General features: G+C 35.5%; 44 protein-coding genes, 4 tRNA genes, 3 rRNA genes and 1 pseudogene (1 of these 52 cut by a window edge). 37 read left to right on the top strand and 15 right to left on the bottom strand.

Annotated elements, in window-relative coordinates:
* From RAM17_RS12445 to RAM17_RS12435, 3 genes are all read left to right on the top strand, one after another.
* A protein-coding gene (locus tag RAM17_RS12445; RefSeq protein ID WP_110447021.1) for an aspartate aminotransferase family protein crosses the window boundary here: on the top strand, positions 1 to 587 show its final stretch. The gene continues 823 nt to the left of window position 1, outside the view; 587 of the gene's 1,410 nt are visible here — the last part of the coding sequence; its start codon lies beyond the left edge, outside the window; the stop codon is at positions 585 to 587.
* A 73-nt stretch (positions 588 to 660) separates the two neighbouring features.
* On the top strand, positions 661 to 1,710 hold the full coding sequence (locus RAM17_RS12440) for a GNAT family N-acetyltransferase (protein WP_110447022.1): 1,050 nt from the start codon (positions 661 to 663) through the stop codon (positions 1,708 to 1,710).
* The gene (locus tag RAM17_RS12435; RefSeq protein ID WP_110447023.1) at positions 1,707 to 2,579 is read left to right on the top strand and encodes an arginase family protein; all 873 of its coding nucleotides are present in this window, start codon (positions 1,707 to 1,709) and stop codon (positions 2,577 to 2,579) included. The genes RAM17_RS12440 and RAM17_RS12435 overlap by 4 nt, the downstream gene beginning before the upstream one ends.
* A 57-nt stretch (positions 2,580 to 2,636) precedes the next feature.
* Here the strand turns inward: RAM17_RS12435 and RAM17_RS12430 are convergent, their stop codons facing one another.
* The 4 genes from RAM17_RS12430 to RAM17_RS12415 are packed head-to-tail and all read right to left on the bottom strand — an operon-like array spanning position 2,637 to position 4,965.
* Positions 2,637 to 3,035 carry a DMT family transporter gene (locus RAM17_RS12430; protein ID WP_110447024.1) on the bottom strand — a complete coding sequence of 133 codons (399 nt, stop codon included), beginning with the start codon at positions 3,033 to 3,035 and terminating at the stop codon, positions 2,637 to 2,639.
* Between the two features lies 1 nt (position 3,036).
* Positions 3,037 to 3,393, bottom strand: coding sequence for an EamA family transporter (locus tag RAM17_RS12425; RefSeq protein ID WP_034901884.1), 357 nt, complete (start codon positions 3,391 to 3,393; stop codon positions 3,037 to 3,039).
* The gene (locus RAM17_RS12420; RefSeq protein ID WP_034901882.1) at positions 3,393 to 4,226 is read right to left on the bottom strand and encodes an alpha/beta hydrolase; all 834 of its coding nucleotides are present in this window, start codon (positions 4,224 to 4,226) and stop codon (positions 3,393 to 3,395) included. Before RAM17_RS12420 ends, RAM17_RS12425 begins: the two co-directional genes overlap by 1 nt.
* Before the next feature lie 10 nt (positions 4,227 to 4,236).
* Positions 4,237 to 4,965 (bottom strand): MtnX-like HAD-IB family phosphatase, encoded by a 729-nt coding sequence (locus tag RAM17_RS12415; protein ID WP_110447025.1) that lies wholly within the window; start codon positions 4,963 to 4,965, stop codon positions 4,237 to 4,239.
* Positions 4,966 to 5,126: 161 nt separating this feature from the next.
* On the opposite strand from RAM17_RS12415, the gene RAM17_RS12410 reads away from it, so the two are divergent.
* The 4 genes from RAM17_RS12410 (at position 5,127) to purL (ending at position 13,348) form a co-directional block, all read left to right on the top strand.
* Positions 5,127 to 5,855 (top strand): response regulator transcription factor, encoded by a 729-nt coding sequence (locus RAM17_RS12410; protein WP_065614669.1) that lies wholly within the window; start codon positions 5,127 to 5,129, stop codon positions 5,853 to 5,855.
* A complete protein-coding gene (locus RAM17_RS12405) occupies positions 5,852 to 7,195 on the top strand; it encodes an ATP-binding protein (protein ID WP_110447026.1) in 1,344 nt (447 codons plus the stop codon). Before RAM17_RS12410 ends, RAM17_RS12405 begins: the two co-directional genes overlap by 4 nt.
* A gap of 206 nt (positions 7,196 to 7,401) precedes the next feature.
* The gene (gene glnS / locus RAM17_RS12400; RefSeq protein WP_110447027.1) at positions 7,402 to 9,078 is read left to right on the top strand and encodes a glutamine--tRNA ligase; all 1,677 of its coding nucleotides are present in this window, start codon (positions 7,402 to 7,404) and stop codon (positions 9,076 to 9,078) included.
* A 367-nt stretch (positions 9,079 to 9,445) separates the two neighbouring features.
* A complete protein-coding gene (gene purL / locus RAM17_RS12395; protein WP_110447028.1) occupies positions 9,446 to 13,348 on the top strand; it encodes a phosphoribosylformylglycinamidine synthase in 3,903 nt (1,300 codons plus the stop codon).
* 59 nt (positions 13,349 to 13,407) lie between these two features.
* On the opposite strand, the gene RAM17_RS12390 is transcribed toward purL, so the two are convergent.
* Positions 13,408 to 14,487, bottom strand: coding sequence for a 3-deoxy-7-phosphoheptulonate synthase (locus RAM17_RS12390; RefSeq protein WP_110447029.1), 1,080 nt, complete (start codon positions 14,485 to 14,487; stop codon positions 13,408 to 13,410).
* A 258-nt stretch (positions 14,488 to 14,745) separates the two neighbouring features.
* A complete protein-coding gene (gene aroB / locus RAM17_RS12385) occupies positions 14,746 to 15,825 on the bottom strand; it encodes a 3-dehydroquinate synthase (protein WP_110447030.1) in 1,080 nt (359 codons plus the stop codon).
* 113 nt (positions 15,826 to 15,938) lie between these two features.
* On the opposite strand from aroB, the gene RAM17_RS12380 reads away from it, so the two are divergent.
* Both RAM17_RS12380 and glnB read left to right on the top strand, forming a co-directional pair.
* Complete coding sequence (locus RAM17_RS12380) at positions 15,939 to 17,546, top strand: NAD+ synthase (RefSeq protein ID WP_110447031.1); 1,608 nt, start codon at positions 15,939 to 15,941, stop codon at positions 17,544 to 17,546.
* A 23-nt stretch (positions 17,547 to 17,569) separates the two neighbouring features.
* A complete protein-coding gene (glnB, locus tag RAM17_RS12375) occupies positions 17,570 to 17,908 on the top strand; it encodes a nitrogen regulatory protein P-II (RefSeq protein WP_065577823.1) in 339 nt (112 codons plus the stop codon).
* Here glnB and RAM17_RS12370 read toward each other — a convergent pair.
* Positions 17,901 to 18,542: a hypothetical protein gene (locus RAM17_RS12370; RefSeq protein ID WP_110447032.1), complete on the bottom strand. Its 642-nt coding sequence runs from the start codon at positions 18,540 to 18,542 to the stop codon at positions 17,901 to 17,903. The two genes, glnB and RAM17_RS12370, sit on opposite strands and share 8 nt — an antisense overlap.
* A 337-nt stretch (positions 18,543 to 18,879) precedes the next feature.
* Here RAM17_RS12370 and RAM17_RS12365 point away from each other — a divergent pair, with 337 nt between their 5' ends.
* A complete protein-coding gene (locus tag RAM17_RS12365) occupies positions 18,880 to 19,497 on the top strand; it encodes a TfoX/Sxy family DNA transformation protein (protein ID WP_110447033.1) in 618 nt (205 codons plus the stop codon).
* Between the two features lie 98 nt (positions 19,498 to 19,595).
* On the opposite strand, the gene rhlB is transcribed toward RAM17_RS12365, so the two are convergent.
* Positions 19,596 to 20,822 (bottom strand): ATP-dependent RNA helicase RhlB, encoded by a 1,227-nt coding sequence (gene rhlB, locus RAM17_RS12360; protein ID WP_110447034.1) that lies wholly within the window; start codon positions 20,820 to 20,822, stop codon positions 19,596 to 19,598.
* A 153-nt stretch (positions 20,823 to 20,975) separates the two neighbouring features.
* On the opposite strand from rhlB, the gene trxA reads away from it, so the two are divergent.
* The 5 genes from trxA to nrdG all read left to right on the top strand — a co-directional run bounded on the left by trxA (position 20,976) and on the right by nrdG (position 27,472).
* Entirely contained in the window at positions 20,976 to 21,302 is a 327-nt protein-coding gene (gene trxA / locus RAM17_RS12355; protein WP_110447035.1) for a thioredoxin TrxA, read from the top strand.
* Between the two features lie 325 nt (positions 21,303 to 21,627).
* Complete coding sequence (gene rho / locus RAM17_RS12350) at positions 21,628 to 22,890, top strand: transcription termination factor Rho (RefSeq protein WP_065577819.1); 1,263 nt, start codon at positions 21,628 to 21,630, stop codon at positions 22,888 to 22,890.
* A gap of 173 nt (positions 22,891 to 23,063) precedes the next feature.
* Positions 23,064 to 24,479 carry an NADP-dependent phosphogluconate dehydrogenase gene (gene gndA / locus RAM17_RS12345; RefSeq protein WP_110447036.1) on the top strand — a complete coding sequence of 472 codons (1,416 nt, stop codon included), beginning with the start codon at positions 23,064 to 23,066 and terminating at the stop codon, positions 24,477 to 24,479.
* 375 nt (positions 24,480 to 24,854) lie between these two features.
* Positions 24,855 to 26,990 (top strand): anaerobic ribonucleoside-triphosphate reductase, encoded by a 2,136-nt coding sequence (nrdD, locus tag RAM17_RS12340; protein WP_110447037.1) that lies wholly within the window; start codon positions 24,855 to 24,857, stop codon positions 26,988 to 26,990.
* A 17-nt stretch (positions 26,991 to 27,007) separates the two neighbouring features.
* The gene (nrdG, locus tag RAM17_RS12335) at positions 27,008 to 27,472 is read left to right on the top strand and encodes an anaerobic ribonucleoside-triphosphate reductase-activating protein (protein WP_086359305.1); all 465 of its coding nucleotides are present in this window, start codon (positions 27,008 to 27,010) and stop codon (positions 27,470 to 27,472) included.
* 2 nt (positions 27,473 to 27,474) lie between these two features.
* Here the strand turns inward: nrdG and can are convergent, their stop codons facing one another.
* From can to RAM17_RS12315, 4 genes are all read right to left on the bottom strand, one after another.
* A complete protein-coding gene (can, locus tag RAM17_RS12330) occupies positions 27,475 to 28,134 on the bottom strand; it encodes a carbonate dehydratase (RefSeq protein ID WP_086321232.1) in 660 nt (219 codons plus the stop codon).
* Between the two features lie 56 nt (positions 28,135 to 28,190).
* Entirely contained in the window at positions 28,191 to 29,249 is a 1,059-nt protein-coding gene (locus tag RAM17_RS12325) for an FAD-binding protein (RefSeq protein WP_110447038.1), read from the bottom strand.
* A 154-nt stretch (positions 29,250 to 29,403) separates the two neighbouring features.
* On the bottom strand, positions 29,404 to 30,438 hold the full coding sequence (locus RAM17_RS12320; RefSeq protein WP_110447039.1) for a CobW family GTP-binding protein: 1,035 nt from the start codon (positions 30,436 to 30,438) through the stop codon (positions 29,404 to 29,406).
* 17 nt (positions 30,439 to 30,455) lie between these two features.
* Positions 30,456 to 30,653 carry a YbdD/YjiX family protein gene (locus RAM17_RS12315; protein ID WP_034883017.1) on the bottom strand — a complete coding sequence of 66 codons (198 nt, stop codon included), beginning with the start codon at positions 30,651 to 30,653 and terminating at the stop codon, positions 30,456 to 30,458.
* Between the two features lie 305 nt (positions 30,654 to 30,958).
* Between RAM17_RS12315 and murA the strand changes: the two genes are divergently transcribed.
* From murA to RAM17_RS12250, 13 genes are all read left to right on the top strand, one after another.
* The gene (murA, locus tag RAM17_RS12310; protein WP_110447040.1) at positions 30,959 to 32,212 is read left to right on the top strand and encodes a UDP-N-acetylglucosamine 1-carboxyvinyltransferase; all 1,254 of its coding nucleotides are present in this window, start codon (positions 30,959 to 30,961) and stop codon (positions 32,210 to 32,212) included.
* Positions 32,213 to 32,265: 53 nt separating this feature from the next.
* The gene (locus RAM17_RS12305; protein WP_110447041.1) at positions 32,266 to 32,841 is read left to right on the top strand and encodes a DJ-1 family glyoxalase III; all 576 of its coding nucleotides are present in this window, start codon (positions 32,266 to 32,268) and stop codon (positions 32,839 to 32,841) included.
* Positions 32,842 to 32,852: 11 nt separating this feature from the next.
* Positions 32,853 to 33,749 (top strand): cation diffusion facilitator family transporter, encoded by an 897-nt coding sequence (locus RAM17_RS12300; RefSeq protein WP_086364378.1) that lies wholly within the window; start codon positions 32,853 to 32,855, stop codon positions 33,747 to 33,749.
* 93 nt (positions 33,750 to 33,842) lie between these two features.
* Complete coding sequence (gene pfkA / locus RAM17_RS12295) at positions 33,843 to 34,805, top strand: 6-phosphofructokinase (RefSeq protein ID WP_110447042.1); 963 nt, start codon at positions 33,843 to 33,845, stop codon at positions 34,803 to 34,805.
* Between the two features lie 169 nt (positions 34,806 to 34,974).
* Positions 34,975 to 35,226: a GNAT family N-acetyltransferase gene (locus tag RAM17_RS12290; protein WP_110447043.1), complete on the top strand. Its 252-nt coding sequence runs from the start codon at positions 34,975 to 34,977 to the stop codon at positions 35,224 to 35,226.
* A gap of 151 nt (positions 35,227 to 35,377) precedes the next feature.
* Positions 35,378 to 36,448 (top strand): acyltransferase family protein, encoded by a 1,071-nt coding sequence (locus tag RAM17_RS12285; protein WP_110447044.1) that lies wholly within the window; start codon positions 35,378 to 35,380, stop codon positions 36,446 to 36,448.
* 532 nt (positions 36,449 to 36,980) lie between these two features.
* A 16S ribosomal RNA gene (locus RAM17_RS12280) occupies positions 36,981 to 38,518 on the top strand.
* A 53-nt stretch (positions 38,519 to 38,571) separates the two neighbouring features.
* Positions 38,572 to 38,647 (top strand) — tRNA-Glu (locus tag RAM17_RS12275).
* A gap of 210 nt (positions 38,648 to 38,857) precedes the next feature.
* Positions 38,858 to 41,755: ribosomal RNA gene (locus tag RAM17_RS12270) — 23S ribosomal RNA — on the top strand.
* Between the two features lie 128 nt (positions 41,756 to 41,883).
* Positions 41,884 to 41,999 (top strand): 5S ribosomal RNA (rrf, locus tag RAM17_RS12265).
* Together the 16S, 23S and 5S rRNA genes with 3 tRNA genes alongside form the textbook arrangement of a ribosomal RNA operon.
* Before the next feature lie 32 nt (positions 42,000 to 42,031).
* Positions 42,032 to 42,108, top strand: a tRNA-Asp gene (locus tag RAM17_RS12260).
* An 8-nt stretch (positions 42,109 to 42,116) separates the two neighbouring features.
* Positions 42,117 to 42,192 (top strand) — tRNA-Trp (locus tag RAM17_RS12255).
* A gap of 134 nt (positions 42,193 to 42,326) precedes the next feature.
* Positions 42,327 to 42,665: a DUF413 domain-containing protein gene (locus RAM17_RS12250; protein ID WP_110447051.1), complete on the top strand. Its 339-nt coding sequence runs from the start codon at positions 42,327 to 42,329 to the stop codon at positions 42,663 to 42,665.
* Between the two features lie 4 nt (positions 42,666 to 42,669).
* On the opposite strand, the gene RAM17_RS12245 is transcribed toward RAM17_RS12250, so the two are convergent.
* The 3 genes from RAM17_RS12245 to znuC form a co-directional block, all read right to left on the bottom strand.
* A complete protein-coding gene (locus tag RAM17_RS12245; protein ID WP_110447052.1) occupies positions 42,670 to 44,193 on the bottom strand; it encodes a YifB family Mg chelatase-like AAA ATPase in 1,524 nt (507 codons plus the stop codon).
* 120 nt (positions 44,194 to 44,313) lie between these two features.
* A complete protein-coding gene (znuB, locus tag RAM17_RS12240) occupies positions 44,314 to 45,114 on the bottom strand; it encodes a zinc ABC transporter permease subunit ZnuB (protein ID WP_110447053.1) in 801 nt (266 codons plus the stop codon).
* Complete coding sequence (znuC, locus tag RAM17_RS12235) at positions 45,114 to 45,884, bottom strand: zinc ABC transporter ATP-binding protein ZnuC (RefSeq protein WP_110447054.1); 771 nt, start codon at positions 45,882 to 45,884, stop codon at positions 45,114 to 45,116. Before znuC ends, znuB begins: the two co-directional genes overlap by 1 nt.
* A 94-nt stretch (positions 45,885 to 45,978) precedes the next feature.
* On the opposite strand from znuC, the gene znuA reads away from it, so the two are divergent.
* The 9 genes and pseudogenes from znuA to RAM17_RS12185 all read left to right on the top strand — a co-directional run bounded on the left by znuA (position 45,979) and on the right by RAM17_RS12185 (position 57,550).
* Positions 45,979 to 46,926: a zinc ABC transporter substrate-binding protein ZnuA gene (gene znuA, locus RAM17_RS12230; protein ID WP_181414611.1), complete on the top strand. Its 948-nt coding sequence runs from the start codon at positions 45,979 to 45,981 to the stop codon at positions 46,924 to 46,926.
* A 28-nt stretch (positions 46,927 to 46,954) separates the two neighbouring features.
* Complete coding sequence (gene mepM / locus RAM17_RS12225) at positions 46,955 to 48,316, top strand: murein DD-endopeptidase MepM (RefSeq protein ID WP_110447055.1); 1,362 nt, start codon at positions 46,955 to 46,957, stop codon at positions 48,314 to 48,316.
* Positions 48,317 to 48,505: 189 nt separating this feature from the next.
* Positions 48,506 to 50,763: pseudogene (mrcB, locus tag RAM17_RS12655) on the top strand (bifunctional glycosyl transferase/transpeptidase); the annotation flags it as partial.
* A 13-nt stretch (positions 50,764 to 50,776) separates the two neighbouring features.
* Positions 50,777 to 51,586, top strand: a complete 810-nt coding sequence (gene mutM, locus RAM17_RS12210) for a bifunctional DNA-formamidopyrimidine glycosylase/DNA-(apurinic or apyrimidinic site) lyase (protein WP_110447057.1) — start codon at positions 50,777 to 50,779, stop codon at positions 51,584 to 51,586.
* Positions 51,587 to 51,986: 400 nt separating this feature from the next.
* Entirely contained in the window at positions 51,987 to 53,282 is a 1,296-nt protein-coding gene (tolB, locus tag RAM17_RS12205) for a Tol-Pal system beta propeller repeat protein TolB (protein ID WP_181414674.1), read from the top strand.
* Positions 53,283 to 53,445: 163 nt separating this feature from the next.
* The gene (gene pal / locus RAM17_RS12200; protein WP_110447059.1) at positions 53,446 to 53,919 is read left to right on the top strand and encodes a peptidoglycan-associated lipoprotein Pal; all 474 of its coding nucleotides are present in this window, start codon (positions 53,446 to 53,448) and stop codon (positions 53,917 to 53,919) included.
* Between the two features lie 69 nt (positions 53,920 to 53,988).
* Entirely contained in the window at positions 53,989 to 54,720 is a 732-nt protein-coding gene (gene ybgF, locus RAM17_RS12195) for a tol-pal system protein YbgF (protein WP_181414612.1), read from the top strand.
* A 135-nt stretch (positions 54,721 to 54,855) separates the two neighbouring features.
* Positions 54,856 to 54,931: transfer RNA gene (locus RAM17_RS12190), tRNA-Lys, on the top strand.
* A 501-nt stretch (positions 54,932 to 55,432) separates the two neighbouring features.
* Positions 55,433 to 57,550, top strand: coding sequence for a TonB-dependent receptor (locus RAM17_RS12185; RefSeq protein ID WP_110447061.1), 2,118 nt, complete (start codon positions 55,433 to 55,435; stop codon positions 57,548 to 57,550).
* The last annotated feature ends 121 nt before the right edge of the window (positions 57,551 to 57,671 follow it).

Here is a 57,671-nt window from a genome sequence, read left to right as displayed (position 1 = left end):
TTTATCGTACTGGTAAATTATGGTCAATTGAACATTTTGATGTTAAACCTGATGTGGTGGTATTTGCCAAAGCATTAACAAATGGTTTAAATCCATTAGGTGGTTTATGGGCTCGTGAAGAGTTAATCAATCCAGAAGTATTCCCTGTTGGTTCTACCCACTCAACGTTTGCGTCAAATCCTTTAGGTACTGCGGTTGGTCTAGAAGTCTTAAAAATGACTTCAGAAACTGACTACGAAAAAATGGTAATGGATAGTGGTGCATACTTCCTTGAAGGATTAAAAACACTTGAGAAGAAACATAAAGAAATTGGTGAGGTTGATGGCTTAGGTCTTGCACTACGCGCTGAGATTTGTACCGATGACGGTTTTACAGCTAACAAAGCATTAGTTGATAAAATGGTTGATATTGGTATGTCAGGTGATCTTGATTGGAAAGGTAATAAAATGGGCTTGGTGCTTGATATTGGTGGTTATTATAAAAATGTTATCACTTTTGCTCCTTCATTACATATTACTCGTCAAGAAATTGACCAAGGTATTGAACTACTCGATCAATTAATTACCCGAGCTAAAAAAGAACTTTAAGTCTTAAAGCAAAATAATCCCGCTAATATGTGTTAGCGGGATTCTAGTTATACCCGATCCTTTATAGAAAGTTATGCGATATATCAATCAACTAGAACCAAATGAACTAATCAATAATTTTATTTCTCATCCACCACAGGAATTTACGAGCTGGATGAGTGAAGATGGTGTACCTGCTTTTTCTGCTAAGTTTGATTTGCTCACAACTGCCGATGATGATTTTAAAAATAAAGTTCATAAATTACCTTTTTATAGCAAATGGCGACATTGGTTACAACCAAAAACATGTTTTGTCGGAACGACAGTTTCAGAATACAGTTTGTTAACTGATAAAGTGAATGCACAGCAATTAGCTGATAATGTTAAAACAGCGTATGCAAAGAAATATCCTTTTACTATTGTGAAAGATTTACCTTCCGATTCGCCTTTACTAAGTAAGCAGGATAATCAATATTCTAAACAGGTTATTGGGTCATTAAAAGATAACGGTTTTATTGAAGTTGAAGGACAAGCTTTAGCGTGGGTTCCAATCGATTTCGAATCGATAAATGACTTTTTGGCAAAATTATCATATAGCCGTCGTAAGAATTTAAGAAGAAAGCTGAAATCTCGTGAAAAATTAGAGATTAATATCTTACAAACTGGTGATGACTATTTTTTTGATGACGCCAATCTTGATTTATATTATCAGCTTTATCTTAATGTATATGAACAAAGTGAAATACATTTTGATTTATTAACCAAACCATTTTTTATCCAATTACTGCAAAGTAAAGCAGCAAATGGGCGTATTTTCACTTATCACTATAATGGCCAATTAATTGGTTATAACATCTGTTTTGTGGTGAATAATGTTCTAATTGATAAGTATATTGGTATGGTTTATCCACTGGCACGGGAGTTGAATCTCTATTTTGTTAGCTGGTTTGTTAATCTTGAATATGCATTACAACAGAAACTAAGTAGTTATGTCGCAGGTTGGACAGATCCCGAAGTTAAAGCTTCGTTAGGTGCTAGTTTTACTTTAACCAAACATCTAGTTTATATTCGAAATCCTCTGTTAAGACTAATTTTACGTAAATTAATAGGCCATTTTGAAACCGATAAGGAGAAAGTAGCATGACATTGCCGGTTATCCTTAATTTTGATCAAAGCGTAGGTGAAATTAATGACGCTAAAACGATTGATTTCACGCAGTGGCAAGATGTAATTCGCTTTGGTTGTAATGAAAAAAATTTCCAAAAATTTAAAATGCAATTACAACAATCATTACCAGAAAACTATGGCACAGTGTTGATGGGGAGCGGTGATTATCATCATATTTCGCTATTACTAATTGAGCAACTTGCTAAGCAATATTCAGCAGATAATCCAATTGAAGTGATTATTTTTGATAATCATCCAGACAATATGCGTTATCTATTTGGTGTTCACTGTGGCTCATGGGTGAGCTATGTAGCAAGTTTACCGTTCGTAAGTCATGTTCATGTGTTAGGCATAACTTCTAATGATATTGGATTATGGCATTTTTGGGAAAATAGATGGTCACCGCTATTTCATAAAAAATTGACTTATTGGAGCTTAGATGTCAATGTTTCTTGGGCGAAAAAAATTGGCTTGAATCAAGCTTTTCGTCATTTTGATTCGCCTGATGATTTGATTACCCAGTTTCTATCTGAACAATATCGTAATACTAAACCAATATATTTATCGATAGATAAAGACGTATTAAGTGAAGAGGTTATTCATACTAATTGGGATCAAGGAAAACTGCAAACTTATCACTTATTGGATACTATTTCCTCAATTAAACCACGAATTATTGGTAGTGATATCACTGGTGAATTATCAATATGGCAACCGAAAAGTTGGTTTAAACGATTGCTTAGTTCATTAGATAAACAACCAGAAATATCCTTAGAGAACTTAAATGGTTGGCAACAAGAACAATATCAACTCAATTTAATATTATTAAACGCTTTAAAAGCCTAGTATTATTAATCTATTATTCTTTTAATAAAATACAGCTAGGCTTGACTTTAGTTTTGATTAATAACTGTTATGACTGTTTTTGTTGGTTAGTTTACTTTCCGCCAATGCCAGAAACATAATTCCTGAAACAATCAATATTGTTCCAATTAACTTAAATAACGTTATTGGTTCATTAAATAACCAAACTGATGCAATCATTACCGTGACGACTTCGAAATGAGATGCCGCAAAAGCTGGTCCGACAGGCGCTTTTTTTAATAAAGTCATCCAAGTGAAGAAAGTAAAAATATAACCTGCAATTGATACATAGATCCAATGGCCAGAAAAAACCCTAATAATCCATTCAACACTCATCGCAAGAGGTTGTGCATGCTCAGCAGCCAATTTGAAGCTGCACTGGGCAATGGTATCAAACATTAATAATACGGTAAAACCAATCAAATAAAACTTAGCCATATTAAGACATTCCCACAAAAATAACACCAGCAGTTATTAATAACATACCAATAATGCGATAAAGAGTGAGTAATTCTTTGAAAAGAATTCGACCAACTAACATAATAGTAATAATATTAAATGAGGCCAGTAATACTCCTTGAGATAGTGGCACTAAAGTTAAAAAGGCTAGCCACAATAAAAATTCAGCAATGTAAGATGCTATTCCTACCCAAATCCAATGATTTTTAGCCAAATCCAACCAGTAATACCAACCATCTCGATTGGTCGGTGATATTGCAGCATATTTAAAGGCAACTTGTCCTAAAGTATCAAAACAGATATTACTAACCCAAAGAAAAATAACTAAGGATGACATTATGCTTGATTTCCTTCTACAATATGATTAAAGAATGAAGCACATTCTTTAATCACTTCTCGGCGTTGGCTATCAATGGTAATTAAATGATAACTATCATTTAATACGATTAACTGTTTTGGGCCGGAAACGTGTTTTTCAACTAATTTTGCATTTGTTTCAATATTGGCAATGTCATCATTGCCTGAATGCATAATTAAACACGGTGAGGTAACTTTAGGTAACTCCTGACGCATATGTTTAGCCAATAACTGCATTTCAGCTAAAGCTGGGAAAGGGTTACCTGCCAGTCCTGCAGAGGCGGCGTCACCACTTAACATGCTTTCAGACACAACAGCCCGAATCCGCTCATCCTTAAGGCCATAAGGTGGTTTTTCAATAAAAGATACTTTTTGAAAAATACCAAGTTTTTTGAAATAGACTAATAAAAAGAAGAATTTTTTAGCCCAAAATGGCATGCTCCAGCCATCATAAGAAAAAGTAGGTGCTAAAACACCAACACCTTTCACTTGATTGGGACGATCGGCAGCTAATTTTAACGCTAATAATGCGCCCATAGATAAACCTGCGACAAACAGATTATCAACATGTTGAGCTAAATAATCAGCACCATCTTGAACACTTTTATACCAATCTTGCCAAGTTGTTTTACATAGATCTGCTTCTGTACCACAGTGACCAGCTAACTGTATTGCATACACAGTAAATCCAGCTTTATGTAAACCATTGGCTAAAATACGCATTTCATTTGGTGTACCAGTTAAACCGTGAATTAATAGCACACCATTTTTATTACCAGGTAAAAAATAAGATAAATCTTCAATTGTACTCATTATTATTCCTTTATTTTACCGCCATGACTGGAATTAGTGTTTGTTGCATCTGTTTTAATGCTGCGGTTACATCAGCAAAACTCTCAATAGCACTGTGTTTAATATTGTTTTTTTCGCAATAATTAATCAACTTATCTTTGGCGAAAACAAGATCGACATGATGAGAAACGCAAAAATCGGACGTACCATCACCAACATACAGTATCTGAGGAAAATGTTGCTGTTGTTTAACATGATTGCATTTGCAGTTACCGCTTTGTTTAATACAATTTTTATTGGCAAATGGGAACTCCAGGCGCCAACTTCGTTGATTATTATGCATTAACTTATTGGCATAAATAGGTAAATTCTCAATACCATGGTGTTTTAACACAAACTGAATAGCATAATCTAAGCCGTCACTAACTACATGAACTGGAATATGATTTTTTTCAGTGTAATCAATAAATGCTTTAAAATTATCATCAATTTCAATTTTTGCTAATGCTTGATTGAGTTCCTCTAGGCTAGCATCCATTAATGCAATCTGTTTACTCATACATTCTTGAGAGCCGATTTTGCCACTAACCCATAACTCTTCAAGTTCATCACAACCATCTTGACCAAATTGACTAAGTAAAGTATCAGTAACATCTTTAACACTAATTGTGCCATCAAAATCACATAAAATAATAGGGTTTTGGTGGTGAGTATAAGATGGCTGAAAAAGATGATTAGTAATTGATGAAAAAGTATTCATAGTTAACGAAAAAATTGCTTAGTTATAGATATTGGCGCCAATTCTCTCATATAGCGGTCGTAAACTTTGTAGGCTCTTTGTATATCTTTTGTAACGAGGCTTCATTTACCTGTATAATAAGGTATTTTGAAGTACACATTATACGGTAAAGAGAGCCGAAAATGAGTGAACGTATATTAATCATCGAAGATGATGAAAGATTAGCCAATTTAATCCAAGTTTATTTAATCCGTCAGGGGTATATGGTTGATTGGCATAATAGTGGTGCAGGTGCCGAAGAAAAAATACAACAGATCAATCCTGATTTAGTTATTTTAGATGTCATGCTGCCAGAAAAATCTGGATTTGATATATGTCGAGATATACGTTCGTGGTTTACAAACTATATTCTGATTATGACCGCGAGTGAAGACAATATTGATGAAATTGTTGGTTTAGAGTTAGGTGCAGATGATTATCTAGCTAAACCTATAGAACCGCGGTTATTACTTGCTCGTATTCGTGCATTGTTGCGACGAAAACAGATCGAAACCGATAAAGAAAGCTATAAGGAGCTAATAACTTCGTTTAACAATAATACTCTGGTCTTTGATAATTTGGTTATTGATGGTGAAAATCGAAGAGTGTTATTAGATGGGCAAGATATCGATTTGACTACGGCAGAATTTGATTTACTTTGGTTATTAGCAAATAACGCCGGTAAGATTTTATCGCGAGACGATATATTTTCTCAAGTAAGAGGTATTGATTTTGATGGTAGCGATCGTTCTATTGATGCGCGCATTTCTCGATTACGGCGCAAATTACTAGATGATCCTGACAACTCATCACGGATCAAAACCGTGCGTGGAAAAGGCTATTTATTTATGCGTGAAGGGGAAAATCATTGAAACAATTATTAGCTAAACCGCTATTCTTCAATCGCCGCATCGTCTTTTACCTTGTTATTTTGCTTTCGTTACAATGTATTATTGCTTATGGTGCATTATTGGTGTTTGACTCATTACCTTCGTCTTTAACTGATATGCCCGATGATCATCTTATTTTTCGTGAATCACAACGCGGAACTGTCAACTTAATTCGTAAACACATTGATGAAAATAAGCAACGTCCATTGCAAGATGTAGTTAATGAATTACAGCCTTCTTTTGGTTATCCAATAAAAGTTTTACCAGAACAGACTATCTTGTCTCATTCCGTTAAAAAAGAGTTAGAAAAACTCGGTTTTGCTTATGATGGTGATGACGAGGTTGTCTATATTGATTTAAAGGATGGACATCTATTGCAACTAGGTCCGATTTTAATGCGAGATATATTAGAATCGAATACCATGTCGTTGAGTGTATTTCTTATTATTTGGGCCTTGTTTAGTGCCATTATCTTTTTTATTTTAATCTATTTTGCTTTTAGTGCCGTTTGGAAAGATTTGGTTAATATTCGCCAAACCGCAGAGCAATTGGGACAAGGAAATTTAAAAGCGCGTACTGAAAATGTAAAAGGTTGGTTATTTAAACCGTTAGCTAATGTACTTAATAACATGGGGACTCAGATAGAACATTTAGTTAGTACCAACCAAACGATTTCACATGCGATGGCTCATGAACTACGTACGCCACTTGCACGGATGCGATTTGAGTTAAGTATGCTTGAAGAGTCCAGCGATGAGCATGAAAAAGCGTTACTGCAAAAAGGAATGAGCGATGATATTGACGAACTTGAAACGCTAATAAATGCCAGCTTGAATTATTTCAAAATGCAGCAGAGTAACATCGAATTAAATCTTACTAATGTATCGTTGAAAGAGTGGGGCGAAAAAGTTTGTCAATCATTAGCACTATTTAAACCAGAAGGGTTTGAGCTAGTTTGTAATAGTCAAGATGTAGAAGCCAAAATTGATATTAATTTGGTTGAAACCATGGTCAAAAATTTACTACTCAATGCGTTTAAATATGCTACACATAAAGCTGTGTTGAATATCACGAAACAGGATCATCGAGTGATTTTAGAGATTGATGATGATGGGACTGGTATTCCTTTTGATGCTCGTGAAAAAATTTTTATGCCTTTTGCTCGACTTGATACTAGCCGCACACGTTCAACCGGCGGATATGGGTTAGGGCTTGCTTATGTAAAATTAATGGCTGAATTTCATGACGGTAAAGCATTCGTGGTGACTAGCCCATTAGGGGGTGCTAGATTTGTGGTTTCGATAAAATCAGGTGATGAATAATCAATCTAGATTTTATAAAATTTAATTAAAAACTATTAAGAAAGATATGGATTTGAATAAGAATATTTTTTCAGATAACTTAAAACTCTCGTTTTAACGTTTCGAAAAAACAAAAAATTTGTTATATTCTTTGCTCAAAATGATAAAAGTGAAAAATCTCATTTCTAAATTGGTCATGAGTAAACATATATAATTAGAGGTTTTTTATGAGCGGTGTATTACCGGCAGAGAACGAAACTCGTCCAACTAACTTTATACGTCAAATTATTGATGCAGATCTTGCGGCTGGAAAATATAAAACAACCCATACCCGTTTTCCACCTGAACCTAATGGCTATCTACATATTGGTCATGCAAAATCTATCTGTTTAAATTTCGGAATTGCGCAAGATTATCAGGGTAAATGTAATTTACGCTTTGATGATACCAATCCAGCCAAAGAAGATATCGAATACGTTGAATCTATAAAAGAAGATGTTCGTTGGTTAGGATTCCAATGGGATGGTGAAATTTGTTACTCATCTGACTATTTTGACCGTTTATATGAATATGCAATTGAACTGATTAATAAAGGTCTTGCTTATGTTGATGAGTTGTCTGCTGATGAAATCCGCGAATATCGTGGAACATTAACACAAGCAGGTAAAAATAGCCCTTATCGTGATCGAAGCATTGAAGAAAACCTAGCATTATTCATTCAAATGAAAGAAGGTAAATTTGCAGAAGGTAAAGCCTGCTTAAGAGCAAAAATTGATATGGCTTCACCATTTATTGTTATGCGTGATCCCGTATTATATCGTATAAAATTTGCTGAGCATCACCAAACTGGCAATAAATGGTGTATTTACCCAATGTATGATTTTACACATTGTATCTCGGATGCTATTGAAAATATAACTCATTCACTTTGCACACTTGAGTTTCAAGATAATCGTCGTTTGTACGATTGGGTTTTAGATAATATTACTATTGAAGCAAGACCACATCAGTATGAGTTTTCGAGACTAAATCTTGAATATGCTATTACTTCTAAACGAAAATTAACCCAGTTAGTTTCTGAACAAATTGTTGACGGTTGGAATGACCCTCGGATGCCTACCGTATCGGGTTTGCGTCGCCGTGGTTATACACCGGCATCAATTCGTGAATTTTGTCGTCGAATTGGTGTAACTAAACAAGAAAATACGGTTGAAATGAGTACACTTGAGTTCTGTATTCGTGAAGATCTTAATGAAAATGCGCCACGAGCAATGGCGGTACTTGATCCTGTTAAAGTTGTCATTGAAAACTTTTCGGAAACACTTGATGAAGTACTTAGCATGCCAAATCACCCTAATCGCCCAGAATTAGGTCATCGAGAAGTGACATTCACGCGTGAAATTTATATTGATCGAGCTGATTTTAGGGAAGAAGCAAATAAAAATTATAAGCGTTTAGTATTAGGTAAAGAAGTTCGTTTGCGTAATGCTTATGTGATACGAGCAGAGCGTGTTGAAAAAGATGTGGACGGTAATATTCAAACTATTTATTGTAGTTATGATCCTGCTACATTAAATAAAAATCCTGAAGATGGACGTAAAGTTAAAGGCGTTATTCACTGGGTGTCAGCTAAATTTGCAAAGCCAGCTGAAATTCGTCTTTATGATCGGCTATTTAATACTCCAAATCCAGGTAGTGCAGAGGACTTTTTATCAACTATCAATCCAAATTCATTAATTATTAAACATGGGTTTGTTGAGCCTAGTTTGCAAAAAGCTGAAGCAGAACACGCTTATCAATTTGAACGTGAAGGTTATTTTTGTCTTGATAGTAAATATGCCACTGAAGATAATTTAGTATTTAATCGAACAGTGGGATTAAGAGACAGTTGGAACGAAGCTTAATCATAATCAATACGCCAACTTTGGTTGGCGTATTAATCCACTCTACTTAATATTTTTATTGATATCATCGTCAGAAGCTTAGTTTGGCTTACTTTTGCAGTATGAATATAATCCTCAATAATAATGATTACTAACAGATTGTAATTAAAAATTTTCTTAATTTAATAATAAACATTAAAGATTTATTTTAAAAAATTGTAGTGTTTTAAATAATCATAAAAAGCCGAATTGAACATTAAAAAACCCCTTTCCTCAAAATTCTTTAATTACATTATATTATGATTTTTAAGATAGCCTCTTTGTTCAGTTTATTTTATAATGTTGTTCTATTTTTTTCCTATTTTGGCTTAAAAAGAGTACTCTTAGCATGAAAATTTTAGCTGGTTCTTCTGCTCTATCTGCATTTCGTATTAATAAAATTTTATCCTCTTGTCGTGAACAATCTATCCCTATAACAAATATTGAAGCCCAATATATTCACTTTATTGATTTAAGTGATGAATTAACTGTTCAACAACAATTAACCTTAGATAAGTTGTTACAATATGGTCCCAAAAGTGCGCAAATAAATGTCGAAGATAAAACCAGTAAAATACTCTTTTTAGTTACTCCACGCGAAGGTACTATTTCGCCATGGTCATCTAAAGCTACTGATATTGCACATAATTGTGGATTATCAAAAATCCATCGAATAGAACGAGGTATTGCTTATTATGTGCAAGCTAGTTCTCTGTTAACTGATTGTCAAAAAAATACTTTTTTAGGATTGATACATGACCGAATGATGGAGACCGTATTAAACAGTTTTGAGCAAGCAGAACTATTATTTAAGGCTGACCAACCCAAACCAGTAACAATTATTGATTTGTTAGGACAAGGTCGTCAAGCATTAGAGGAAGCTAATCTAAAATTAGGTTTGGCTTTAGCACCAGATGAAATTGACTATTTGGTTGAGAATTTTCAAAAATTAAACCGTAATCCGACTGACATTGAGCTTTATATGTTTGGTCAAGCAAACTCTGAACATTGTCGTCATAAAATATTTAATGCTGATTGGATTATTGATGGTGTTAAACAACCAAAATCATTATTTAAAATGATCAAAAATACTTTTGAACATACGCCTGATTATGTGTCATCCGCTTATAAGGATAATGCCGCTGTTATGGATGGTTCGAAAGTTGGACGATTCTTTGCTGATTATGATAGTCGAAGTTATGATTATCATCAGGAATATGCTGATATTTTAATGAAGGTGGAAACCCATAATCACCCAACGGCAATATCACCTTGGCCAGGTGCGGCAACCGGTAGTGGCGGTGAAATTCGAGATGAAGGAGCGACAGGAAAAGGAGCTAAACCAAAAGCAGGATTAGTTGGTTTTTCTGTTTCGAACTTACGAATTCCAAATTTTGAACAGCCTTGGGAACAAGATTTTGGTAAACCCGATCGAATTGTTAGTGCGTTTGACATTATGATGGATGGGCCCTTAGGTGGTGCAGCATTTAATAATGAATTTGGTCGTCCAGCTTTACTTGGTTATTTTCGTACTTATGAAGAGAAAGTAAACAGTTATAACGGCGATGAAGTCAGAGGATACCACAAACCGATTATGTTAGCTGGTGGTATGGGCAATATTCGTCGTGAACATATTCAAAAAGGTGAATTTCCTATCGGCTCCAAATTAATTGTATTAGGTGGGCCTGCCATGAATATTGGTTTAGGTGGTGGTGCTGCCTCATCTATGACATCAGGACAATCAGATGCAGATCTTGATTTTGCTTCAGTTCAACGTGATAACCCAGAAATGGAGCGTCGTTGCCAAGAAGTAATAGATCGTTGTTGGCAACTTGGTGATAAAAACCCAATTTTATTTATTCATGATGTTGGTGCTGGTGGTTTGTCCAATGCGATGCCTGAACTAGTTAGTGATGGTGGTTGTGGCGGTCAATTTGAATTGCGCAAAATATTAAGTGACGAACCAGGTATGTCACCGTTAGAAATTTGGTGTAATGAATCACAAGAGCGCTATGTACTAGCTATTCATCCAGAAAGCTTAGAATTGTTTGATGAACTTTGTAAGCGTGAACGTACACCTTATGCAGTAATTGGTGAAGCTACAATTAATAAAGCAGTCGTGTTACATGATGAACATTTTAATAATAATCCAATAGATTTACCGTTAGATGTGCTATTGGGTAAAACGCCAAAAATGTTCCGAGATGTTAAAACTAGCCAAGCACAAGGTGATCATTTTTCAACATCCGATATCAATTTATATGATGCGGTAAAACGAGTATTACATTTGCCAGTTGTGGCGGAAAAAACTTTCTTAATTACCATTGGTGATCGTTCGGTAACAGGTATGGTTGCTCGTGATCAGATGGTAGGACCTTGGCAAGTACCGGTTGCCGATTGCGCGGTGACAACAGCAAGTTTAGACAGTTATTACGGTGAAGCTATGTCAATGGGGGAACGAACTCCTGTTGCCCTGCTTAATTTTGCGGCATCAGCTAGATTAGCGGTTGGTGAAGCGATTACCAATATTGCTGCGACAAATATTGGCGACATTAAACGTATTAAGCTTTCCGCTAACTGGATGGCTGCAGCTGGTCATCCTGGTGAAGATGCTGGTCTTTATCAAGCGGTTAAAGCCATTGGTGAAGAGTTATGTCCTGCTTTAGGATTAGCCATTCCGGTTGGTAAAGACTCTATGTCAATGAAAACAACATGGCAACAAGATGGTGAACAAAAAACGGTAACTTCACCGTTATCATTGGTGATTTCCGCATTTGCTCGAGTTGAAGATGTGCGTAAAACAGTTACCCCACAACTTTGTACAGATGAGGATAATCTATTACTATTTATTGATTTATCTAAAGGTCATCAAGCATTAGGGGCAACAGCATTAGCACAAGTTTATCGTCATCTAGGACAAAGAACAGCTGATGTTCATGATGCTAAAGAATTAGCCGCTTTTTATCAGGCTATCCAAAGTTTAGTTGCGCAAAATACCTTACTTGCTTACCACGACCGTTCTGATGGTGGTTTATTGGTAACCTTAGCAGAAATGGCATTTGCAGGACATTGTGGTATAGATATTGATATTAATTCACTTGGTAGCGATGTTATTGCCTCACTATTTAATGAAGAACTCGGCGCAGTTATTCAAATTCGTAATAGTGATTTAGCAAAAGTCATGACATGCTTTAAGCAGTTTGGTTTATCTCAAGCGATTCATACATTAGGAATAGCTAAAACAGGACAGCAATTTATTATTCGTAATAATAGCGCTGTGGTGTATAGCGAATCGCGATTGACATTAAGAACATGGTGGGCAGAAACCACTTGGCAGATGCAACGCTTACGTGATAACCCACAATGTGCAGATCAAGAACACCAAGCTAAGCAAAATGATGAAGATCCAGGTTTAAATGTTCATCTTACTTTTGATATTGCGCAAGATATTGCTGCACCTTACATAGTCAAAGGCGTGAAGCCTAAAGTTGCAGTTTTACGTGAACAAGGTGTCAATTCACATGTTGAAATGGCAGCAGCATTTGCTCGAGCCGGTTTTGAGTCAATTGATGTTCATATGACGGATTTATTATCAGGTCAAGTGACTTTGAATCAATTTAATACGTTAGTTGCTTGTGGTGGTTTTTCTTATGGCGATGTATTAGGGGCCGGTGAAGGTTGGGCTAAGTCTATTTTATTTAATGAACAGGTTCGTCATGAGTTTGAGCAATTCTTCCAGCGCAATGATACTTTATCGTTAGGTGTTTGTAATGGCTGCCAGATGATGTCGAATTTAAAAGAACTGATACCTGGTGCTGAGTTATGGCCTCGTTTTGTTCGTAATGTATCGGAACGTTTTGAGGCTCGATTTAGTCTAGTTCAAATTCAGTCTAGCCCTTCATTACTTTTTACTGATATGGCTGGATCGCATATGCCGATTGCTGTTTCACATGGTGAAGGTCAAGTTGAAACCTATGATTTAGCGCATTTAACTAATTTAGAAAATTCAGGTTTGGTTGCCGCACGTTATATTAACCACTTTGGTCAAGTGACAGAAGCGTATCCTGCTAATCCAAATGGATCGCCAAACGGTATTACTGCGGTAACATCTAATGATGGGCGTGCAACAATCATGATGCCACATCCTGAACGAGTATTTAGAACCGTAACCAACTCATGGCATCCTGATAATTGGGGAGAAGATAGCCCGTGGATGCGAATTTTCCGTAATGCACGTAAACAACTCGGTTAAAAAAATTCGCCGACCATTGGTCGGCGAATTTACTTACTGTTATAGAAAATAGGCTAAATTTAGATAGTCTGCTTTTGTCGACTAAGTAGTGGTTTAGCTAAATCACTATCCATTCTTCGCAATAATTGCTCAGTCGTTTCAAAGTTAATACAAGCATCAGTAACAGATACTCCATATTTGAAATTTTCTTTTGGTTGTTCAGATGATTGATTACCTTCAAATAAATTACTCTCTATCATTACTCCAATAATTGAGTTATTGCCTTGCTTAATTTGCTCAATAATCGAGTCTGCAACGATAGGTTGATTGCGGTAATCTTTGTTGGAATTAGCATGACTACAATCTATCATTAAGTTAGGGACTAATTTAGCCTTATCCATTTGCTGTTCACATAAAGCAACATTTTCAGCATCATAATTAGGTGTTTTTCCGCCTCTTAGAATCACGTGACCGTGCGGATTACCTAAAGTTTGTAATACTGTAACTTGCCCTTTTTGATTAATACCAACAAATCGATGCGCCATTGAAGCTGATTTCATCGCATTAATTGCTACGTCTAAACTCCCATCTGTACCATTTTTGAAACCAACAGGCATTGATAGGCCAGAAGCCATTTCTCGATGGGTTTGTGATTCAGTTGTTCTCGCTCCAATAGCTGACCAGCTAATTAAATCACCAATGTATTGCGGTGTGTTTGGATCTAATGCTTCTGTTGCAATTGGTAATCCAATCTTAGTGATATCAAGTAACAATTTACGTGCTTTTTTTAAGCCATGTTCAATATCAAACGAGCTATCCATATGCGGGTCATTAATCATACCTTTCCAACCAACAGTAGTTCTTGGTTTTTCAAAATAAACTCGCATAACAATAAATAAGTTATCTTTCACTTCATCAGAAAGTTTTTTTAGTTTATGTGCATATTCAATAGCTGCATCAGGATCATGAATAGAACAAGGACCACAAACTATAAGTAATCGGTGATCTCGACGTTCTAAAATATCAACAATGGTTTGTCGGGATGAAGCAATTTGATTTTCTAATTCAGATGATAATGGATAAAGTTTTTTTATTTCTTCTGGTGTGATTAACATATGCTCATCTCTGATTCGAACATTATTTAGTGTGTCTTTTAACATTTGGTTTTCCTTGTTAAAATCATTCATATTTTTATATGTAAAATATTAATTACATAAACAGGCAATATGTAAACACAAAATTACGGAATAGTAAATAAAAAATTAACATATTGTTAGATTAATTGATGGCGTGTAAATTAATATTTACAAAAATTTATGATTAAACTTGCATGAATGTAAATAAATATATACGGATGCGGTGAGAGAATTGTATGCATCCGTATATTGAATATGGCAGGTTATGTAAAAAAGAAGAATTTAAATAGATGAGATTGCTTCTAATATCAATTGTTTATCTACAACATCAATGACTTCAACTGCACCTATTTTAGTTGGTAAGACCAATCTAATTTGTCCTGACAGAACTTTTTTATCTCGTAGCATATGTGGAATATAGGATTCAATTGTCATTTGTTCCGGTCTTTTAACTGGTAGTTTAGCTTTAATTAATAAATTTTTTATTCGTTGAATATCTTTATCTGTTAACTTACCAAGTAATTTAGCTGTTTGTGCCGCCATTAACATACCAACACTAACTGCTTCACCATGTAACCAATTACCATAACCAAGTTCCGCTTCAATAGCATGACCATAAGTATGACCAAGATTCAAAATAGCACGCATGTCTTGTTCTGTTTCATCGGCAGCAACGACTTGTGCTTTTAGTTTACAGCAGTGATAAATACAATAACTCAAGGCATCTACATCTAAATTAAGTAGATCATCGATATGTGTTTCTAACCAATTAAAAAACTCAGAATCCATAATGATGCCATATTTAATTACTTCGGCCAAACCGGCTGAAAGCTCTCGTGGTGGCAGAGTTTTAAGGCAATTAATATCAATAACAACAGCTTGTGGTTGATAAAATGCACCAATCATATTTTTACCAAGAGGATGATTAATAGCTGTTTTTCCTCCAACGGATGAATCTACTTGTGATAATAATGTTGTTGGTACTTGTATAAATTTAATTCCTCGTTGATAAGCTGAAGCTGCAAAACCAGCGACATCACCAATAACACCTCCACCTAACGCTATAAGGATGCTATTTCGAGTATGATTGTTGGCAAGTAGAGCGGTTAGAATTTGATTCCATGTTTCCATGGTTTTATATTGTTCACCATCAGGGACTATAACAAAATCTGTTTTTATCCCATGAGCTTCAAACATATCTATCAAATGCTGTAGATAAAGCGGAGCAATTGTGTCATTTGTGGCAATAAGTACTCGCTGGCCGCTGTGTAGTTTGAAATGTTCGAATTGACTAAGTAAGTTTTCGCCAATAGTAATAGGGTAACTGCGATTTTCTAATGCTACATTTAGGATCTTTTGCATAATTATTTCCCAACAAGTTTATGCCAATTTAATATTGCATGTTAACGATAAAAAAGTGGCAGCGCAACTTAGAATCATTTAAACTTACTGCCAATTTTTATCTGTAATGTTGAATTTATATGTCCTTATCTTTCGTATTAGCACAAAAAAATTGGCGTGTAGGTGATATTGAAGGTAATACTCAGCAAATCATTGAATTGATGCAACGCCATTCATCTCATGATCTTATTATTTTCTCTGAACTTGCAATTTGTGGTTATCCTCCAGAAGATCTAATTTATCGTGATGACTTTAAAAATCGTTGCCAACAAGCGCTATCGGCCATCAAACAAGCTAGTCGACAATGTGGAGTAATTGTTGGTCATCCTCATTGGCAAGATGGTTTGGTTTATAACTCATTGTCACTATTTTTCGATGGACAACAATTAGCGTGTTATCACAAACAGCAATTACCTAATTATGATGTATTTGATGAAAAACGCTATTTTGCTGCTGGTGAGCAAACTTGTGTGGTTGATTTTAAAGGTAAAAAAGTTGGCTTATTAATCTGTGAAGATCTTTGGCAATGTGAACCGATTGATCGAATTGCAGCAAACAGTGCCGACTTGGTTATTTCGATTAATGCTTCACCGTATGCTTATGAAAAACCGCAGTATCGTCAAGAACTTATTAAACAACATGCAGTAAGAACCGGATTACCAATTGTGTATGTGAATCAAATTGGTGGTCAAGATGAGCTTGTTTTTGATGGTAGTTCATTTGTCTGTAACGAGAAGGGTGATATCGTCCATCGATTAAATTCGTTTGAAGAGCAAATTTCTATTTTTCTGCTCAATGATAATTATAAACCAATACCTAGCCTTAAAGACGATCCATTAGCGGCTGTTTATGATGCGTTAGTACTTGCAACGCGTGATTATATTACTAAAAATGGTTTCCAAGGTGCGGTATTAGGGTTATCAGGTGGTATTGATTCAGCGTTAACTTTAGCTATTGCGGTTGATGCGTTGGGTAAAGATAAAGTACAGGCTGTTATGATGCCATTTCGTTATACGGCTGATATTAGTATCACTGATGCAAAGGAAGAGGCGGAAATATTGGGGGTTGAATTTGATATTATTTCAATTGAACCGATGTTTGATGCCTTTATGACCTCTTTAACACCGATGTTTTTAGGTACAGCAAAAGATACTACCGAAGAAAACTTACAAGCACGTTGTCGGGGTGTTATTTTAATGGCTTTGTCAAATAAACGTCGTAGGCTAGTATTAACAACAGGTAATAAAAGTGAAATGTCTGTCGGATATGCAACACTTTATGGTGATATGGCTGGTGGTTTTGATGTACTTAAAGATGTACCTAAAACTATGGTATTTGCATTGTCTAAATATCGAAATAGTCGCTCTTATGTTATTCCAGAACGTGTGATTACTCGCCCGCCATCAGCTGAGCTTGCTCCAGATCAAAAAGATGAAGATAGCTTACCACCTTATGATATTTTAGATGGAATATTAAAGGGTTATGTTGAACAGGATTTTTCGATTGAACAACTAGTTGCACAAGGTTATGATGAAGAGACAATAAGACGTGTTATTAGATTAGTTGATATTAATGAATATAAAAGACGACAATCAGCAGTAGGTCCAAAAATTACTGCTCGTAACTTTGGTAAAGGCAGACGCTATCCAATTACTTCTGCTTTTGGATTTAAGAATTGGTAATCTCGAATTAAGGGTAAAGAGATATGAAAAAAATTGAGGCAATCATCAAACCTTTTAAATTAGATGATATTCGAGAAGCACTCGCTGATCAAGGTATTACAGGTATGACAGTGACTGAAGTGAAAGGTTTTGGCCGTCAAAAAGGACATACTGAACTTTATCGTGGTGCAGAATATATGGTTGATTTTTTACCTAAAGTAAAAATAGAACTTGTTGTACCTGATGATATTTTAGAAACCTGTATTGAAACTATCATGAAAACAGCGCAAACAGGTAAAATTGGTGATGGTAAAATATTCGTTTATAACGTAGAACAGGTGATTCGTATTCGTACTGGCGAGATGGATGAATCGGCTATTTAATAACTTTATTTGCATAAATATCAGGGCGTTCTTGCTTAAGTAGATTATTAGTAACAACGCCTTGAATTGAACAAATCAAAAGATGCATATTCTCACCTTTTTCAATTAATAATAATTTTTCAGTTGTATTTGGTGCGGGAATTGTTTTTACACCAACAACAGAGCCGGTATTTTTATGCCAAACTAGAATATCATCATTAATACTTCGAATTTTTGGATTAGCGATATAGAGTAGGTTATCTTCCATATTTTTCCATTCTAAAAAATCTAAGCTATCGCGGATTTGGTTGATATCATTTTCAATAATGAAACCCCAAAAATAATATTTCCCCATTTTTTTTAAATCCATAGCACTATCATAGTAACCAATAAGCTTAAGATTTTTATATGCGATAGGGCTTTGAAAATAGATGAAGTTTTTTGTCGGATCACTACGGTTTTCAACCGGAATATAGGCTTGGTTCTGATTAAAAGTTTCAACGTTAGTGTGATTTTTTAGCTCATCTTTGTAATCATATACATGTTTAAAAAAATCAGGATTACAAGATGTTAATGCTTCTATCAGAGCTAATTTGTCGGCTGATGCGGTTGATGCAAGAAACAAAAACAGTAATATAAAAACGTTTTTAAACATGTTGATTCATCTTGACAAAAATATCTACCATTAAATTAACTATTATTGATTGTATAATTATTACAACATAATAACAATGTAAAAACAGCTTTTCTTTTTTAAAGAAATATTAAGAGATGCTGCAAATTTAAACGATTAAAAAAGTCATAATTTTTTAGAACAAAAAAATATAATTAATCAAGTATAAATATTATTAATGTTCATTTATGGAAGACAGATCCCATATTTATCAATTTATATCAAATAATCATTTAAATATCAAAGAAATTGCTATAGTTTAGCATAAAAACACCCCCACTAAAATTACTTAAACGAGTAAGTTAAAAAGGAACTTATTATGCGTAGAAAATTAGCGGAAAAAATAAAACAAGAGTTTTCTGGTTTTAAAGACGTTTCGATAAGATCGTTTTTTGGCGGATTTAGTCTTAATAGTGAGTCAACTATGTTTGGGTGGGTTGATCAAAAAAATTTTTATTTAAGAGCTCATCCTACTTATCGATCTCTTTTTATTGATCTAGGGATGCAGCCTCTTAATTTAGTTTTTGATGGTTCAAATAAATTACTTGATTATTATAAAGTTGGTGACGATCTGTTGACAGATCGTAAGAAGTTACATGATATTGTGAAAATAGTTATTGAGTATGCTAAACAAGATCAAAACGAAAAATTAGCAAAAAAACAAAATCGTTTAAAAGCATTACCTAATATGACGGTATCCTTAGAAAAACTAATGATAAGTGTTGATATTACTGATATTCAGAGCTTTAAAAGAATAGGTTATTTGGAAACTTATTACCGAATTAGGCATAAGAATCCGAAACTTTCACTTAATATTTTATTTGGGTTATATGGCGCATTATCTGGTCAACATATGGCATTATTATCTCAAGAATTAAAAAAAGAAATAAAATTAGCTTATCAGGAGTTTTTGCAAACTAAGCAACATATTGATTAATTGTCTGTTTATCTTATAAGTTCAATACCATCATTAAAGTTATTAACTTAATGATGGTAATGAATTAACTCTTATTTAAGCAGATAGCAGCTACCTTGTTATGATGGCTTTCTACGAGTTGTTCTTTTGAAAGGTCTTGGTGTCGGTAGATCTGTAAGTAATGCTTGAGGATCATATTGACTAACCGGAATAGCGTGATCAATCGCTTTTTCAATAGCTGGTAGGTTTTGAGAGTAACGTTCACAAGCTAATGAAATTGAATAACCTTCAGCACCAGCACGGCCAGTACGACCAATTCGATGTCGATAATCATCACAATCATCAGGCAGATCATAATTAAAAACGTGAGTTACATTTGGAATATGTAAACCTCGTGCAGCAACATCCGTTGCGACTAATATATCAAGATCACCTTGAGTGAATTTATCAAGAATAGATAAACGTTTTTTTTGTGCTATATCTCCCGTCAATAAGCCGACACGATGACCGTCAGCCACTAAATGGCGCCAAATTTTTTCACAAGCAACTTTAGTATTTGCAAATACAATACAGCGATCTGGCCATTCTTCTTCAATTAACGTTTGTAGTAAAGCTAATTTATCCTCATTTGATGGGAAAAATAGTTCTTCTTTAATTCTATGACCAATTTTTTGTTCAGGTTCAACTTCAATATATTGTGGTTCATTCATATATTCAAAAGCAAGTTCACGAACATTATGGGTTAACGTTGCTGAAAATAACATAGTGAGGCGTTTTTTAGGCGATGTCATATGTTTAAATATCCAACGAATATCACGGATAAAACCTAAATCAAACATACGATCTGCTTCATCAAGAACGGCAACCTGAATTGCCTCTAAGTTAATATAATCTTGTTTTGCATAATCAATTAGTCGACCAGTGGTAGCAATTAATATATCAACACCAGCAGACAACATTTTTAATTGTTTATCATAACCATCACCTCCATAAGCTAAGCCTAATTTGAAGCCAGTTTGTTCTGAAAGTGTTTGTGCATCATGATAAATTTGTACCACTAATTCACGTGTTGGCGCAATAATGATAGCTCGTGGCTGATTCGGCTTATGATCGGCTAATGGATCATTATTCAATAAATGATTAAATGTTGAAGCCAAAAACGCAATCGTTTTACCCGTACCAGTTTGTCCTTGTCCTGCAATGTCAATTCCTTTTGAGGTTAATGGTAATGTTTGTTCTTGAATTGGGGTACAGTAAACGAAACCTTTTTTCTCCAATGCTTTTATAATTAATGGATGCAGGGAAAATTGATTGAAAGTTGTTTTTGTAAGATATGATTGAATCATTATTGTTTAAAGTATAATTATCAGAATTTGTTAATTGTAACATACTAAATATAACAACTTCACTAATAATTATATCCTATTATAATAATTACTAGCAGTAGATATGAAAATATCCTAATATAATTTCAGATAAATTCCTTAGGAGATAATTAAATGAGTCATAGCATTGTTTCACTTTCTGAAGCTACATTTGATAATACAATTAACGAAGCAACAAAACCTGTATTAGTTGATTTTTGGGCTGAATGGTGTGGACCTTGTAAAATGGTTGCCCCTATTTTAGAGGAAATCGCTCAAGAGTATGGTGATAAAATTATTATTGCTAAATTAAACGTAGAACAAAATCCAAATATAGCGCCAAAATTTGGTATTCGTGGTATTCCAACATTATTAATTTTTAAAAATGGTGAAGTAGTAGCTACTCAAGTGGGTGCATTATCAAAAGCACAACTTAAAGCATTTATCGATCCACAACTTTAATTTGTTCAATAAATATAAATAATAAGCGTTTATAATGGCGCTTATTATTTTTATTTCCATAAAATATAATTAAAAATATAGACAGCCTTATAATTTTAGTGTAAATTGCTAAAATTCTTACAGAAACCCCTTTCAGCAATCCATTGTTTTTCTTGATAAAGTGGTGAAATTCAATATCCAATCGCGTAATTATCATCAAAAGCTAAGTAATAATTAATTTTATACATTGCTAGAAAGAGAAATTTTTAGAAGTAAATGAAAGAAATATACAACAAAAGCAGTAATTGCAAACATATCAATTTTATCCTCAAGAATTTTTAAAACTATGAATTTAACTGAATTAAAAAACACATCTGTTGCCGAGCTTGTAGCGCTTGGTGAGAAAAAAATGGGGCTTGAAAATCTTGCCCGTCTTAGAAAACAAGATATTATCTTTGCAATCTTAAAACAGCATGCTAAAAGTGGTGAAGATATTTTTGGCGACGGTGTTCTAGAGATTTTGCAAGATGGTTTTGGCTTTTTGCGTTCTGCTGATAGTTCTTATTTAGCAGGGCCTGATGATATATATGTTTCACCAAGTCAAATTAGGCGCTTTAATTTAAGAACTGGCGATACTATAGCCGGTAAAATTAGACCGCCAAAAGAAGGCGAGCGTTATTTTGCTTTATTAAAAGTAAATGAAGTTAACCACGATAAACCTGAAGATGCTCGCAATAAGATCCTTTTTGAAAACTTAACTCCTCTACATCCAAATTCTCGCTTACGTATGGAACGTGGCAATGGCTCAACCGAAGATATTACCGCAAGAGTACTTGATTTAGCCTCTCCAATTGGTAAAGGTCAACGTGGTTTGATTGTTGCGCCACCTAAAGCGGGTAAAACCATGTTACTACAAAACATTGCTCAAAGTTTAGCGGTTAATCACCCTGAGTGTGAATTAGTCGTATTGATGATCGATGAGCGACCAGAAGAAGTGACTGAAATGCAACGCCTAGTTAAAGGTGAGGTCGTGGCTTCAACGTTTGATGAACCAGCGGCAAGACATGTTCAAGTTGCCGAAATGGTAATAGAACGTGCAAAACGTTTGGTTGAGCACAAAAAAGATGTCATTATTTTATTAGACTCAATTACTCGTTTAGCTCGTGCATACAATACTGTTATTCCATCATCAGGCAAAGTATTAACTGGTGGTGTTGATGCTAATGCCTTACATCGTCCTAAGCGCTTTTTCGGTGCTGCACGTAATGTGGAAGAAGGTGGTAGTTTAACCATTATAGCGACGGCTCTAATTGATACAGGTTCTAAAATGGATGAAGTTATTTACGAAGAATTTAAAGGTACTGGTAATATGGAAGTACATTTATCGCGTAAAATTGCTGAACGCCGTGTATTTCCTGCTATTGACTTTAATCGCTCAGGTACTCGTAAAGAAGATTTAATGACTTCTCCAGACGAATTACAGAAAATGTGGATTTTACGTAAAATTCTCAATCCAATGGGCGAAATTGACGCAATGGAGTTCTTAATCGATAAACTTGCCATGACTAAAACCAATGACGAGTTTTTTGAAATGATGAAACGCTCATAATTTGCTTTGTTTAAAGTAATTTAATTAAAGTTATGAAAAAAAGCCGTATTAAGTATTGATACGGCTTTTTTTATGGCAGAATGTAATCTAATTATGACTAAATAATTGTGTTAACGTAGTAATATCAAACCTTATAAGGTTATAAAGATTAAATCAAGTAAAGGAGCCAAATTATGTCTAAACAACAAATCGGTGTCATCGGAATGGCCGTTATGGGGCGAAACCTAGCACTGAATATTGAAAGTCGTGGATTTTCAGTATCAATCTACAATCGCTCTAGAGACAAAACAGAAGAGGTTATAGCAGAACATTCTGATAAACGATTGGTTCCTTATTATAGTATTGAAGATTTTGTTAATTCTTTAGAAAAACCTCGCCGTATCCTAATTATGGTGCAAGCAGGTAAAGGCACCGATGCTGTCATTGATGAACTCAGACCCTTGTTAGATAAAGGTGATATTATTATTGATGGTGGTAATGCTTATTTTGAGGATACAATTCGTCGTAATAAAATGTTATCTGATGAAGGCTTTAATTTTATCGGAACAGGTGTTTCAGGTGGTGAAGAAGGCGCACTAAAAGGGCCATCAATTATGCCTGGCGGTCAAAAAGAAGCTTATGAACTTGTTGCACCAATTTTAGAAAAAATTGCAGCAAAAGCAAATGGGGAACCTTGTGTAGCTTATATAGGTCCTGATGGAGCCGGACATTATGTTAAAATGGCTCACAACGGTATTGAATATGGTGATATGCAACTAATCGCTGAAAGCTATAGTGTGTTAAAACATGTAGGTGGATTAACTAATGATGAACTTTCTGATGTTTTTTCTGATTGGAATAAAGGCGAGTTAGATAGTTATTTAACCGAAATTACCGCAGATATCTTTAAATATAAAGATAAAAATGGCGATTATTTGGTTGATAAGATTCTGGATGCCGCAGGCAATAAAGGAACTGGCAAATGGACAAGCCAAAGCGCATTAGATTTAGGTGAACCATTATCTTTAATTACTGAATCAGTATTTGCACGTTATATTTCAGCGATTAAAGATCAACGTGTAGCTGCATCAAAAGTACTAAAAGGACCTAGCAAAGAGGTATTTATAGGAGATAAGCAAACGTTAATTGAGAAAGTTCGTAAAGCACTTTATATGGGGAAAATTATCTCTTATGCACAAGGGTTTGCTCAATTAAAGGCTGCATCAGAACATTACAACTGGCAACTAAATTATGGCGAAATTGCTAAGATTTTTAGAGCAGGTTGTATTATTCGCGCACAATTTTTACAAAAAATTACTGATGCTTATAGTGAAAATAATAATATTGATAATTTACTTTTAGCACCATATTTTTCTAAAACAGTTGAAGCCTATCAACAATCATTGCGTGATGTAATTTGTTTAGCTGTTTCGCAAGGTATTGCTGTTCCTACACTGTCGGCTGCAATCGCATATTATGACAGTTATCGTTCAGCAGTGTTACCCGCAAATTTGATTCAAGCCCAACGAGATTATTTTGGTGCGCACACTTATAAACGAATCGATAAAGAGGGTGTGTTCCATACTGATTGGTTAAATATTGAATCTTAATTTTGATAAATATCTATACTTTTTCTTATATAAGAGTGCAAAATTAATTTGCACTCTAACAAAATTTATTCACCTTTTATATCCTATTTATCCAAATTTTTTTAATGCTATTCACCGGAAGACTTGTGATTATTGGCGTTTGCTTTGTCAAGTAAATTATTTTTTTAAAAAACTAGAAAAACACAATATATGGCGTATAATTCAAACATATTTACTACATATAGTGTTTTCTAAAGCGATGTGAAAATCCGAGTTTATATCCAAAAGCCTCATATTTTAATAAAAAATCAATAGTTTTGAATAAGTACATTAACTATTAAGGTCGATAAAAACTCATGCTAAGCGCTAACTATTAATGAATATTGAGGAGTATATATGCCCGTAGTAATCAAACGTGATGGTTGTCAGACTGCATTTAATGAGACTCGTATTAAGGATGCTATTATAAGAGCAGCTGTTGCGGCTAATGTTAATGATCCAGATTATTGTGCAGCGGTGGCTCGCGTAGTGACTAATCAAATGATGGATCGTGAAAGTGTGGATATTAATGAAATTCAAAATGTTGTTGAAAATCAACTAATGTCAGGCCCTTATAAAAAATTAGCGAGAACCTATATTGAATATCGACATGATCGTGATCGTGCTCGTGAAGAGCGTAGCCGTTTAAATCAAGATATTCGTGGGCTAATAGAACAAAGTAATGTCGCTATTTTGAATGAAAATGCGAATAAAGATAGTAAAGTTATTCCCACTCAACGTGATTTATTAGCAGGTATTGTTGCTCGACATTATGCGAAACAATATTTATTACCAAAGGATATTTCGCGCGCGCATGATTGTGGTGAAATACATTATCATGACCTTGATTATGCCCCATTTTTCCCAATGTTTAACTGTATGCTAATTGATTTAGATGGCATGTTAACTAATGGTTTTAAAATGGGTAATGCTGAAATTGAACCGCCAAAATCTATTGCAACAGCAACAGCAGTAACAGCTCAAATTATTGCGCAAGTTGCTAGTCATATTTATGGTGGCACCACCATTAATCGTATTGATGAAATTTTAGCAAAATTTGTCACTATTAGTTATCAAAAACATAAGCAAGTTGCTGAAGAATGGAATATCCCAAATCCAGAGGCTTATGCAGAAAGTCGTACCCAAAAAGAGTGTTATGATGCATTTCAATCTCTAGAATATGAAGTAAATACTTTACATACTGCTAATGGACAAACTCCATTTGTTACATTTGGGTTTGGTTTAGGAACAAGTTGGGAATCACGGTTAATTCAAGAATCAATTTTAAAAGTGCGTATAAAAGGGTTAGGTAAAAATCATAAAACTGCGGTATTCCCTAAATTAGTGTTTGCCATTAAAGATGGTATTAATCACAAACAAGGTGATGCTAATTATGATATTAAACAGTTAGCGTTAGAGTGTGCAAGTAAACGTATGTATCCAGATATTTTAAACTACGATAAAGTTGTTGAAGTAACTGGATCATTTAAAACGCCAATGGGATGTCGTAGCTTTTTAGGTGTTTATGAAGAAGATGGTCAACAAATTCATGATGGACGGAATAATTTAGGTGTCATTAGCCTTAACTTACCTCGTATTGCCATTGAAGCTAAAGGTGATGAAACTCGTTTCTGGGAAATTTTAGACAAACGTTTAACACTTTGTAAAAAGGCATTGATGACTCGTATTGCTCGTCTCGATGGTGTCAAAGCTCGTGTTGCTCCTATTTTATATATGGAAGGTGCTTGTGGTGTTCGCTTAAAAGAAGATGACAATGTTTCTGAAATCTTTAAAAATGGCCGTGCATCAATTTCTTTAGGTTATATTGGTCTGCATGAAACTTTAAATGCACTTTATGGTAACCAAACTCATCCATTCGATAGTGAAACCTTACGTAATAAAGGTGTAGCAATCGTTGAACATTTAGCTAAAGCGGTTGAGCAATGGAAAAAAGAGACTGGTTATGGATTTAGTTTATATAGTACACCGAGTGAAAACTTATGCGATCGATTCTGTCGTTTAGATACTTCTGAATTTGGTATTATTCCTGGAGTAACAGATAAAGGTTACTATACTAACAGTTTCCACCTTGATGTTGAGAAAAAAGTAAATCCATATGAAAAAATCGAATTTGAAAAACCTTATCCAGCAGTAGCAAGCGGTGGTTTTATTTGTTATGGCGAATATCCTAACATGATTAATAATGTTAAAGCATTAGAAGATGTTTGGGACTACAGCTATACGCGTGTACCTTATTATGGTACCAATACGCCAATTGACGAATGTTATGAATGCGGTTATACCGGTGAATTTTCATGTACTAGCAAAGGTTTTGTTTGTCCTAGCTGTGGTAATCATGATTCAGCTAAAGTTTCTGTTACTCGTCGTGTTTGTGGATATTTAGGCAGTCCCGATGCTCGTCCATTTAATGCAGGTAAACAAGAGGAAGTCAAACGCCGAGTTAAACATTTAGATAATGGGCAAATAGGCTAATAAATTATTTTATCATTATGAATTATCATCGTTATTATCCTGTTGATGTGGTTAATGGTGAAGGGACTCGTTGTGCACTTTTTGTTGCAGGCTGTATACATCAATGTCCTGGCTGTTATAACAAAAGCACATGGGGAATAAACTCTGGTAAGCCATTTACACAATCACTTGAAGATCAAATTATTAAAGATTTACAAGATACTGAAATAAAACGCCAAGGATTATCGCTTTCTGGTGGTGATCCTTTGCACCCACAAAATGTCCCTGCCATTTTAAAACTGGTCAAACGAGTAAAAAATGAGTGTGATAATAAAGATATTTGGTTATGGACAGGCTATAAGCTTGATGAATTAACCGATGCTCAACAAGCTGTAGTTCCCTATATAGATGTTTTGATTGATGGAAAATTTGTGCAAGAACTGGCTGATCCCAAACTATTATGGCGAGGCAGCAGTAATCAAATTATCCATCGATTTAAGTAAAATTATTGTGATTTATGCAAATTTAACAGATAAGAAATTGCTTCTCGATAATTGATTTCAAGGTTTTCACTACTTGATGATGTAATATGTAAGTCAGTAATCTTGCCATTATCAATCCCATAAACCCAACCATGTAAATTAACTTTTTTGCCTCTTTGCCATGCGGATTGAATAACGGTTGAATGTCCTAGATTATAAACTTGTTCAATAACATTAAGCTCACATAAAATATCTAAACGAATATCGGCAGGAAACTCACCGATTAAAGAACTATAACGGAACCATAAGTCGCGAATATGTAGTAACCAATTGTTAATTAGACCTAGATCGGGGTTTTCGACTGCAGCTTTAATTCCACCACAACCTAAGTGTCCACAAATGATAATATCTTCTATCTCAAGTACATCAACGGCATATTGCACGACAGATAAACAGTTAAGATCGGTATGGATAACCAAATTACCAACATTACGGTGAACAAATAATTCTCCGGGTTTTAATTTAATCAATTTTTCAGCGGGCACTCGACTATCAGAACAGCCAATCCATAAAAATTTTGGGTTCTGAGCAACGGCAAGCTGTTTAAAAAAATCAGGATCTTCTTGTTCTATTTTTTCTGACCATTCGTGATTAAAGCGAATAAGATCGCTAACATCAAACATAATGTCTATTCCTTGTTATATTTCATTGTTAGAAACATTTGCTAATTTTGTATTAACTAAATTGTTTTTATATGCTGAATTTTACTTTTCATTATTAACTTTCGCCATATTGGCGTAGTAAGAATTTTTGCTTTAATAATTTTGCTATATAGTTTAAAGCGTAAAGGCATTGTTTTTTGATAATAATGTTTATTAGGTTTTGCTACGCCACTATTTAATATTTTGCTAAGAATTTCAGCGCTATCAAGTGCATAACTGATACCTTCTAGCGAGCTAGCACTAATAAAACCAGCTGCTTCACCAATTAAAAATATATTTTCATTACCAGTATAAAAATCTCGGAATCTATTTGGGTAAACAACAAGACACTTTTCGGTTTTTAAAGGTTCGCCAAAAATAAAACCTTGTTGAGCTAATTTTTCTTTTAATAACTCGAAATGTTGATTGGCTGTCTTTTTAGGGAAGGCTCCACCAAAAATGAAATGTTTATTTTTGGAAATGCTCCACGCATAACAATTTGTGGTTTTATTATCAAAAATACAAGAATAAAAAGGAATTTTATGGTTGTCTGTAAACCATTGTTGGATAGCAACATATTGTCTAATAGAATGATTAGGATAGCGCATACGTCGAACAACTGAATTTGCGCCATCAGCTCCAACTACATATCTAGCGGTAATCTTATGTTCAATTTTATTTTCATCAATATAAGTGACTTGATATCCATCAATGACTCTTCTGATTTCTTTGCATAGCGTATCATGTAACACATTGACACTATTTGGTATAAGCGACTTTAACCATAGGTCGAATTTATGTCGATCAAAACTGACATAACTGCGTTGATAATTACGGATAAGTTTCGTTTGCAGATCGATGGTTTTTACGCTGAAAATTTGCGGATCAGTTAATATATCCAATGGTAAATTTAGCTTTTGTCTTACAAACGCTTTTTGTGCATCATTAGCCAATAAACCACCACATGGTTTTTGAAAACCTTCATCACCAGCTTGATGTTTTTTATCTAATGCAATGATCTTAAAAGATGGGCTAAGTAACCGAGCGAGCGTGCTACCGGCAGGTCCAAGTCCAATGATGGCAATATCGTAATCCATATTCTTGTGTTATCTGTTTTATTTGGTTGAAAGCTGACCATTTTACCATATTCGATAAAAAGGCGGTTAATAGTAAAATCGAAGATTTAGTCGATTTTACTAAAAAATTTTGAGGAAAGGGGTTTTTTAGTCGATTTTAATTAATTGTGATCAGTTAATTTGCTACCGTCTGTAAAAATTCCTTATTTAATTCATCAAATGGTAAAGTTCGACTAATCACAACTAAGCGAGATATTTTTTCGGAAGCTTGTTGCCATGGAGAACCGTAATCAAAACCGACAATTTTATGGACTCCTTGAACAATGAGCCTTTGGTTATTGTCTTTAATTGCAAGTATCCCTTTATAGCGCAGCATATCATTACCGTATTTATCAACTAGATTTTCCATAAATGAGCCAATCTTTTTAAGATCAAGTTCTCCAGCTTCAAAAAGATAGGAACAGATATCATCATTCCAAGATGAGGTTTGATATGGAATTATTTTAAAATTAGTTTCTAACTGTTTGGACGGATTAACAATAAAAAAACCTTTATTAAGAACTAATTCCTCATCTAAATCAAAAGCATGGATATCTAACCATTGTGATTTTGCAATTTTACCATTAATCGCTTGATAGATAGTTGCTTTACTATTAATTTTCTGAAGGCGATTTAGAATTTCAATTTGTTGTTGTTCGGTGATGCAGTCGGTTTTAGATAAAATAATACGATCGGCAAAACCAATTTGAGAAACAGCAACTCGATGTTCATTTAAATGTTGCAAAATATGTTGAGAATCAACAATCGTAATAATTGCATCAAGTCTAATTGTTTCTCTAATTAGCTCATCAATAAAAAAAGTTTGAATAATAGGTGCCGGGTCGGCAAGCCCTGTGGTTTCGATAATAAGTCTATCAAATTGCAATTTTCCAGCTTGTCTTTCTGCGTGCAATTGATGGAGAGCTTTGGTCAGTTCACCTTGTACAGTGCAACAAATGCAACCATTGGTCATTTCAACAATTTGAATATCCTGATTCGGTGTAAGTAAGTTGCTATCAAGATTTACTGGACCAAATTCATTTTCAATAATCATTATTTTTTCATTGTGATTATTTTCAAGCAGGTAATTGATGAGTGTTGTTTTTCCTGAACCGAGAAATCCAGTTAATAAGGTGACTGGTAATAAGGAAGTACTAATATCTTGTGTCATAAACTATTCCTTTCTATTTAACAACACTTAAAGCCACCTTTGCCGCTATAACGAGCATCTTGTCGTTCTTTAAAAAACTCTTCATAAGTCATAGGAGTTTGTTCTGGATGAGTTAGTTTCATATGTTGTACATACGTATCGTAATCGGGAATTCCAACCATTAGTTTGGCGGCTTGACCTAAATATTTTCCAGCTTTAGCGATTGAGTCAAACATATTTATCTCTTTTTATTAAATAAAGCAGTTAAGATTATTTTATTTTTTAATTAATTGATCTTTTCAAAAATATCAATCTCACTATAAATGCCGATGTGAAGTGAGTCAATCTCCGATTAACAATAATTTTAATCTAATTTATTAAATAAAATTTAGGATAAATAAAAGAGATATATCAAATAATTGAAATCGTGTTGAGTTGCTTTAGTAAAGATAAATTAGTGATTATATTTTGGTAAAATTCATTTATCTATTGATAAATAACTTCTATAATAACGGCCATTTAAAATGAATAAGAGTTAACAATGGAAAAGTTTCACGTTACTGGCCCTACTTCTTTAAATGGGGAAGTTGTCATTTCTGGCGCTAAAAATGCTGCGCTACCTATTTTATTTGCTGCAATTTTGGCTGAAAAGCCAGTTGAGTTGCAAAATGTTCCCAAATTAAAAGATATCGATACAACACTCGAATTGCTTGCGCAATTAGGCGTGAAATACCAACGTAACGGTTCTATTCATCTTGATGCTGGCGAAATTGACAATTATTGTGCACCTTATGAACTTGTCAAAACCATGCGTGCATCAATTTGGGCTTTAGGTCCACTGGTTGCTCGATTTGGACAAGGGCAAGTTTCATTACCGGGTGGATGTGCTATAGGTGCAAGACCTGTAGATTTGCATATTACTGGTTTACAACAGTTAGGTGCGACAATCACTTTAGATGAAGGATATGTTAAAGCATCAGTTAATGGTCGTTTAAAAGGTGCTCACATTGTTATGGATAAGGTGAGTGTTGGGGCGACAGTAACAATTATGTGTGCAGCAACCTTAGCTGAAGGTAAAACTATAATAGAAAATGCAGCTTGTGAGCCTGAAATTGTTGATACCGCAAAATTCTTAAATATGCTGGGCGCTAAAATTACCGGTGTTGGTACTATGCGTATTGAAATTGAAGGTGTTACTAGTCTTGGTGGTGGCGTACACGAGGTTGTTTCTGATCGTATTGAAACAGGAACATTTTTGGTTGCAGCTGCTATTTCAAGAGGTAAAATAACTTGTCGTAAAACTGATCCAAATTTATTAGATGCTGTGCTATCAAAATTGAAGGAGGCTGGTGCTAATATTGAAACAGGTGAAGATTGGATTTGTTTAGATATGCAAGGCAAACGAGCAAAAGCTGTAAATATTCATACTGCACCACATCCGGGGTTCCCAACGGATATGCAAGCCCAGTTTTCATTATTAAATATGGTGGCAGAAGGAACTGGAATTATCAAAGAAACGATTTTTGAAAATCGCTTTATGCATGTGCCAGAGCTTATTCGTATGGGGGCACATGGTGAAATCGAAGGTAATACGTTAATTACTCATGGTGTTGAAAAACTTAGTGGTACTCAAGTTATGGCGACTGATTTGCGAGCTTCAGCAAGTTTAGTTTTAGCTGGATGTATCGCTGAAGGTTCGACCGTTGTTGATCGTATTTACCATATTGATCGTGGATATGATAATATTGAAGAGAAGCTTAGAAAATTGGGCGCTAATATCGAACGAGTAAAATAGTTTTAATTTTTGACGCTGTTTAAACACAGCTATTAGATAAAAAGGAGTGTAACATGACAAAGCAAGCATTAGTATTTTTATCAAATGGCTGTGAGGAAACCGAAGCAGTCACAACTATTGACCTATTAACTCGAGCCGGAATAAATGTCACTTACGCTAGCATCACCGAAGATAGACAAATTGAATGTTCTCGTGGAGTAACTATCTTAGCCCAAAAGGTATTTTCAGAAGTTAATAATCTTGATTTTGATGTGATTATTTTACCTGGTGGATTAAAAGGAGCGGAAAACTTTCGCGACTCCCAACAATTAATTGAAAAATTAAAACAAGCACATCAAGCTGGCAATATAATTGCTGCTATTTGTGCATCTCCGGCAATGGTTCTGCAACATCATAATTTATTTCCAGATGCATATATGACCGGTTATCCAGAAACGAGAGATGCTTTTAAACATTGGAAATCGGATAGAGTTTATTTTGATGCACAAAATAGAGTCATTACCAGTCAAGGTCCTGCAACGTCTATTGATTTTGCATTGAAAATTATTGAAATTCTATTAGATAAAAAGGCTGCAGCTCAAGTTGCTGCACAGCTTGTTCTACCACAAGGAATCGCATCCTACCAATAAATAGGTAACAAATGTCCAAATCACATTTGTACGAAAAGTTAATTAAAAGGGCAACATTAAGTGCCGTTTTAATTTCTGTTTTCCTAATTATTATAAAATTACTTACGTGCTGGTTTACTGGCTCGATGAGTTTGTTTGCCTCTCTTTTAGATTCGAGTATTGATTTATTGGCATCTGGACTTAACTTTTTCTTAGTTCGTTATGCATTAAAACCGGCTGATGATGATCATACTTTTGGTCACGGAAAAGCCGAATCGTTGGCTGCATTAGCACAAAGCACCTTTATTATTGGTTCTGCAACTATTTTATTACTTTCAAGTATTAAATCTATTATTCATCCAGAAGCAATAGCTTCACCTTTATTAGGTATTGCTGTCTCTGTGATTTCAGTTATTGTGACAGGGGTATTAGTTTTATACCAAAAACATGTAATAAAACAGACTAAAAGCAAAGCAATTGAAGCTGATATGTTGCACTATTCTTCTGATATGTTTATGAATATTGCGGTTATTGTGGCTCTCTTTTTAAGTTGGTATGGTATTACTTATGCTGATGCCTGTTTTGCCTTTTTTATTGCGCTATATATTTTTTATAATGCTTATCAAATAGCTTATAGTGCAATTCAAGACTTATTAGATAAAGCCTTACCAGAAAGTGATAACCAAAAAATTAGTGAAATTGTTACTTCATACTCAAATGTACATGGTTTTCATGATCTGAAAACTCGACAAGCTGGGCCATTAAAATTTATACAATTGCATCTTGAATTAGACGATGATATGCCTTTAATCAAAGCGCATGCTGTCGCTGATGCAGTTGAAAAACATATTGCTCAAGAATTTGCGCCTGCAACAGTGATTATTCATCAAGATCCTGTTTCTGTTGTCCCCTTAGAAATGAATAAGTAGATAAACTAATCAAAATAGCCTCTAAACTTTTATTGTTAGTTAATTATTATGACCTTATAATAGCCGAAGGTTTATATATTGGAGTTATTTTGTATGATAAAAAAAATAGGTATTTTAACCAGTGGTGGTGATGCGCCAGGGATGAATGCAGCTATTCGAGGTGTTGTGAGAACCGCATTAACTGAAGGATTAGATGTTTTTGGTATTTATGATGGTTATTTAGGTCTGTGTGAAGATCGAATCGTTCAGTTAGATCGTTCTAGCGTTTCCGATATTATCACTCGTGGCGGTACATTCTTAGGATCAGCTAGATTTCCTGAATTTAAAGACCAAGAAGTTAGAAAAAAAGCGATCGCTAATTTAAAGAAACATCAAATCGATGCATTAGTTGTAATTGGCGGTGATGGTTCTTATATGGGGGCGATGCGTTTAACTGAAGAAGGTTTTCCATGTATTGGTTTACCTGGCACCATTGATAACGATATTCGTGGAACTGACTATACTATTGGTTATTTTACTGCTTTAGGCACCGCTGTAGAATCTATCGATAGATTAAGAGATACTTGTTCTTCACATCATAGAATTTCTGTGATTGAAATCATGGGCCGTGATTGCGGAGATTTGACACTAAATGCGGCAGTTGCTGGTGGTTGTGAGTTTATGATTATCCCTGAGGTTTCTTATACTAAAGAAGACTTAATTGAAGAGATAAAATTAGGTTTTGCTAAAGGTAAAAAACATGCGATAGTTACTGTGACTGAAAATATGTGTGATGTAAACCAATTGGCAAAGGATATTGAAGCTGCTGTTCATCATGAAACTCGAGCAACGATTTTGGGACATGTACAACGTGGTGGTTCACCAGTACCTTATGACCGAATTTTAGGTTCGCGCATGGGGGCTTATGCTGTTGAATTACTTATTAATGGTCATGCTGGACGTTGTGTAGGCATCCAAAATGGTAAATTAGTGCATCATGATATTATCGATGCGATTAATAATATGAAAAGACCATTTGATATGGATCTTTATAATACTGCAAAACGTTTATTCTAAAAATTGCTCTATTAATAATCAAATAAAATGTGGATAATTGATAAGATTAAGGTTTTAAATAGATATATCAATTATCCACCCTATTGATCTTATAAAGATTTTTTTATTAATAAATTTCTATAATTTTCTAGTCATGGTTCATTAATTTCGATAAAAATTTGAGGTTTTTATGACATTACAATATAAGCAAGAAGATGACCGTTTTTATGTTTGTAATGATAATAATCAAGAAATAGCTGAAATGACATTTACTCGAATTGGTGATGATAAGGCAACGATTAATCATACATATACTGATCCTGCTTATCGAGGCCATGGTATTGCAGACAAGTTACTTGAACTTGTCGTTAAAAAATTACAGCAAGAAAAGCGTGAAATTATACCTTTATGTTCGTTTGCTAAAAATAAATTAAATAATTAATTAAAATCAGTTTTATATATAGATCTTTTGTAATTCTCTCCAGCTCTTGTCAAGAAATATTTTATTGTTTTTCTATAATAATCCTAGTTTTTATTAGCAGATTTTATGCTAATGTATGCTAAATTTTCTTCGTTAAATTTAGTGTGTTAAAATGGCAACAGTCAAACCTCAAAAAATCCACTCTATCCATGTATTACGCGGCGTAGCTATCATTATGATCGTCTTTAGCCATTGCTTAGGTGTTTTTAAAAATAGTAATTTAATCGCTAATAGTTATTTATTTTCTTTTTTGAATTTATTTGCTTTTAACTTCACCACTTTTTTTGTTTTAATTGCGGGTTTTTTATTTCAACATTTAACATACAAATATAAGGTAAAGGAATATTATTTATCTAAATTCAAAACAGTTGTATGTCCATATATATCAGTATCAATATTCTGTTTTTTATACTTTCACTATCAGTCTTTATCTAGCTTACCTTTTTTTTCATCTACTGAACCGAGTGCGCTTGGTTCTATTGTCAAGATGATGTTGACTGGCACGCAACTGTTACCATTGTGGTTTATGCCGATGATTATCATGATTTTTGCAATCAGTCCTTTACTATATTCCTGGTCTCAAAAAAGTTTGATTGTTATTGGTCTGATATCAATGTTTTGGGTAGTTATGTTTACTAAACCTGATTATACTCGGCCGTTATTAAATTTGTTGCATTATGGACCGGTTTATTTAACGGGTATGATGATAAAACAGAATTATGAAAAAATTATGCAATTAGTTAAAGATAATCTATTGCTAGTAATTTTCTTTTTTGGTTTATGTTTTTGTATTCCATTTGTGTATCGTTATGTTGACTATTTAGGTGTTGAAAAACTTTATTATGATACATTACAAAAAATTATTTTATTTATTTTAGCGCTTTATTTTTTAGATGGTTTAAACCGTAAGAATGAACATGGAAGAACATATAAGTTTTTTTCATATATGGCCAATATAAGTTTTCCAATTTACTTTATTCATGAAATTATTGTGTTACTTTTGGAACAACAAGTATTTAATTCACCAATAGCAGATGTAATTAGAACCGATAACGGACAATTAGCTTCACTTGGTGCAATTAGCTTTTTAATATCTACATTAACGATAAGTATCATTATAGCTAATCTAATAAAATGGATATTTAAAGATAAAGCAAAATATTTAATTGGCGGTAATCGTTAAAATAAAATTGCTATTAAAAGAGAAAAAATAGGTTTTTTATTTTTTTTATGTTGAAAAATGTGATTTATAGCAAAGTTTTGTTTTTTATTATGTTTATAATAATTGCTGAAGATATATTATAAATATACCAACATGAGCATTGAACAAATAAAAAACAAACGGAATCGTAATTGCAATTTTTCACTTGCCAAAAAAAATGAAGTGCCTATAATGCGCATCCACTGACACGGCGTCAGCGACAAGCAGATAAAGGTCGTGTTAGTGAGCAAGGTCAAAAATTTTAAAAAAAGATCTTGACGAATGAAAAGGTGTAGCGTAGTATACGCAGCCCTTGAGACAGCAAACTGAAACAAGAAATTGTGAAGTAAATTAAAAAGCTGTCAGCTCTTTAAAAAGAAGAAACAGACAATCTGTGTGGGCACTTGCGAGACGAAAAATTAAAAGTCTACGGACTAAAAAAATTAAGTCTTGATAAGTGACACTGAAGATTCATTTGAATAATGTCAGAGACAGTTATTGAGCATCAAACTTTAAATTGAAGAGTTTGATCATGGCTCAGATTGAACGCTGGCGGCAGGCTTAACACATGCAAGTCGAACGGTAACATGAGTGCTTGCACTTGATGACGAGTGGCGGACGGGTGAGTAAAGTATGGGGATCTGCCGAATGGAGGGGGACAACAGTTGGAAACGACTGCTAATACCGCATAACGTTGAGAGACCAAAGCATGGGACCTTCGGGCCATGCGCCATTTGATGAACCCATATGGGATTAGCTAGTTGGTAGGGTAAAGGCTTACCAAGGCGACGATCTCTAGCTGGTCTGAGAGGATGACCAGCCACACTGGAACTGAGACACGGTCCAGACTCCTACGGGAGGCAGCAGTGGGGAATATTGCACAATGGGGGAAACCCTGATGCAGCCATGCCGCGTGTATGAAGAAGGCCTTCGGGTTGTAAAGTACTTTCGGTAATGAGGAAGGTGATGTATCTAATAGGTGCATCAATTGACGTTAATTACAGAAGAAGCACCGGCTAACTCCGTGCCAGCAGCCGCGGTAATACGGAGGGTGCGAGCGTTAATCGGAATGACTGGGCGTAAAGGGCATGTAGGCGGATAATTAAGTTAGGTGTGAAAGCCCTGGGCTCAACCTAGGAATTGCACTTAAAACTGGTTAACTAGAGTATTGTAGAGGAAGGTAGAATTCCACGTGTAGCGGTGAAATGCGTAGAGATGTGGAGGAATACCGGTGGCGAAGGCGGCCTTCTGGACAGATACTGACGCTGAGATGCGAAAGCGTGGGGAGCAAACAGGATTAGATACCCTGGTAGTCCACGCTGTAAACGATGTCGATTTGGAGTTTGTTGCCTAGAGTGATGGGCTCCGAAGCTAACGCGATAAATCGACCGCCTGGGGAGTACGGCCGCAAGGTTAAAACTCAAATGAATTGACGGGGGCCCGCACAAGCGGTGGAGCATGTGGTTTAATTCGATGCAACGCGAAGAACCTTACCTGGTCTTGACATCCACAGAATCTTGCAGAGATGCGAGAGTGCCTTCGGGAACTGTGAGACAGGTGCTGCATGGCTGTCGTCAGCTCGTGTTGTGAAATGTTGGGTTAAGTCCCGCAACGAGCGCAACCCTTATCCTTTGTTGCCAGCGATTAGGTCGGGAACTCAAAGGAGACTGCCGTTGATAAAGCGGAGGAAGGTGGGGACGACGTCAAGTCATCATGGCCCTTACGACCAGGGCTACACACGTGCTACAATGGCGTATACAAAGGGAGGCGACCTCGCGAGAGCAAGCGGACCTCATAAAGTACGTCTAAGTCCGGATTGGAGTCTGCAACTCGACTCCATGAAGTCGGAATCGCTAGTAATCGTGAATCAGAATGTCACGGTGAATACGTTCCCGGGCCTTGTACACACCGCCCGTCACACCATGGGAGTGGGTTGCACCAGAAGTAGATAGCTTAACCGCAAGGGGGGCGTTTACCACGGTGTGGTCCATGACTGGGGTGAAGTCGTAACAAGGTAACCGTAGGGGAACCTGCGGTTGGATCACCTCCTTACGAAGCGCTCGTAAGTGTTCACACAGATTGTTTGTTTGTCGAAAAATAGTTAAGTCCCCTTCGTCTAGAGGCCTAGGACATCGCCCTTTCACGGCGGTAACAGGGGTTCGAATCCCCTAGGGGACGCCATTAAATGTGATGAAGCTATTTTTAAAAAAAATTATGTTTGTATTTATTTGATATTCGAATGAATAGAAAGATAAAGCTCTTTAACAATTAGGAACAAGCTGAAAGAAACGAGTTCTCGTTTTTATGGCAAGCTGATATATGAAAATATGTTAGATTGAGATAAGAAAGAGAAAAAAGCGTAATTAAAACCAAGACAACTGTGAGTTGTAAGGTTAAGAAATTAAGCGTACACGGTGGATGCCTAGGCAATCAGAGGCGATGAAGGACGTGTTAATCTGCGAAAAGCAACGGTAAGCCGATAAAAGGCGCTATAGCCGTTGATGTCCGAATGGGGAAACCCAGTGTAGGTGACTACACTATCATCTGATGAATACATAGTCAGATGAGGCGAACCGGGAGAACTGAAACATCTAAGTACCCCGAGGAAAAGAAATCAACCGAGATTCCCTAAGTAGCGGCGAGCGAAAGGGGAGTAGCCCAAGCGGGTAGCATAATGTGTTAGTGGAAGCGTCTGGAAAGTCGCACGATAGAGGGTGAAAGTCCCGTACACGAAGATGCATGATGTGGAAGCTTATAGAGTAGGGCGGGACACGTGATATCCTGTCTGAAGATGGGGGGACCATCCTCCAAGGCTAAATACTCCTGATTGACCGATAGTGAACCAGTACCGTGAGGGAAAGGCGAAAAGAACCCCGGGAGGGGAGTGAAATAGACCCTGAAACCGTGTACGTACAATCAGTGGGAGCTTTACCATTAGGTAATAGTGACTGCGTACCTTTTGTATAATGGGTCAGCGACTTATATTCTGTAGCAAGGTTAACCGAATAGGGGAGCCGAAGGGAAACCGAGTATTAACTGTGCGTTAAGTTGCAGGGTATAGACCCGAAACCCGGTGATCTAGCCATGGGCAGGTTGAAGGTTGGTTAACACTAACTGGAGGACCGAACCGACTAATGTTGAAAAATTAGCGGATGACCTGTGGCTGGGGGTGAAAGGCCAATCAAACCGGGAGATAGCTGGTTCTCCCCGAAAGCTATTTAGGTAGCGCCTCATGAGTAACTGTTGGGGGTAGAGCACTGTTTCGGCTAGGGGGCCATCCCGGCTTACCAACCCGATGCAAACTCCGAATACTGACAAGTTTAATCATGGGAGACACACGGCGGGTGCTAACGTTCGTCGTGAAGAGGGAAACAACCCAGACCGCCAGCTAAGGTCCCAAAGTCATAGTTAAGTGGGAAACGAAGTGGGAAGGCTTAGACAGCTAGGATGTTGGCTTAGAAGCAGCCATCATTTAAAGAAAGCGTAATAGCTCACTAGTCGAGTCGGCCTGCGCGGAAGATGTAACGGGGCTAAAACTATGCACCGAAGCTGCGGCAGCGTATTTAGATACGTTGGGTAGGGGAGCGTTCTGTAAGCCGTAGAAGGTGTATTGTGAGGTATGCTGGAGGTATCAGAAGTGCGAATGCTGACATAAGTAACGATAAAGCGGGTGAAAAGCCCGCTCGCCGGAAGACCAAGGGTTCCTGTCCAACGTTAATCGGGGCAGGGTGAGTCGACCCCTAAGGAGAGGCCGAAGGGCGTATCTGATGGGAAACGGGTTAATATTCCCGTACTGGCTATAACTGCGATGGGGGGACGAAGAAGGCTAGGTTTACCACCTATTGGATGGTGGGTTAAGCGTGTAGGGGTGTGATTAGGCAAATCCGGTCACTGATACTCTGAGGCGTGATGACGAGGCACTAAGGTGCTGAAGTAATTGATGCCCTGCTTCCAGGAAAATCCTCTAAGCTTCAGGTTATAGTCAATCGTACCCGAAACCGACACAGGTGGTCAGGTAGAGAATACTAAGGCGCTTGAGAGAACTCGGGTGAAGGAACTAGGCAAAATGGTGCCGTAACTTCGGGAGAAGGCACGCTGATGGTAATTGAAGTCCCATGCGGATGGAGGTGAAATCAGTCGAAGATACCAGCTGGCTGCAACTGTTTAATAAAAACACAGCACTGTGCAAACACGAAAGTGGACGTATACGGTGTGACGCCTGCCCGGTGCTGGAAGGTTAATTGATGGGGTTATGCGTAAGCAGAAGCTCTTGATCGAAGCCCCAGTAAACGGCGGCCGTAACTATAACGGTCCTAAGGTAGCGAAATTCCTTGTCGGGTAAGTTCCGACCTGCACGAATGGCGTAATGATGGCCAGGCTGTCTCCACCCGAGACTCAGTGAAATTGAAATTGCCGTGAAGATGCGGTGTACCCGTGGCAAGACGGAAAGACCCCGTGAACCTTTACTATAGCTTGACAGTGAACATTGAGCCTTAATGTGTAGGATAGGTGGGAGACTAAGAAGTGTGTACGCCAGTATGCATGGAGTCGACCTTGAAATACCACCCTTTAATGTTTGATGTTCTAACCTATACTTCTGAATCGAGGTAAGGGACACTGTCTGGTGGGTAGTTTGACTGGGGCGGTCTCCTCCCAAAGAGTAACGGAGGAGCACGAAGGTTAGCTAATCCTGGTCGGACATCAGGAGGTTAGTGCAATGGCAAAAGCTAGCTTGACTGCGAGAGTGACGGCTCGAGCAGGTACGAAAGTAGGTCATAGTGATCCGGTGGTTCTGAATGGAAGGGCCATCGCTCAACGGATAAAAGGTACTCCGGGGATAACAGGCTGATACCGCCCAAGAGTTCATATCGACGGCGGTGTTTGGCACCTCGATGTCGGCTCATCACATCCTGGGGCTGAAGTAGGTCCCAAGGGTACGGCTGTTCGCCGTTTAAAGTGGTACGCGAGCTGGGTTTAGAACGTCGTGAGACAGTTCGGTCCCTATCTGCCATGGGCGTAGGAAAATTGAGAGGGTTTGCTTCTAGTACGAGAGGACCGAAGTGAACGCACCGCTGGTGTTCGGGTTGTGATGCCAATTGCATTGCCCGGTAGCTACGTGCGGAATAGATAAGTGCTGAAAGCATCTAAGTACGAAACTAGCCTCGAGATGAGTTTTCCCTGATGAGAATCAGTAAGGTCCGTTTGAGACTAAGACGTAGATAGGTCAGGTGTGTAAGTGTAGTGATACATTGAGCTAACTGATACTAATGAACCGAGAGTCTTAACCTTACAACTCGGAGTTGTTTTGGGTACGCGAAGATAGATTAATAGATAATCGAACAGTTTGTTCCGGATTGATGGATTGTTGTGGATATGAGATAATGCACAGCAATAGAGATAAGAGAAGACAGAATATGTCTGGCGGTAATAGCGCGGTGGTCCCACCTGACCCCATGCCGAACTCAGAAGTGAAACGCCGTAGTGCCGATGGTAGTGTGGGTATTACCCATGTGAGAGTAGGGTGCCGCCAGACTTTTAAATTTATATATACATACCAAATACGGTGGAGCGGTAGTTCAGTTGGTTAGAATACCTGCCTGTCACGCAGGGGGTCGCGGGTTCGAGCCCCGTCCGTTCCGCCACTTTTTCTAGGGGCGTAGTTCAATTGGTAGAGCACCGGTCTCCAAAACCGGGTGTTGGGAGTTCGAGACTCTCCGCCCCTGCCATAAAAAAAGACGTTTTGCTCTAAATTTAATCACTTATTCAAATTTATTTACGTAAATAAAAAAATTTTGTTTACAGATTTACTTTGTCAATTATAATTCCCGCCCAACAATATTTATAATCTAGAGGATATAACATGGCTGAGAGTTTTGTAAGTCAACAACGTTTTTTTGATAATAAGAATTATCCAAGAGGTTTTTCTCGTCATGGTGATTTTACTATTAAAGAAGCTCAGATCTTAGAAAAATATGGTTGTGCTTTTAGAGATCTTGATACAGAAGTTAAAAAGCCAGCCACTCCAGAAGAAAAATCTTTTGTTGCGGTTTGTAAAGGGAAAAAAGAGCCATCTACTGATTATGAAAAAGCGTGGATAAAGTACCTTTCTAAAATTAATAAACCAAAACGTTTTCACACATTATCAGGAGGAAAACCTCAAGTTGATGTAAGTGATGATTTTGTCGATAGTGATGATTAATGTTTTAGCCAATATTTTTGTGCAGCTGAATTAATAATCGATCCATAGAACGATAACTCAGAGCTTCTGAAATATGTTTTCGTTCTATGTTTTTTGAACAGTCTAAGTCAGCAATAGTACGTGATACTTTTAATATCCGATGCCACGCTCTAGCAGAGAGACCTAACTTGATTAAAGCCTGCTCCAAATAATTATTGTCTTCATCACTTAGTTGGCAATGTATTTGAATTTCTTTTGGTGATAATTGACTATTTAATTTGTTATTTCTTAGCATTTGAATCTTTCTCGTATCAATCACTCTTTTTTTTACTTTTTCTGTTGTCTCTGTTGCTGTAGCCTTTTGGCTTAATGTGCCCCTTGGTAATAATGGTACTTCAATAGAAATATCAAACCGATCTAAAAATGGCCCGGATAGCCTATTTAAATATCGTATTATTTGCTGTGGTGTTGTTCTGTTATGAGTACCTTGATAATGACCTGTGGGACTTGGATTCATTGCAGCTATGAGTTGAAATCTAGCTGGGAATTTTATTTTTGCATTGGCTCTTGATATAACGATTTCACCTGACTCAATAGGTTCTCTTAAGGCATCTAAAACTTTACGGTTAAACTCTGGTAATTCATCTAAAAATAAAACTCCATTATGTGCTAATGAAATTTCGCCAGGTCTGGGAATTGAGCCTCCTCCTACTAGCGCCGCAGTTGATGCACTGTGATGTGGTGATCTAAATGGTCTTGTTCGCCAATTCAGTATTGAACCATTCGAGTTAACAAGACTTGTAATTGCTGCACTTTCAAGAGCCTCATCATCTGATAAAGGTGGTAGTAATGATGTTAATCGTGTTGCTAACATGGTTTTACCTGTTCCTGGTGGTCCTATTAATAATAGATTATGTCCACCGGCTGCAGCAATTTCTAACGCTCTTTTAGCATGTTCCTGACCAATTACATCTTGTAGGCTAGCGAGTTGATCTTTCTCTTCTTGATACTTTCTATATTCAACTGAGTGTAAGCTAATTTCATTATATAAATATTGACACAATTCCAGTAAATTATGTGTAATTAATGTATGATTTTGATGTATTAATGATATTTCAGATTGATTTTCAGCTGAAATAATTAAAATACGATTATTTTTTTTCGATGATATAGCTGCAGGAATCGCCCCTTTCACAGCCTTAATTTCACCGGAAAGGGCTAATTCACCTAAAAATTCATATTTAGCAAGTTGATCCATTGGTATCTGTTCTGTTGCAGCAAGAATAGCAATAGCTATAGGTAAATCAAAACGACTCCCTTCTTTGGGTAGATCGGCAGGGGATAAATTAACGGTTATTTTCTTTGAAGGAAATGTAAAACCACTATTGATTATAGCACTTCTAACACGGTCTTTAGATTCTTTTACTGTTGCTTCTGGTAAACCAACAAGCACGAAGCCCGGTAAACCATTACTAATATGTACCTCAACGTTAATTTGAGGTGCTTGTATACCAATAGAGGCTCTAGTAAAAATAATAGCGAGAGACATAATTTTATCATCAATAACATGGAAATTCTTGTTAGCTTATTATTAATTAAAAATTGTTATAAATAATAGATAGAAAAATACGTAGCTTCTCGCAATAAATTTTATATTTTTGCAAACATTTTAATTTTTCTTACTCAAAAATAATTTAGAAATAAATAGTGATATAAAAAATAAGCAAGTATTGCTTAATACAACAGAAGGACCTGTAGGAGTATCATAAACTAATGAAAATAGTATTCCACCAATGATTGAGCACATGCCAATTAATATCGCAATAATTGCCATTGATTCAGGATTTTTAGCATAGTATTTTGCAGTAGCTGCTGGGATGATTAACAGTGCTGTAATTATTAAAGCGCCAACAAATTTCATAGCAATACCTATCGTTAATGCTAGTAGTATGGTTAGAATAAATTTTGTTATTGGTACATTAATTCCATGACTAAATGCTAATTCTTCACTAACCGTAATAAATAAAAAATGATTCCACCGCCACACAAGCAATAGTCCAATTATTACTACACAGATGATTATTTGGTAAACATCAAACATCGTTATAGATAAAAGATCACCAAATAGATAGCCCATTAAATCAATGCGTATATTATTCATTAAACTTATTACAACTAAACCTAATGAAAGAGCGCTATGAGCTAAAATACCCAGTAAAGTATCAACAGGAAGTTGCTTTTGAGATTCTAACCATAATAATCCAATAGCTAATATCAATGTTACTAAAATAATGGCATAAAATAGATTGATATTTAAAAGAAAACCAAAAGCTACCCCTAATAATGCGGCGTGAGATAATGTATCACCAAAATAGGACATTCTTCGCCAAACAACAAATGTACCTAAAGGTCCTGTCAAACAGGTTAAACTTAATCCTGCCAGTAAAGAGGGTAACAGTAACTCGATCATTATTTTTTTCCTCGTTGGTCAGGTAATATAATTTTTTGATTATGTTGATGCTGGCAAAAATCATGGTCATGATTGTGATGATGTTTATATAAAGCAATTTGTGATGCGCCATGTTGTCCGAAAAGCGAAATAAACTCAGGATCATTTGAAACACTTGCTGGTGTTCCTGAACAACAAATATGGTGGTTTAAACAAATTACCTCATCAGTTTTTGCCATGACTAGATGTAGATCATGTGAAACCATTAATACACCACAGTTAAACTCATGTTTTGCATCAATAATTAAATCATATAACAGTACCTGTCCATTAACATCAACGCCTTGTGTTGGTTCATCAAGAATGAGTAACTTTGGGCGTTTGGCTAATGCTTGTGCTAAAAGAACTCGCTGCAGTTCACCACCTGATAGTTGATGCATGGATCGATCTATCAAATATTCAGCCTTAACTAATGATAATGTTTTATGAATATCTATTTGACTTAATTGTTTATTTAACCGCATAAAACGTTTTACAGTAATCGGTAAAGTTGGATTTAAATTTATGGATTGAGGAACATAGCCGATAGTTAAATCACTTGTACGTTTAATGCTACCTGTAGTTGGTTTAATTAAACCTAAGATAACTTTGACAAGCGTTGATTTACCAGCACCGTTTGGCCCTAAAACTGTAATAATTTGATTTAAATTAACCGTTAATGAAATATCATATAATATTTTCTGGTTATTTATTTCAACAGAAATATTATCAAGTGACATTAATTGCGTCATGATATTATTAGTCCTTGCTGGTCAATATGTTATGTTATATTATAACAATTATTCTGGTTTATTCCATCATATTTTATAAATATTGGATGATAATGTGACAAATTTAACTAACACTACTATAAAGTCTATCCGTTTTTTTTTATTAGTTTTTTTATCTATTTGGGCGCTAATAGTTAATGCTAATGCAACAATAATTTCTTCAGTAAGGCCTATTGGATTTATTACCGAAGCAATATCATCAGGTGTAATAGATACCGATATATTATTACCTGATGGCGCTTCACCACACACTTATTCATTAAAACCTTCTGATTTAATTAAAATCAAGAATGCAGACTTAATAATTTGGGTTGGTGAGGATATGGAAACTTTTATGCCAACTGTCTTAAAAAATATTGATCAACAGAAACAAATAGAATTAATGGATATCGCTGAAATTGAAACTTTACTTCGTACAAGCCATCAAGAAGATAAACATCATGATAATGATATGCACATTGATAGTGATCATCATCATCATGGTGAATATGATGAACATATTTGGCTTTCACCTAAAATTGCTAAAATCATTGCTAAATCAATTCATGCTAAACTGATCGACTTATACCCCAATAAAGCAGCAATACTTGGTGCAAATCTAGACGAGTTCATTACAAATTTATCAGAAACGGAACAAAATATTGCAAAAAAACTAATTAACGTCCAAAATAGGGGCTATTTTGTGTTTCATGATGCTTATGGTTATTTTGAATCGCATTTCGGATTAAAGAATCTAGGAAGTTTTACCATAAATCCAGCAGTACAGCCTGGCGTTCAAACAGTTTATGCAATTCAAAAAGAATTAGCTGAACATCAAGCGGTCTGTGTTTTTAGAGAGCCACAGTTTAGCCCTGCAATAATTAAAAAGATAGTGAATGGTACGGATGTTCGAATTGGTGAGTTAAATCCATTAGGGACTGGTATCCCTATAACAAAAGATTCATATTCACACTTTTTATTTGCATTGACACAAGAACTGTTGGATTGTTTAGATGAAAAATAATTTAGATAATAAATAGTTAAGGTTAATTTTGGTACAGCAGATTAAATCCCCTGATAATGAAAAAAATAAGTTGAAGATTCCTTATTTTTCAATATTAGGCGTCCTTGTTGTTGTGATTTTAGTAACTATATTGTGGCGTCCTTTAAATCTAGATCGTACAGTATATGTTCCGTTAAATTCACAAGCGCAAACCACAGTGACAGATACGTCAACATCATCAGTTGTTATTGGTGATGGTCGAATAGATATGGTTGGTGATAAATCAAAATCGGAAAATGTTACCGAATCATCCGATGTTCCAGAAGATGCTATAGCTAAAGATGAATTAGATGATATCTCTGAAGAAAAAGATAATACTGTACAATATACCATTGCACGTGGAGATACATTACACGATATTTTATTTCGTTATAATGTTAATAAAAATGACATTTTACAGTTAACAAGTAAATTTAAACAGCTGGCCAATTTAAGAATTGGCCAGCAAGTAAGCTGGACAACTGATGACAACCATAATTTATTAACTTTCAATTGGACAATATCGAGCAATAACGTTCGTATTTTTGAAAAGTCAGGTAATAAATTTATAGAAAGTTCTGAAACTATAGAAGGTACATCCGAAAATGTTGTCATTACTGGTGATCTTAAAACGAGTTTTGTAGCTGATGCACGTAAAGCCGGTTTGACAAGCAATGAAATCGGTATTATTACTCGCGCCTTGCAATGGCGATTGGATTTTCGCCGTTTAAAAGTCGGAGATAAATTTGCTGTATATTTGTCACGTGAAATGCATGGTAAAAGATTATCTAATAGCAAACTTCTTGGTGTTCGGATTAAAAATGGAACTAAAGATTATTACGCTATTTTGGCTGATGATGGTAAATACTATGATATTAATGCAAGTAGTTTATCTCAAAGTTTTTTCCGTTATCCTTTAGCTAAACAAGCTCGCGTATCATCAGGATTTAATCCACGCCGGGTAAATCCAGTTACAGGGATAGTTACAGCACATAATGGTGTTGATTTCGCTGTATCTCGAGGAACACCTGTTTTATCGGTTGGTAATGGTGAAGTTGTTATTGCAAAATATAGCGGTTCTGCCGGTAACTATGTTGCTATTCGACATGGTAGGCAATATATGACAGCTTATATGCATCTGGATAAAATTTTAGTAAAACCAGGACAACAAGTTAAACAAGGCGATAAAATTGGTTTGTCAGGTAATACAGGGCGTTCGACAGGACCTCATTTACATTTTGAATTACATATCAATAACAAACCAGTTAATCCATTAACTGCTAGTTTGCCAATTAATGAAGGTTTAACAGGTAAATCTAAGAAAGCATTTATTGAAAAAGTTAAAAATATTAAACCTAAACTTAGTTTTTAACTGATTTTTGTCTTCAAATCCATTATTTAAACTAAAAATTCTTATGTGAAAGAAGGCCAATGCATCAGAAAAAAGTTGTGCTATCATAAGACAGTTTTATTTAACATAAATATCAGGTGCAGTTTGAAAAAAACAACGAAAAAGACATCTACTAAAAAAATTTCGAAGAAAAATAACAAATCATGGTGGCGCCGTGTCTGGTGGTTACTATTTAAGTTATTTCTTATATTTGTTGCAGTAACTGTTGTTTATGGAATTTATTTAGATCAACAAATTAAAGAACGCATCGATGGTAATGTCTGGGAATTACCGGCTGCTGTGTATGGGCAAATTGTAGATCTTGAACCTGATAGTGATTATAGCCTGAGTGATGTTGTTACGCTGTTAAAAGGTGCACAATATCGTCAACAAGATAGTAAAGCAACTCGTCCTGGTGAATTTATTGTCCAAAACGATGCTGTAGAAATTTATCGACGACCATTTACTTTCCCTGATGGTGAAGAGCAAGCTTTTCGAGTCAGAATTACTTTTTATGATAACAGAATTGATCGTATATCTAATTTAGATACTGGTCGTGACTTTGGCTTACTTAAAATAGATCCTAAATTAATAACTATGATGCATTCACCTAACGGTGAACAACGACTTTTTGTCCCGTTAAAAGAGTTTTCTGATTCGTTAATAAAAACCTTAATTGCAACTGAAGATAAACGTTTTTATGACCATCATGGTGTAAGTTTATATTCAATTGGACGGGCTATTTTTGTCAATTTAACCACCGGCCGAACCGAAGGTGGTAGCACATTAACCCAACAAACAGTTAAAAACCTTTTTTTGACTAATGAAAGAAGCTTAAGCCGTAAAATACGTGAAGCATATATGGCTATAATTTTAGATGCTCGTTATAGTAAAGAACGTATTTTAGAACTTTACCTCAATGAGGTTTATCTAGGGCAAGCTGGTAGTGAAGAGATCCATGGCTTTCCATTAGCCAGTCTTTATTACTTTGGACGCCCAGTTAATGAATTGACATTAGATCAACAAGCTGTATTAGTGGGGATGGTAAAAGGTGCTTCATACTATAATCCTTGGACTCAACCACAACAAGTGATTGAACGCCGTAATGTTGTCTTAAAGCTTGCTGAACAACAAGGGATTATTGATGAGGAGTTATTCAACTTACTCAGTCAACGTCCTCTTTCCGTTTTACCAAAAGGGGGGTAATATCTCCACAACCTGCATTTATGCAAGTTGTGCGTAGCGAGCTGAGAAAACAGTTAGGTGATAAAGCGGATCACCTTTCCGGTATGAAAATTTTCACCACCTTTGATCCGGTTGCTCAAGCTGCAGCTGAACAATCTGTAACCAATGAAATTGAAAATTTACGCAAATCGACGAATAAAGATTTACAAACGGCAATGGTCATTGTCAGCCGTGAAACAGGTGAAATTCGTGCTATTATTGGTAGTGCTGAGCCTCGTTATCCTGGTTATAACCGCGCGTGGCTAACAAGACGAGCAATTGGTTCACTTGCAAAACCATCGACTTACTTAACCGCATTAGGCCAACCGGGGCGTTATCAGCTTAATAGTTGGCTTGATGACAGTCCATTATCAATAAAGTTGGATAATGGTAGTTATTGGCAACCAAAGAATTTTGACCGCAAGTTTCGCGATAAAGTAATGTTAATTGATGCGTTAGCCCTTTCTCTTAATGTTCCTACCGTTAATTTAGGGATGGGATTAGGTTTAGATGCAACCAAGAATACTTTACAAGCATTGGGTGTACCTCAAGATCGTATTCCGAATTTACCATCAAGATTATTGGGTGCTCTAGAGTTAACGCCTTTAGAAACCGCACAGATGTTCCAAACTATTACTAATAATGGTCAACGGGCACCATTAACAATTTTAAGATATGTTTTATCCGACAAGGGTGAACTTGTTTATCAAAATTATCCACAACAAATTCAAGCGGTTTCTCAACAATCAGCTTATTTGACGACTTATGCGATGCAACAAGTAGTTGAATCGGGAACATCGCGTTCACTAAAAGCTAAATATGGATCATTTAATTTAGCAGCGAAAACAGGGACCAGTAATGATTCCCGCGATAGCTGGTTTACTGGAATTGATGGTAAAAATGTCGCTGTAGTTTGGATCGGTCTCGATGATCATTCTCCAATGAAATTAACCGGTGCAACGGGTGCCTTAAAAATATATAGTGAATACTTACAAAATAATCCACCAAAAAGGTTACAACTTCCCGTACCGCAAAATATATTTATGGTACCTATTGATAGTAATGGTCAATGGCAGTGTAATGGCGGTGGTGTACGTAGTTTGCCTGCATGGACAATCAATCCTCAAAGTTTATGTTCGGGTAGTCCTCAAGCTACATCTAATCAACAAGCGCCAAGTTGGGTGACAGATTTGTTAAATAATTAAATGAGGTTATTATATGCCTGAATTACCTGAAGTTGAGACAAGTCGACGAGGTATTTTACCTTATTTAAAAGGCCAAACTATTGAGCAGATTATTGTCCGAAATCCAAAGCTTCGTTGGCCCATAGATGAAACAATTAACAATACTCTAGGGCAAGTGATAGTAGATGTTAAAAGGCGTGCCAAATATCTGTTATTACAATTGACTCATGATTGGATTGTCATTCATTTGGGAATGTCTGGTAGTTTACGGATATTAGAGACAAATCAACCACCGGCTAAACATGATCATGTCGATTTAGTATTAGTGAATGGAGTGAGATTAAGATATACCGATCCAAGACGTTTTGGATCATGGCTATGGACTCACTCTATTGAAGAATTACCTCAATTGAAGCAATTGGGACCAGAACCACTAACAGATGATTTTTCAGCTAATTATTTATTTGAAAAAGCTAACAATCGAAAAATACCAATCAAAAGTTGGATTATGGATAATCATATTGTTGTCGGTGTTGGTAATATTTATGCTTCAGAATCATTGTTTTTGGCAAAAATTAATCCAAATCGAAAAGTTAGTAGCTTAACATTAGTCGAATGTGAACGATTAGTCACAGCAATCAAGCTGGTACTTACGAAATCTATAGAACAAGGCGGGACGACGCTTAAAGATTTTGTTCAATCTGATGGTAAGCCGGGGTATTTTGTTCAAAACCTCCAAGTATATGGCCGAGAAGGTGAGCAATGCTTAATTTGCCAATCTAATATTAAGTCTAATAGAATAGGACAACGTAACACTTTTTATTGTGAAAACTGCCAAAAATAATAGATAAAAATTACTTATATTTTTCTTTCCTAATAATTTTTTACTTATTGAATAGTAATGTAAATTCAACTCTTTTTAGTTATAAATTATATAAAATACTTATTAACCACTTTTAACTTAGTTTATTTCTAAATAGTATAGATAATAAACAATTTATTTATGGATTTAAAAAGAATATAATAGTATAAATTAAAAAAATCTTTTTTACTCAAAAGGCTATGGACTTGTTACACAATATCGGCTATCTTTCTCGCTGTAAAATTAACTATTTTTTTAAAGCATAGTATCTGTTATAAATTAACTGTAACAGTTTAATTTTAAAATACTTTTACTTTTCTTTATATGGGGTTAAGTCTATTTTAACCTAGTGTATTTCGCTTTGATTAAGGAATTTAAGATGATCAAATTTGCTTCTCGCTTTTTGATAGCTTGTTTTGTTTTATTATCAACAATGATGGCTACAGCTGAAGTTAGAATTGTAATTACTGATGGTGTCAGTTCAGCAAAGCCAATTGCTATCGTACCATTTAAATGGACTGGTAGCGGAGAACCTCCCCAATTTGTAGATAATATTGTTGCATCCGATTTACGTAATAGTGGTAAATTTAATCCTATTGATGTGGCAGCAATGCCACAAAAGCCAACTACTGCATCGGAAGTTAATCCTAGTGTTTGGAGTAATATGGGTATTTCTGCTGTTGTAGTGGGATCAATTCAACCAGATGTATCAGGAAAATATCTTATAACTTATCAACTAGTTGATACTGTTGATCGCCCTGGTTCAGTATTAGCAGAAAATCAATTTTCTATAGAAAAACGCTGGTTACGTTATGCTTCTCATACAGCAAGTGATGAAATCTTTGAAGCATTAACTGGTATTAAAGGTGCATTTAGAACACGTATTGCTTATGTGGTAAAAAACAATAAAGGACCTTATACCCATGAATTGCGTGTATCAGATTACGATGGTTATGATCAAATTACTGTGCATCGTTCTAAAGAGCCACTAATGTCACCAACCTGGTCTCCTGATGGTAAAAAGTTAGCTTACGTAACTTTTGAAAGTGGTCGTTCTGCTTTAGTCTTAAAGACGTTAGACAGTGGCGCAGTTGAAACTATTGCTTCATTCCCACAACATAACGGTGCACCAGCATTTTCGCCTGATGGTAGTAAATTAGCTTTTGCTTTATCAAAAGGTGGGAGTTTAAATTTATATATGATGAATTTGAGTTCTAAAAAGATTACCCAAATTACATCTGGACGTAGTAACGATACAGAACCTTCTTGGATGCCAGATAATCAAACCATAGTTTATACCTCTGACCAGGCAGGACGTCCGCAACTTTATTCAATTAATATTAGTAGTGGAGCATCGCAACGGGTAACTTGGGATAATACCCAAAATCAAAATGCTCGCGTATCTCCAGATGGCAAGTTTATTGCTGTTATTTCTACTAATAATGGTGAGCAACATATTACTCGATATGATGTAGAAACTAATACATATCAACGATTGACCGATACTTTTCTAGATGAAACACCGAGTATTGCTCCAAATGGCACTATGATTATCTACAGTTCTTCACAAGGTTTAGGTACAATTTTGAATCTTGTTTCTACTGATGGTAATTTTAAAGCAAGGTTACCAGCGACAGATGGGCAAGTGAAATTCCCTTCGTGGTCACCTTATTTATAAGAACGACTAATTTTTGGGCAATAATAACATTATTAAAATTGTGTAAATGTGAAGGTCGTTATAATATATACATCTAATCTTTCTAGTTAGTAACAAGTGTTACTGTTAAGTCGGTTAGATGTATAAAAATAAGTAAATTTATTTAAAAAAAGGAGTTAATACAATGCAATTTTCTAAATTTCTTAAAGTAGCTGCGGTTGCTTTACCATTAATCGCTGTGACAGCATGTTCATCAAACAGCAGCAGCACTGCAGGTGGTAACGGCACTTTATCAAAAGAAGCTTTAGAGCAACTTCAAAAACTACAACAAATTAACACTGTTTATTTTGATTATGATAAATACAATGTTAAAGCAGAATATGAAACATTATTAAATGCACATGCTGTATTTATTCGTTCAACTAACTTAAATGTTATTATTGAAGGTCATGCCGATGAGCGTGGTACACCAGAATATAATATCGCTTTAGGTGAACGTCGTGCGTCAGCAGTTAAATCTTACCTACAAGGTAATGGTGTTTCTGGTGAACAACTATCAATCGTTTCTTATGGTAAAGAAAAACCAGCAGTATTAGGTCACAACGAAGCAGCTTATGCTAAAAACCGTCGTGCAGTAGTTACTTACGCTGGATACTAATCCCATCTAATGACGGCTGAATCATCAGCCGTTTTTTTATTTCCAATGTTCACGTTGAGTTTATATAATATGTATAAAAAAATAATCACATTGTCCTTATTTCTTTTGTTTGCTGGTTATGGTTGTGCTGCTGGTAGTTCTGATGTTGATAGAACAATACAAGCTCAAGGGCAGTTAATCATTCAGAATCAACAAAAAATTAGTGATCTACAATCTGATTTAGATACACTTCGTGGCCAATTAGAAGAAACAAGATACCAACTTAATCAAACTATTGAACGTCAAAAAATGATTTTGCAAGAAATAGCTAATGGTACAGGTTTCTCAGCAAATAATTCCAATACAGGCTCACAAGAAAGTAGTTCTGATTCGGCTGTAAGTTCTGAGCAATCGTCTTCAAACCTATCTGGATGGACGACATCAGGAGATGATAAAGCTGATTATAATTTTGTTATGCAATTTATAAATGATGACAAGCAAACAGATAATGCTATTGTTGCCTTTCAAAGTTTCTTAAAAGCTTATCCAAAGACCAACTATCGTGCGAATGTTAACTATTGGCTTGGTCAACTTTGTTATAAGAAAGGCCAAAAAGATGATGCTTCATTCTATTATGCAACAGTAGTGAAAGATTTCCCTGCGTCACCAAAAGCTGCAGATAGTCTTTATAAAGTAGGTGTTATCTTACTTGATAAAGGTGATAAAAAGAATGCTAAAGCTGTTTTTCAACAAGTAATAAATAAATACGCTAAAGACAAAAATGCGGTTGAGCAAGCAAATAAAAAGCTAGCATCGTTGTAACAAAGTGTATAAATAACCAGCTATCGAATAAAAATAGCAATAAAAGGGTTGCGTGCTTTTACAATTATAAGTATTATAGCAACCCGAAATTGCTTGAAACATAAAGTAATTTCACAGAAGTTATCTTATCAAAATGGGTTGTTAGCTCAGTCGGTAGAGCAGCGGACTTTTAATCCGTTTGTCGAGCGTTCGAATCGCTCACGACCCACCACTTCTTTGCATCACTATAAAAAGCAACTCAAATAAAATTAATAGATAAAACGATGAGAACGTTAGCGTTCGACAAATTCGTCAGGAACGAATTTGAACAACACAACGTGTTGGCACTGAAAGGGTGAGACACAGGATGTGTCGAATAATCTAGCTCACGACCCACCACTTCTTCTCCATCACTAAAAAAGCAACTCAAGTAAAATCAATAGATGAAGCGATGAGAACGCTGGCGTTCGGCAAATTTGTGTGAATTATTTCCATTATCGTTTATTCAATTTTTATCATTTCTAAAACTTGCTTTAACTAGTAAATTGAACCCTAACTAAAATTAATTAAATTTTCTAATAATATAAAACAATTTCAATAATATATGAGTTGATAACCATTTTTAATTGGTTAAAAAATATAAAATAATTTGTAAAGGTAAATAATAATCATTATCATTATTTGTTGTTATTTTGAAATTAATTAGATAACACAGCAAATAATAGGAAAAATAATGAAATTAGTTAATCAATTAGTCTTACCTTGTATATTGGGCTCATCAGCTTTTATAGTTAACGCCCAAGAAAAAGTTAATGATGATAATGAAATTGAAACTATGAAAGTTGTCGCAACTATTAAGGATAATAATGATCAGCGCATAAAAAAATCATCAACAGCAACTAAAACATCCTTTGATATTAAGGATATACCACAAACGATCAATTCGGTTAATCTTGAACAAGAGAAAATTTATGGACAAAACGACCTAAGTGTTATTGTCAATAAATTGCCTGGTGTAGATGCAACCTATGATATGCGGGATGAAGGCATAAAAATTAGAGGCTTTTCCGCAAGTTCTGGTGATATTTACCGAGATGGTGTTCGTGCAAGCGGACAGGTTAGGCAAAGTACCGCTAATATTGAGCGAATTGAAGTATTAAAAGGTCCTGCATCGGTACTCTACGGTCGAGGTTCTGGTGGCGGAATAATAAATATGATCAGTAAACAAGCCAACTTTGATTCACCAACGACATTAAGTATACGTGGTGGATCTTGGGATAAATATGGTGGAATGGTAGATATTAATCATGTTTTACATGATAAGCTTGCGGTACGAATGACCATTGATCATCAATCGGATAAAAGTTTTCGTAAAGGTATTAAACAACGAGATACAATGATTTCTCCAAGTTTATTGTATGATAATTTGGAAGGCTTTAATTGGTTAGTACAATATACTAATGATAAATTATGGCGTAAACCAGATCGGGCTCCAGCTTATTATGATTTACCTAAAGGTGTTTCGATTAAAACCGCTTATGCGCATCCAGATGACTATGTCAAAGATAATTTTAATTCATTACGTTCGGTAATGGGATATCAATTCAATCATAATTGGTCTATCAAATTAACGAATATGTATCGTAAAGCTGATCAAAATTTTGACCATCTTTATGCGGGTACTTATTGTGATCTGAATGGAAAAACTAGTAGAAATACCTCTTGTAACTACCAAGGTAAATTGAAATTCCGTCGAGCATGGCAAGAAACCTCAAACAAAACCTATAGTAATACGCTTGATTTAGCGGGTAAATTTGATACAGCAAGTATTGGTCATGATATGCTAATCGGAATTGAATATAATATTGAAAAACGACAACCTAGATTAGCTTTAACTAGTGAATATCCAGAAGTGATTGATCCGTTTCATCCTCACTGGAACTCTAAAAAGCCTCGTTACAATAAATTAAGTACTAAGACAAATCATAAAGCTACATCTAAAGGATTATATTGGCAAGATCTCATTAGTTTTACTGAACAATGGAAATTACTGGCAGGATTACGTTATGATAAGTATGAATTTGCTTCGGATAATAAATTAAATCAACAAAGTCGTTCTTATGATGGTCACTCTTTAAGTCCACGGGTAGGATTAATTTGGCAACCAATAGCGTCACAAAGTTTTTATGCTTCTTATAGTAAAAATTTTGCACCTTATGGGGGACGAGGCCTGATTACCATTGCTACTGACTCTAAGACGGTTTATGATGACAAACCTCAATATTCGCGCCAGTATGAAGTCGGAATTAAGAGCGATTGGTTTAATGATAAGCTATCTTCTCAAATCGCCCTCTATGACCTTGAACTGTATAATGTTCGTTATCAACCAGATGCCGTCAATGACCCTTATAATTGGCAGGTTAGAGGTAGTGATCGAAGCCAAGGTATAGAATTAAGTGCAATAGGACAATTGAGTAAAAATTGGTATCTCAATAGTGGCATTGGTTATCAACAGGCCAAAGTTAATAAAGATAAAAAAACACCTGATAATAAAGGTAAGTATTTATCTAACACAGCCAAACATAGTGGTCATATTGGTGTTCGTTATTTACCTTACGAAAATTGGTTTACCGAAGTAGAATTCAATTATAAAGGCTCGATGTATAACGATGATAAAAATCTGGTTAAACGTGCTGGTTATGGAACATGGAATGCGGCAGTTGGTTATCAAACACGATCTGTTGATGTAACCTTAGCGGTAACTAATTTATTGGGTAAAGAGTATTGGCGATCAAGTAGTATGCCGGGCACGCCTCGAGCTTTCTTATTAACTGCTAGTTATAAATTATAATTGTTGATAAATATTTGTCAGAGCTAAATTAGGTTAATAAATTAAAAAGGGAATAGTATTCCCTTTTTTAATTATTCTTATCTTTTAACGACTGATTAAATAATTCTGACCAACTAATTTG

The sequence above is a fragment of the Gilliamella apis genome (genome assembly GCF_030758615.1).
GTDB classification, from domain to species: domain Bacteria; phylum Pseudomonadota; class Gammaproteobacteria; order Enterobacterales; family Orbaceae; genus Gilliamella; species Gilliamella apis_A.
The sequence above is the reverse complement of the archived record's forward strand: the minus strand, read 5'-3'. Positions and strand labels throughout refer to the sequence as shown.

Excerpts from the sequence above, each read along its gene's own strand:
- trxA (WP_110447035.1), top strand. The coding sequence starts at position 20,976 with ATGAGTCATAGCATTGTTTCACTTTCTGAAGCTACATTTGATAATACA.
- nrdD (WP_110447037.1), top strand. The coding sequence starts at position 24,855 with ATGCCCGTAGTAATCAAACGTGATGGTTGTCAGACTGCATTTAATGAG.
- rhlB (WP_110447034.1), bottom strand. The coding sequence starts at position 20,822 with ATGATTCAATCATATCTTACAAAAACAACTTTCAATCAATTTTCCCTG.
- RAM17_RS12325 (WP_110447038.1), bottom strand. The coding sequence starts at position 29,249 with ATGGATTACGATATTGCCATCATTGGACTTGGACCTGCCGGTAGCACG.
- glnS (WP_110447027.1), top strand. The coding sequence starts at position 7,402 with ATGAGCGGTGTATTACCGGCAGAGAACGAAACTCGTCCAACTAACTTT.
- purL (WP_110447028.1), top strand. The coding sequence starts at position 9,446 with ATGAAAATTTTAGCTGGTTCTTCTGCTCTATCTGCATTTCGTATTAAT.
- RAM17_RS12320 (WP_110447039.1), bottom strand. The coding sequence starts at position 30,438 with ATGACACAAGATATTAGTACTTCCTTATTACCAGTCACCTTATTAACT.
- RAM17_RS12365 (WP_110447033.1), top strand. The coding sequence starts at position 18,880 with ATGCGTAGAAAATTAGCGGAAAAAATAAAACAAGAGTTTTCTGGTTTT.
- RAM17_RS12440 (WP_110447022.1), top strand. The coding sequence starts at position 661 with ATGCGATATATCAATCAACTAGAACCAAATGAACTAATCAATAATTTT.
- RAM17_RS12410 (WP_065614669.1), top strand. The coding sequence starts at position 5,127 with ATGAGTGAACGTATATTAATCATCGAAGATGATGAAAGATTAGCCAAT.
- RAM17_RS12305 (WP_110447041.1), top strand. The coding sequence starts at position 32,266 with ATGACAAAGCAAGCATTAGTATTTTTATCAAATGGCTGTGAGGAAACC.
- glnB (WP_065577823.1), top strand. The coding sequence starts at position 17,570 with ATGAAAAAAATTGAGGCAATCATCAAACCTTTTAAATTAGATGATATT.
- RAM17_RS12425 (WP_034901884.1), bottom strand. The coding sequence starts at position 3,393 with ATGTCATCCTTAGTTATTTTTCTTTGGGTTAGTAATATCTGTTTTGAT.
- can (WP_086321232.1), bottom strand. The coding sequence starts at position 28,134 with ATGTTTGATGTTAGCGATCTTATTCGCTTTAATCACGAATGGTCAGAA.
- mutM (WP_110447057.1), top strand. The coding sequence starts at position 50,777 with ATGCCTGAATTACCTGAAGTTGAGACAAGTCGACGAGGTATTTTACCT.
- pfkA (WP_110447042.1), top strand. The coding sequence starts at position 33,843 with ATGATAAAAAAAATAGGTATTTTAACCAGTGGTGGTGATGCGCCAGGG.
- RAM17_RS12290 (WP_110447043.1), top strand. The coding sequence starts at position 34,975 with ATGACATTACAATATAAGCAAGAAGATGACCGTTTTTATGTTTGTAAT.
- RAM17_RS12370 (WP_110447032.1), bottom strand. The coding sequence starts at position 18,542 with ATGTTTAAAAACGTTTTTATATTACTGTTTTTGTTTCTTGCATCAACC.
- ybgF (WP_181414612.1), top strand. The coding sequence starts at position 53,989 with ATGTATAAAAAAATAATCACATTGTCCTTATTTCTTTTGTTTGCTGGT.
- aroB (WP_110447030.1), bottom strand. The coding sequence starts at position 15,825 with ATGCAAAAGATCCTAAATGTAGCATTAGAAAATCGCAGTTACCCTATT.
- gndA (WP_110447036.1), top strand. The coding sequence starts at position 23,064 with ATGTCTAAACAACAAATCGGTGTCATCGGAATGGCCGTTATGGGGCGA.
- znuB (WP_110447053.1), bottom strand. The coding sequence starts at position 45,114 with ATGATCGAGTTACTGTTACCCTCTTTACTGGCAGGATTAAGTTTAACC.
- RAM17_RS12435 (WP_110447023.1), top strand. The coding sequence starts at position 1,707 with ATGACATTGCCGGTTATCCTTAATTTTGATCAAAGCGTAGGTGAAATT.
- pal (WP_110447059.1), top strand. The coding sequence starts at position 53,446 with ATGCAATTTTCTAAATTTCTTAAAGTAGCTGCGGTTGCTTTACCATTA.
- RAM17_RS12420 (WP_034901882.1), bottom strand. The coding sequence starts at position 4,226 with ATGAGTACAATTGAAGATTTATCTTATTTTTTACCTGGTAATAAAAAT.
- RAM17_RS12415 (WP_110447025.1), bottom strand. The coding sequence starts at position 4,965 with ATGAATACTTTTTCATCAATTACTAATCATCTTTTTCAGCCATCTTAT.
- RAM17_RS12300 (WP_086364378.1), top strand. The coding sequence starts at position 32,853 with ATGTCCAAATCACATTTGTACGAAAAGTTAATTAAAAGGGCAACATTA.
- nrdG (WP_086359305.1), top strand. The coding sequence starts at position 27,008 with ATGAATTATCATCGTTATTATCCTGTTGATGTGGTTAATGGTGAAGGG.
- rho (WP_065577819.1), top strand. The coding sequence starts at position 21,628 with ATGAATTTAACTGAATTAAAAAACACATCTGTTGCCGAGCTTGTAGCG.
- RAM17_RS12390 (WP_110447029.1), bottom strand. The coding sequence starts at position 14,487 with ATGTTAAAAGACACACTAAATAATGTTCGAATCAGAGATGAGCATATG.
- RAM17_RS12185 (WP_110447061.1), top strand. The coding sequence starts at position 55,433 with ATGAAATTAGTTAATCAATTAGTCTTACCTTGTATATTGGGCTCATCA.
- znuC (WP_110447054.1), bottom strand. The coding sequence starts at position 45,884 with ATGACGCAATTAATGTCACTTGATAATATTTCTGTTGAAATAAATAAC.
- RAM17_RS12430 (WP_110447024.1), bottom strand. The coding sequence starts at position 3,035 with ATGGCTAAGTTTTATTTGATTGGTTTTACCGTATTATTAATGTTTGAT.
- RAM17_RS12285 (WP_110447044.1), top strand. The coding sequence starts at position 35,378 with ATGGCAACAGTCAAACCTCAAAAAATCCACTCTATCCATGTATTACGC.
- murA (WP_110447040.1), top strand. The coding sequence starts at position 30,959 with ATGGAAAAGTTTCACGTTACTGGCCCTACTTCTTTAAATGGGGAAGTT.
- RAM17_RS12250 (WP_110447051.1), top strand. The coding sequence starts at position 42,327 with ATGGCTGAGAGTTTTGTAAGTCAACAACGTTTTTTTGATAATAAGAAT.
- RAM17_RS12245 (WP_110447052.1), bottom strand. The coding sequence starts at position 44,193 with ATGTCTCTCGCTATTATTTTTACTAGAGCCTCTATTGGTATACAAGCA.
- RAM17_RS12315 (WP_034883017.1), bottom strand. The coding sequence starts at position 30,653 with ATGTTTGACTCAATCGCTAAAGCTGGAAAATATTTAGGTCAAGCCGCC.